This is a genomic window from Nocardia wallacei (assembly GCF_014466955.1).
Taxonomy (GTDB): Bacteria; Actinomycetota; Actinomycetes; order Mycobacteriales; family Mycobacteriaceae; genus Nocardia; species Nocardia wallacei.
The window spans coordinates 6,934,927-6,990,089 of the sequence record NZ_AP023396.1; the positions used below are offsets into that span (position 1 = coordinate 6,934,927).

Below are 55,163 nucleotides of genomic sequence, written 5' to 3' on the forward strand. Positions count from 1 at the left end.
TCCTGTACTTCGTGCTGGTGATGCCGGCGGCTCGGGCCAAGAAGCGATGGGGCGCGGCCACCAAGGACGAGGCGACCGAACTGGAACTGCTGCGCGAGATCCGCGATCTGCTGGCCGAGGGCAGCAGGAGCGCGGGCGGCCGGCACGAATCCTGAACTCGCCGGCGGGCCCGGCGCCGGGCTGGCGCCGGACCCGCCGACCATCGATTCGTACCGGTGATCAGCCGATGCTGAAGGGCTGACCCCACACCGTCACCCAGCTGATGACGTTGTCGGTCTCGACCTCGACACTCACGAACGACCGCGCCTGCGCGTAGCCGCCGCAGCCGTTGAGACCGATGGTCTCGTCGGCCCAGGACACCGAGCCGCTGTGGCCCTTGAACTTGTTGCGCTTCTTGTGCGTCTCGTTGCCGTAGTCGTCGGCCTGTTCCAGGTCGAGCACGTAGAACGACTGCGCCTGACCGGGTCCGAGGGTCAGGTCACCGCCGCCGCTGCCCTTGACCGACGGGGTGACATTGCCTTGGGTGTCCCACGACGCACCCGCCTCCGGGCCGCCGTTGACGCCACCGCCGTCGATGTTGACCTGGCAGCCGACGACGTAGCCGGGGTAGATGCTGCCGCCGGTGGCGCTGGTGTCGCCGCCGATGTCGACGTGGGCGCTACCGGTGACCCACGCATTGCGGTGCACCGGAGTCGAACCCATGGACGGGTTGATGTTCGCCGACTCGCCGTCGACCCAGATGTGCACGACGGTGCCGTCGGACAGGGTCTTGGTGAGATCCGCGCCCGGCAGCGGGATGAATGTGTCGGCGTTGGCGGCACCGGTGGAGAATAGGCCCAGAGCGGCGGTGGCGACGGCGCCGATACCGGCCGCACGCGCCACGGTCTTACGGATGTTCATCACGAGTCCCTCAATGAATCGCTTTACGCGGAAATGGGTTTGGCGGAATCGACCACGTCAGCCGATGGAGAACGGCTGCCCGTAGAGAGTGGTCTTCGAGTAGTGGTCACCGACGACCTCGACGACCGTGTACGACCGCGCCTGGGCATAACCCGCGCAATTCTGGATCTGGATCTCCGCGTCCTGATACTCGACCGAGTAGCGACCGGGCTTCGTGATGTCCTTGTAGTCGATCTGGACGAACTTCACGTCACCGGGGCCGAGCTCGAGGCCGATGGAACCGCCGATGCTCGCGTCGGTCATGCTGACGCCGCCGGAGATACCGGCGGAGATCGCGTCGGAACCGATATTGACCTGGCATCCGACGATATAGCCGGTGTTCACCTGGGACGTGCCGTGCGTGGACGAATTGTTCGTCCCCGGCGCGTTGAGTGGACCGTTGTTCGGGCCGACCTCCGTCTCGGGAGCGTTCGGCACGTCGGCGATGGCGTTGCCCGACACCCACACGGTGCGGCCCGCACCGTTGGCCGCCAGCGACGGCGAAATGGTGGCGTGCTCCCCATTGCGCGTAATGACAACGCCATTGGGACCAACCTTCTGACCGTCCGGCAACGGAACGAAGGTGTCGGCGTCGGCGGCGCCGGTGGAGAATAGGCCGATGGCAACGGCAGCGGCTGCGCCGATACCCGCGAAGCGGGCACCACGCCGCACACCGATGGTGCGGTTCTCGCTCATACTTCCCCTCATCAGGTTCTAACTGCCAACCTCGACCATCGAGGTTGAAAAGCGGTCCCTTCGGGCCCAGCTCAGTGTGTCGCTGTCTTGTTGCCGCCGCGTAACCGACGCCAACTCTCCAGCAACGACAACCAACGGTCGGAACTGGGCTCTGTTCCGCTGAGGTCGGCGCCGGCACGCCTCGCTCCAGCCGTTGGGATCCGCAGGTGTAGCAGCCCGAAGTGGGACATTAAACGCACCGGCATCTACCTGACAACGCAAGGCCCTGCAAACCAGGTGTGATCTGGATCACACAATAATTCTCGACATATCACGTTCTATGCATAAACGCTGTGAGCGCTCCCAATCGAGGGGTCGATCGGAACGATGGCACAGACGAGATGGCGTGATAGTGCCGTGATGCGACGGGTCAGCCGTGATGCGGGGGTACCTGTGAACGCAACCAGTCGTCCGGCGAGCCCGGCCGTTCGCCGTCGGGCGCTCGTTCGTCACTGGTTGTTTGCGGAAGGGTGTCTCCGAAGATGCGGGCCAGTCGCGCCGCATCGGATTCCGGACGAACGCGACCCCGCGTCGAACCGGCGGAACGGCTCGGGCGCGGGGTCTGTTCGTCGTCTCGCTCGGTGGGGCTCACTCGTCCAATCCGGACAGTTCATCGATGACCCGGGCGGCCAGCGGGCTCAGCGTGGCCATGCCGTCGCGCACCGCGGCCCGGGTGCCGGGCAGGTTGACCACCAGCGTGCTGCCGGAGACTCCGGCCAGCCCGCGCGACAGGCCCGCGTCGAGGGAACCGGCGGCCAGCCCGGACGACCGCAGCGCCTCGCTGATGCCCGGCAGTTCGCGATCGAGCACCTCGGAGGTGACCTCCGGGGTCACGTCGCGCGGGGACATGCCGGTGCCGCCGACCGAGATCACCAGATCGACGCCGCCGATGACGGCGGTGTTGAGCGCGTTGCGGATCTCCACCTCGTCGTTGGCCACCAGCACGGTCGCGTCGACCAGGAATCCGGCCTCGGTGAGCAGCTCGGTGACCAGCGGTCCCAGCGAATCCACCGCGCCGTGCGCGGTACGGTCGTCGACTACCACCACAAGTGCACGGCCGGCCACAGCGGCATCCATTTCCATGTTGCTCACCGTAGCGTCCAGCTGTGACATCGGCGCAGTGTCCCCGGGGCGGGGACGGCGGTCGTCCAGCACGGTGACCGGGCGCGGGCGGCGGGGGTTCATCGGCCTCCCTCCGCGGGCGCGGCGGCGAGAGTCACCTCGGCGGTCTTCGGATTCTTTCCTTTGTCGTCGGTATAGGTGATCTTCACCTTGTCCCCCGGCTGATGTGAGCGGATGGCGGCGACCAGGGCATTGCCCGAGTCGATGACCTGATCGTCGACCCTGGTCACGACCGTGCCGGGCGGAATCCCGGCCTTGGCCGCCGGGCCGTCCGGGGTGACGTCCTGCACCCGGGCGCCGTTCATGTCGTCGGCGCGCGACACGGTGATGCCGACCTGGGCATACGTCGCGCGACCGGTCTTGATCAGCTGATCGGCGACCCGGCGCGCCTGGTCGACGGGAATGGCGAAACCGAGCCCGATCGAACCGCTCTGCTGCCCGGTGAGTTCCGAGGAGCCGAGCGTCGCGATGGCGGTGTTGATGCCGATGAGGTTGCCGTTCATGTCGACCAGGGCGCCACCGGAGTTGCCCGGGTTGATCGGCGCGTCGGTCTGGATCGCGGAGATGACCGAGGCCGGTTCCGCACCGCCCTCGCCGCTGGCCGAGACCGGGCGGTTGAGCGCGGACACGATACCGGTGGTCACGGTTCCGGCGAGGCCGAGCGGGGAGCCGATCGCGACCACCGACTGGCCCACCTGCAAATTCTGCGAGGAGCCCAGTTCGATGGGGGTCAGCCCGGTCTTGTCGGCCTTGATGACGGCCAAATCCGAGACCGGGTCGAGGCCGACGACGGTAGCGCCGGTGACGCTGCCGTCGCTGAACTGCACCTCGATCTTGGCGTTCGGGCCGGCGCCGCTGGCGACATGGTTGTTGGTGAGGATCATCCCGTCCGAGGAGAGCACCACGCCCGAGCCCTCGCCCTGCGCGCGAGCCCCGACCACCTGGATCATCACGACGCTGGGCACCACCTTCTGCGCCACCGCCGGGACCGTGCCCGCGGGCGCGTTGGCGACGGGCTGCCCGGACTTGGGCGACGGCGCGTTCAGCGCGTTGATCGACGAGGATCCGCCGTCGCCCGAATCGCTGACGAGCGCGCCCACCGCACCACCGACGCCACCGCTGACCAGTGCCAGCGCCACAGCACCGGCGATCAGTCCGGCCCGCCCACGACGGCTCGGCGACCCCGGGTACGCGGCCGACGCCGCTGGGTATCCGGGCACCGGCCCGGGCGGATACGGCGGTATCGGAGCCGTGTGCTGATCGCCCATCGGATAGGCGGCGTGCTGCGCCGTGAGGGCCTCCGTATTCGGCCCCGGCGAAGCACCGTAAGGCTGATCGGGATCGTAGCCGGGGCCGTGCGGCTGCCCCGCGCCCTGCGGGACGCCGGAGCCCTCCGGCGAATTCGGGCCGTATGCCACCCGGTCGGAACCTTGTGAGACACCCGAACCTTCCGGCGAATCCGGGTCGTGCACCGCCCCCGCGCTCGAACCTTGCGGCGAACTCGAGCCGTACCCCGCGCTCGTCCCCTGCGGCGAACTCGAGCCGTACGCCGCTCCCGTCCCCTGCGGCGAGTTCGGGCCGTGCCCGCCCGATTCGTGGGGCTGGTTCGAGGCGTCGGGCTGGTTCGAGGCTTGGGGCTGGTTCGAGGCTTGGGGCGAGTAGGGCGCGCGGGGTGGGCCCCACGGGCTCTGCGGGACGCTGGGAGCGCTCGGGGGCTGAGCCGGATACGGCTGCTGCGGAGCGGAGTGCGACTGGGCGGTGCGCGGTTCGTCCCGCGTGTCCTTCGAGTCCTCGGTCATTTCTCTCGTTTCTCCTCGAGTCTGCCGCCTAGTGTGGTGACGCCGACTGAGAGCGGACTGAGACCGCACTATCAGTTGTCCGAGACATCCGTGCCTGGACATCCGTGCCTGCCTCTCGCCATCCTAGGGTCGTCCCCGCGCGCCCTCCGAACCGGATTTACGCGTCCTCGGGCGGGGGATCACCCTCGCCCGGGAGCACGATACGGACCAGGGTGCCGCCACGCTCGGACGTTTCGATGACAATCGTCCCGCCGTGCTTGGTGACCACCTGTTTGACGATGGCGAGGCCCAATCCGGAGCCGGGCATGGATCGGGACGCGGTCGTTCGGTAGAAGCGCTCGAAAACGAGTTCCCTTTCGCCGGGCGGGATACCGGGACCGGCGTCGTCGACCGTGAGTTCGAGCAGGCCCAACGCGGTTTCGCGCATGGTGACCAGGACCGGTGCGTCCGCCGGATTCCACTTCGCCGCGTTGTCCAGCACATTGAGAATGGCCCGCTCCAGACCGGCCTCGTACCCGTAGACGAACCAGGGCCGCAACTCCGCGACGAACTCCAGACCGGTTCGCCGCCGACGCGCGCGTTCCAGCGCACGCTCGGCCACCTCGCCCAGATCGACTCGTTCGTAAACGTTCTCGGGGGCGTCCTCACGCGCCAGATCGACCAGATCTCCGACGAGATTCGACAATTCCTCGATCTGCGCGATCACATCGGACCGCAATTCGGCCATGTCCTGTTCGGAAATGGGCGGCGCGCCCGGGCGCTGTGAGGCGATCAGCAATTCCATATTGGTACGCAACGACGTGAGCGGCGTGCGCAATTCGTGCCCGGCATCGGCGACCAGTCGACGCTGCCGATCGCGCGATTCCGCGAGCGCGCGCAGCATCGTGTTGAAACTCTCGGTGAGCCGCGCCAATTCGTCGTCGCCGGTCACCGGAATAGGGGTGAGGTCGTCGGTGCGGGCCACTCGCTCGGTGGCGGCGGTCAGCCGGGCGACCGGACGCAAACCGGTGCGGCCCACGGCGGTTCCGGCCGCGGCGGCGACCACCACACCGCAGCCGCCGATCACGAACAACAGCCACGCCAGCCGGTCGAGCACGCGCCTGGTCGGCTGCAACCCCTGCGAAATAATCAGCGTCGCACCGCTTTTCATGCGTTCGGCGAGCACCCGCTGGTTGCCGTAGGTCCGCAGCGAGGAAGCCGACTTGCCGTGCGCGACCGCCAGCTCGGGCTCACCGATCGGCGGCAATGTCTGTTGCGGCGGCACATACGCCTGTTCCGGATCCGGGTAGATGAGCGCGACACCGACCTCTTTGGAGTACAGGCCCGCGAATTGCAGCACCGGCACCACACCGTAGGCATCGAAGTTCTTGTCGATCATCGCGCCGGCGCGGGCCCGCAGCTGATTGTCGACATCGGCGTACAGGGCGCGCGCCACCATGGCGTACGCGGCGATCGATGTCACCGCCACGGCCACGGCCACCACGGACGCCGCCAGCAGCGTCACCCGCCAGCGCAGCGAGACCGAGCGGGTCAGCGGCATCGGCGGGCGCAATTCGTGCGCGTCGGACCGGGGCCGCAGCCCGGCGACGACCGGTCGGCGCGGAACTGTCCTACCCACCACTACGGCACTCCTACGGCGGGGTCTCGCGCAGCACGTAGCCGACGCCGCGCACGGTGTGGATCAGCCGCGGTTCGTTCTCGGCCTCGGTCTTGCGGCGCAGATAACCGATGTACACCTCGAGCGCGTTACCCGAGGTCGGGAAATCGTAGCCCCACACCTCCTCGAGAATGCGGCTGCGGGTCAGCACCCGGCGCGGATTGGCCATCAGCATTTCCAGCAGCGAGAACTCGGTGCGGGTCAGACTGATCGAGCGCTCGCCGCGGGCGACCTCGCGGGTCACCGGGTCCAGCGACAGGTCGGCGAACCGCATCGCCTCCGACGATTCGACGCCCGAATCGGCGGCAGTGCGGCGCAGCAGGGCCCGCAAGCGTGCCAGCAACTCCTCCAGCGCGAACGGCTTGGGCAGATAGTCGTCGGCGCCCGCGTCCAGCCCGGCGACCCGCTCGGAGACCGAATCGCGGGCGGTCAGCACCAGAATCGGCAGATCGTCGCCGGTGCTGCGGAGCCGGCGGCACACCTCGAGCCCGTCCAGCCGCGGCATCATCACGTCGAGCACCAGGGCGTCGGGCCGCTGGACGCCGACCCGGTCCAGGGCATCGACCCCATCGACGGCCAGATCGACGGAGTAGCCGTTGAAGGTGAGCGATCGGCGAAGCGATTCGCGCACCGCCCGATCGTCATCGACTACCAGAATGCGCATAACCATCAGTCTGACCGTACCGACTGAGAGCCGACTGAGAAGCAAACGTGCGACACGCCGGGCCTTCCTGCGGCGATGCCCTACCGCCCGACCGATGGGTCATAGGTGAGCCATCACATGAGGTGCGAAACATATTGTGGTCAGCAATAATCGACCCGCGCGCGGGGAGAGTTCCGAATTGCCGTCGCCCCCTCCACGCGGTATGTTGCGTGCCGTAAAAGAAGACCTCCAGTTGGTTGTGCGCGGAATACGCCCCGAGCTTCGGCGGGCCTTGCGGTCGGTGCCGCGCCCGGACCGGAGGGCCATAAGCAAGCGGAGGCGACACGAGCGGGTATGGGCACAGCACCGCGGCCATGGCAGAGCAATCTGTCCAACCTGTCCGTGACGAGCAAGGTCGGCATCGTTCTGCTGCTGCCCGTCATCCTCGCCTCGGTTTTCGCTGTGCTGCGCATCAAGGACGAGCTGGCTACCATCTCGCAACTGAACACGGCCGGCGAGCAGGCGCGGATCATCCGGCCGATGCTGGAATACAGTTCGGCCGCCAACCAACTGGCGATCACCGCGGCCGGCGCCGGACCCGGTGATCGCGGCGCGAAGCCCACCCTCGACCAGGACGCCGCCCACTTCGACCAGTCGCTGGCCAATCTGCAAGCGGCACTGCAGGTATCGAAGACGGACAAGCGCGTCACCACCGCGATCAACAACGCGCTCGCCGCGGGCCGCGCGCTGCGCGAGAACCGCAACGGCACCTCGCCGATGCAGATCGGCAAGCAGGCCGACGAGGTCGCGACCCACATCGACACCGCCATCACCGCGCTGCCCACCCCCAAAGAGACCGCGATCGAGCGGTACTACGTGCAGATGGGCGTCATCGCCATCGCCCGGCAGATGTTCACCCAGGAGCAGCTGTGGATCATCAGCGGCGAACTCGGCGACAACCCCGCGCTGGTGTCGCAGGCACTGCTGTCCGCCGGTGGTGAGTCGGCCACGATTCATCAGTACGCCGCGGTCTATCCGGAGACGGCCGATCGGCCCGACGTGCTGCTCGCCGCGCTGCAGACCCGCGTCGACGCCCTGAATCAGAACGCGGTGGAACCCATCGAGGTGCCGGGTGTCGCGGACTCGCTGCGGACCAGTTCGGGTATCTACACCGACTCCACCAACCGGCTGGTCGACCTGATCGACACCAGTCTGCGCGACAGTCTCACAGCGGCCCGCGGGCAGGTGCTGCGAGACGTGGCGATCGTGGTCGTCACCCTGCTGGCGGGTCTGGCGCTGGCGCTGGCGGTGGCCCGTTCGCTGGTCGTGCCGGTGCGGCGGTTGCGGCGCGACGCCCTGCAGGTCGCCCACGAGGATTTGCCCGCCGAACTCGCGGTCGTGCGCCAGGGCGGCGCGACTCCCGAGATCGTCCCGGTCGACGTGCAGACCACCGAGGAGATCGGTCAGCTGGCCCGGGCCGTCGACGACATGCACCGCCAGGCGCTGCACCTCGCGGCCGAGCAGGCGCGCCTGCGCCTGCAGATCAGCAGCATGTTCGAGACCCTGTCGCGACGCAGCCAATCGCTGGTCGAACAGCAGCTGACCCTGATCGAGGATCTCGAGCGCGACGAGGACGACTCGGGTCGGCTGCAGAGTCTGTTCCGGCTCGACCACCTCGCCACCCGCATGCGCCGCAACGGCGACAACCTGCTGGTGCTGGCCGGTACCGCGCTGCGCCGCGGGCATCTGCCGCCGGTACCGCTGTCGGACATGCTGTGGAGTGCGGTCTCACAGGTGGAGGACTACCAGCGGGTCGAGATCGGTTCCGTGCCCGACGGCATCGTCGCCGGTGAACCGGCCGTCGACATCGAGCACCTGCTGGCCGAGCTGATCGACAACTCGCTGCGCTACTCGCCACCCAGCACCCCGGTGGCGGTGTCGGTGAACCGCGCGGTGGACGGCGGCTACCTGATCGAGATCACCGACCGCGGCCTGGGCATGTCCGGCGACGACCTGACCGCCATCAACGAGCGGCTGGCCTCCGGCGGTGAGGTCACCATCGAAACCGCCCGGCGCATGGGTCTTTTCGTCGTCGGCAGGCTCGCCAAGCGGCACACCATCACCGTCAGCCTGCGACGCACCTCGTCGATGTCGCACCAGTCGGGCATCACGGCCGGTGTGCATCTGCCGGGGTCGCTGGTATCGCCGGCGGTCGGCCCACCGCCGCTCACCGGCAGCTTCACCGCCCCGCCCGGTGCCGAGGACGAGCCCGCGAACGCCACGCAGCGCTTCCTGACCGCCGTGCCGTCCGCGGAGCCGTCGCCGTACGGCACCACCAGCGCCGGTCTGCCGCAACGCCGCGCGGCCGAGCCCGCGATCGAAGACGATGCCCACGACACCGCACCCGACGATCGCGAACCCGACTCGCACAACGGCTGGACCCCACCGACCACGGGCTCCTGGCACGCGGTGACGCCCGGCGGACCGGCCTTGAACATGTGGGCCGATCCCGACGACGAACCGGGCGAGCGCGACCGCGCCGAGGACCGCGCCTACGACGATTCCGAGGACGAGCCGGGGCTGACCACTCAGCAGACCGCCCTGCTCCCCCTGCAGACCATCGCCGCCGAGCCGTCCCGAACCGCGGACTTCGACGCGGACTCGGAGTTCCAGGCCGAGTCCGACTTCGATGCCGACTCGCAATCCGGCAGCGACCCGCGATTCGCCACGGGCCCGAATCTCAGGGCGGACACGGCATACGAGGCGGACACGGAGTACGGGACGGACTCGGAGTACGAGGCGGACACGGAGTTCCGGGCAGATTCGAACTCGCAAGCGGGCTCGGACTTCTCGGCCCCGGAATCCCGGGCGGACTCGAACTCCCCGGCGGGCTCAGGCTTGCGAGCACGCTCGAACTTCCAGACCAGCGCGCGGTTCGACGCGGACTCCCGATCCGACACGGCCCCACACACCGACACGGACTCGCCGCTCACCCCGAACTCGAAGTCCGCCACGGATTCGAAGCGCACCTCGGGATTCGCCTCTGGTTCGGGGTTCGCCACGGCTCCGCGCGAAGAGACATTCCCTCGGTTCGACAGCTCCCCGCGGATCGGCACCGGTTCGCAGCGGCAGGCGGAACCGCAAGCGGCCGAGACGTTTTCGCCCACGGCACCGGAACCGGCCGCCGGCCCGGCCACCCCGATCTACCAGCGCATGGTTTCGGAGTGGCTGGTCGAACCGTCGTCGAGTTCACCGGCCGGGATGTGGGCATCCCCGGCCGACGAGGGCTGGGCCGCCGCCGCGGACGCCAGCCAACCTGCCACCGCCGACCGGACCAGCGGTGGCCTGCCGATCCGGCGTCCGGGTGCGCAGCTGGTGCCGGGCGGACTGCCACCGGCGGAGGAACCGGGCGCTCCCGATCCCGAGGAGATCCGCAACAACTTGTCGAGGCATCTGAGTGGTGTCCGCAGCGGACGAGCAGATGCCCAGTACAACGATGACGGAGGCCTATCATGACCGACACCGAGCAGCCCATCGACGAGAATCTGAACTGGCTGGTCGCCCGCTTCACCCGGGAGGTCCCCGGCGTCTCCCACGCGGTGCTGGTGTCGGCCGACGGACTGCTGCAGGCCACCAGCCCGAACCTGCCCTCCGACCGCGCCGAGCAGCTGTCGGCGGTCACGGCCGGGCTGGCCAGCCTGTCGTCGGGCGCGGCGCAGCTGTTCAACGGCGGCAAGGTGATGCAGTCCGTGGTCGACATGCAGCGTGGCTACCTGCTGGTGATGAGCGTCGGCAACGGCTCGCATCTCGCCGTGCTGGCCAACAAGCAGCACGATATCGGCCGGATCGGTTACGAGATGGCGCTCCTGGTCGATCGGGTCGGGTCCGTGGTGCAGGCCAAGGCGCGAGCGGTCTAGCGAGCGCGATGTCCGATCTTTCCGGAGCCGGGCCCGGCCGGCCGACGACTCGGGTCCGCCCCTACGCGCTGACCGCCGGACGCACCCAGCCGGCGGTCGATCTGCCGATGGAGGCGGTCGTCGAGACGCTGCCGTACGCGAACCAGTTCGATTGGCCGGTCGGTGACGTCCGCACCGACATCCTGCGGCTCGGCGCCGCCCGCTTGTCCGTCGCCGAGATCGCCGCGCACCTCAACAGACCGCTCGGCATGGTCCGGGTGGTTATCGGCGATCTGGTTGTCGCCGGCATGCTGCGGGTGTATACCACGCTGAGCGACAATGCGAGCTTCGACGAGCGCCGATCCCTGATGGAGAGGACCCTGCGTGGACTTCGTGCCCTCTGACGCCCTACCCGATCCCCGCACCGCATCCACCAAGATCGTGGTGGCCGGTGGTTTCGGCGCGGGGAAAACCACCTTTGTCGGCGCGGTCTCGGAGATCGTGCCGCTGCGTACCGAGGCGATGGTGACCGGGGTCTCCGACGGCATCGACGACCTGTCGGCCACCCCGGGCAAGGAAACCACCACGGTCGCCATGGATTTCGGCCGCATCAAGCTGCCGGGCGACCTCACCCTGTACCTGTTCGGCACGCCGGGGCAGCGCCGGTTCTGGTTCATGTGGGACGACCTGATCCGCGGCGCCATCGGGTCGGTGGTGCTGGTGGACACCCGCCGTCTCGAGGACAGCTTCGCCGTGGTCGATTTCTTCGAGGCGCGCGAGCTGCCGTTCCTGGTGGCGGTCAACCGATTCCCCGACGCGCCACAGTTCCCGGCGAGCGAGTTGCGCGAGGCGCTGACCATCCGCGATGAGGTGCCGGTGGTCGACGTGGACGCCCGCAACGCCAACGAGGTGCGGCACGCCCTCGCGGCGGTGACCGAGTACGCCATCAAACGCCTCACCACGGCACAGCAACAGCAGACCGTCGGACAGGGCTGAGGGCTGCGGTGCACTACTTCTCGCTGGGGCAATGGGTGCTCGGCCTGTCGGTGGGCCTGTCGTTCGCCGGGGCGCTGGTGGGGCTGGCGTGTGTGCGGCAGTCGACGTTGTCGGTGACGGCGCGCTTCCGCCTGGTGTGGCTGACCGCGGCGGCCGCGTCGCTGGGCGGTGTGGGCACCTGGCTGGCGGTCTTCGTCACCATGCTCGGCGTCGAGGTCCCCGTCGGCGCCATCCGCTACGACGTGACCCGCATGGTGCTCGCGGCGATCCTCGCGGTGGCGGCGGTGCTGGCCGGGCTGCTGGTGCTGGGCCGGGCGGCCGATCCGCTCCGGCTGGCGGGCGGCGGCGTGGCCATGGGACTCGGGCTGGGGCTCATGCACTACCTCGGCATGGACGCCATCCGGGTGCAGGGCTCGGTACGGGTCAACATGGCCTCGACCGCCGGTTCTATCGTGCTGGCGGTGGTGATCTCGCTCGGCGTGCTGTGGACCATCTCGCGCTTCCGGTCGCTGCCCGTGCTGACCGGGGTGGCGCTGCTGTTCGCGGTGGCGGTCAGCGCGGTGCATTACGTCGGGCTGGCCGGGGTGCAGGTGCGGGTGGACCCGGCCGTGCTGCAACCGGCGGGCGAGGATCTGTTCAGCCTGTTCGTCCCGATCTTCGCGATCGGCACGCTGTCGCTGGCGATCCCGATCACCGCGATCCTGGTGGCACCCGACCGCAGCCGCTCGCCCCGGCCGACGGTGCCCACGCAGCAGGACAACGCGCCCGCCCGGGCGGTACCGCGCCGCCGCAGCCCCGAGCCGGTCGGCTGAAACGCGCTCCCACGGATACGGCAGCGGGCCGGATCGCCGCGACGGCGGTCCGGCCCGATTGCGTTGCGGCCCGATTGCGTTGCGGCCCAATTGCGTTGCGGCCCAATTCCGTTGCGGCACAGCCGATCAGCCCGCCGGGGGCGTGTTGATCCGGTTGAAGTACTCGACGGCGACGGCGATCCCGGCGACGCCGCCGACGGTCACCAGGCCCGCGGCCGCGCCCAGCGGAGCACCGAGCGCCGCGCCCGTCAGGCAGCCGCCGATCCAACCGGGGATGACCAGGAACGGGGTTCCGACGAGCGCGCCCAGCAGGCAGCCGCCCGCGAGGCCGATGACGGTGCCGACGAGCGTGCCGACGCCGGTGGCGAGAGCGAACTCGGTGCCGGCGTTGGACATCGCGTCGTCCATCTCCTCGCGGGAGGCGACGTCGTGCAGCATGGGCGCGGGGTGCGCCGCCGCGGGATCGACGCTCGGGGTCAAGGTGACCTCGTTGGCCCCGTCGGCCGCTGCGGCGATCGGATATTCCAAGCCGTCCCGCAAATAGCTCAGCGGAAATCCAGCAACCACGTTGCCGAGGTTGTCCCGAACTTGGAGCTGATTGTTATCGGTGGTCAGCGAACCGGCGTCGGTACGCACTACCACGGACTTGTCCACGACATCGGCGGTGTAGTGGATATCGGGGTTGCCGACGGTGGCGGGCTGGGCGTAAGACGTCCCGGCGCCGATTCCCATAGCCGCAATGACCAGCGCGGACGTTGCGGCGAACTTCCTGAACTTCATACCCTCGAACACTTTCTGCAGCAGGTGCGCCACCAACCTCCGGCGCGCAGGCCCCTTGGGAACCCGTCAGTAGGTTCACCCCAAGCTATTACGGATTCGTAACAGAATGTGTCAAAGAATCGACAGACGTCTCCAGGTGCGTAAAGAGACCGCAAAGGAATTCAGCAAACTCCCCGCTAGGGACCGGGGTCGATGTCCGATTCTTTCCGCTGTGAGTTGCGTTACCGCGGCGCCTCCCCGAGACCCGTTGTCGCCGAACCGAACCAGTCTGACCCGACCTCGCCCGGCACTACAGTGAGAGCCATGCGCTTCGGCTTGGACTATGCCGCCGGCAGGCCCGGGGGCCAGGCCATCCGCGCCGCTGGTTTCGACTTCGCGGTCCGCTACCTTTCCCCCGGCGGCCCGACGCTGCCCGGCAAACTCCTCACCACCGAGGAGGCGGCGGATCTGCGCGCCCACGAGGTTTCGATCGTCTCGAACTGGGAGACCACCGCCACCCGGATGCTCGATGGCTTCCAGGCCGGGGTCACCGACGCCCGCGCCGCCGTGGCCCAGGTGCTGCGGTGCGGCGGCCGCACCGACCGGCCCGTCTATTTCTCGGTCGACTTCGATGCCACACCCGCCCAACAGCTTCCGATCAACGCCTATCTCGACGGCGCGGCGACCGTGCTCGGGCGCGAATGGGTCGGCATCTACGGCGGATACTGGCCGGTGAGCCGGGCGCTGGACGCCGGCGCCGCGCGCTGGGCGTGGCAGACCGACGCCTGGTCGGGAAGCAATGTCGAAACCCGTCGGCACCTGCGTCAGACGCGGCGGCAGGTGGTGGTCGGCGGGGTGGTCTGCGACGTGAACGAGGCCGAGGCGGACGATTTCGGCCAATGGGATTTCGACCAGGAGGTAGGAGAGTTGACGCCGGAGCAGGACGCGATTCTGCGCGATATCCAGATCCAGCAGCGCGGTCCTGGGCTGGCCGGGTGGCCACAGCTGGGCACCGGCGCGGACGGCCGCAACCGGACGCTGGTCGACGGCGTGGCGGCGGCCTTGGCGCAGATCGCCGAATTGCGCACGGAGATCGGGGACTTGGAGGCGACGGTCGCGGAGCTGGAAAAGGAGATCGAGCGGCTGTCCGGACATCACTGGCCGTGGCCGCTGTCGCTGCTGCAGGGCCCGGCCGAACTGGTCGGAGACCAGCTGGCCCGGTTCGAGGCGCTGCTGGCCGATCTCCCGCTACCCGGCCGCGGCGAGGAGCGCCCACAGCACACGACCCAACCGGCAACGGGCGCAAAGCAATAGCGCGGGGCGTGCGAGACGCCTGCCCAACCGGGCCGAGAGTGGCGATGAGCGGGTTCTCCCGATTTCCCGGAAGAACCCGCCCTCGGGGACGAGCGTACCGGGGCAACGCCACGAAAGCATCACTTCGGCGCGACTTTTTCATCGCTCAAAAACGAACTACCAGTAGGTAATTCGCCGATCAGTTACCACAACGCAATCGCCGGACACACGGTCATACGACTGGTCACAGCTGTAACGACTGGACGGTATCGACCCGAATCGGCCAATACCCACCCCGGCGGGCACACTTCGAGTTATCGTCAGCTGGCACGAACACGACTCGCTCCCAAGGAGATTCCGATGGCCGTCACCGTGTCCCTCGACAAGGTCCTCGACAAAGCGTACGAGAACAAGGAACTGAAGGAAGTGCTCGCCGCACCGCCGTCGGCGCTGGCCGGGCTCACCGCGAGCCACGACGCCAAACTGCTCGAGGCGCTGGGCATCAAGACCGTCGCCGATCTGGCCGGCAACAAGTACTTCCGGCTCGCGGCCGCGCTCGCCGACCTCGCCGCGAAGGAAGGCTGAGCGCCGGGCAACCTCCCGGCACGAGTACCGCGGCCACCGTGATCATCGCGGTGGCCGCGGTCGTCTACTCCTACAGCCGCTCCGGGTCGAGCACACCGCGCCGCACCGCGGCCACCAGTCGCCGCGGCACCCGATAGGTGACGCCCCCGACACTGACCGGCACCAGGTCGGGCGGCGTCGCTTTCCAATTTGCTCGCCGGCTGCGGGTGTTCGCCCGCGACATCCGCCGCTTGGGAACCGCCACGACCTAGCCCTCCCCGCGTTCGGGTGCGGCGGACGGCGAACCGCCGCGTTGCCGCCGGCCGTACTTGCGCTCGAACTTCTCCACCCGGCCCTGGGTGTCCAGCACGCGGTTCGCGCCGGTCCAGAACGGGTGCGAGTCGGCGGTGACATCGACGGTGATCAGCGGATAGCTGTTGCCATCGGTCCACTCCGCGGTCCGGGTGCCGGTCGCGGTGGAACGGGTGAGGAAGCGTTTGCCGGTGCTCACGTCCTCGAAGATGACCGGATGGTAATCCGGATGGATTCCTGCCTTCATGGCCCTACCTTTCTGTCGCGCGCTGCTCGCCGGTCGGCGAGGCGCTGGATGCCGGGTCGGACTCGGTCCCGTCCGTGCACGGGTCCGCATGCCACTCGCCGAACGGGTCCTCCCACTGCGCCACCAATTCCGGCGCGCTGTGCACCAGCAGCAGTTCGGCGTCGTCGACCAGCGCCCAGTGCAGCGCGCGGCGAATCTCGTCGGCATCGCCGTCGCAGGTGAGGATGACCAGCGAGATGTCGCGGTCGCCGAACTGCTCGTCCCAGCGCAGCGCGGCCAGCGCCCGCCGGTCCGGGTCGGCGGCGGCCAGTTCGCGCGGTGACATCGCCGCCAGCCACGGCCCGGCCGAACCGACGCGCAGCCCGCCCCCGGCCGACTCCAGCCACACCACCTCGTCGGGCTGGGTGGCCAGCCAGATCCGGCCGCGCGCGGTGACCACGCCGTCGAACAGCACGTCCAGTGCCTCGTGCAGGCGGACGGGATGGAAGGGACGGTCGGTGGCGAACTCGATCAGGGTCACGCCGTGGTCGGTGTCCAGCGGCGGCTGCCCGCGCAGCAGCGGGGCGTGCGCGTCGAACAGGCGGCCGCGCCGGGAGTCCGCCGGGATCTCGGTGAGCAACGCCTCGATCCGCTCGGCATCCACCGCCTCCGGATCGTTCGCCCACACCCGCGGCGCCTGCGGCAGCAGCCGGTCCAGCACGGCGCTCAGCCGCGCCCGGTCGGCGTCGAGCGCGCCGTCCGCGCCCAGAACCACTGCGGCATCGGCGAATTCGACCTGGCCCACGGCGAGTTGCGCCACCGTCCGATCGTCGTCGGCGTCGGCCAGGCCGCGGTCGGCCAGGGTCTCCTCGCTCAGCGCGTCCGCCAGCCAGCCGCGCGCGTCCAAGCAGGTGACCACGGCCTCGACCCGCACATCGCGACCGGCCGGACCATCCACGCGGCCCACCACTCCGGCGACCGGAACATTCGCGATCGCATGGCACACCGCCTCCGCTTCGAACGCCGGATCCAGCGCGATCACGATGCGCCGTACCGAATCTCGCGCCGCCAACCGGCACAGCAGCGGCAGCAGATCCGCCCGCAGCGTGCAGGAAACGCACCCGTGCGCCAGCTCGTGCACGGTGCGGTGGTGAATCGTCTCTCCCGTCGGGTCCCCGAGCGGGAGGTAGGAGACGGTGCGGCGGACGATGCCCTCGTGCAGTTCGGTCAGGTCGTGCCGGACCACGACGGTGCCGGGCGTGTCCCGCAGCATCCGCGCCAGGTGATCCACGCCGGTCGTCGGCAGGCCGTCGAAACCGGCCAGCAGGACGACGGGCGTGCGGCGGTCGGGATGAGACAGCACCGGAACCCCTTTCGACAATGATTTTCATTTACCGCAGGCCCACGCTACAGTGTCGAGCGACTGTTGTCGAAAATGATTGTCATTGCGGTGTGGGCGACGGGTCCCGGCCCGGGAGCACCGCCATCGGATACAGGAGGCTCCTATGTCGGCTCACTGCCAGGTGACCGGTCGCAAGCCGGGATTCGGCAAGTCCGTCTCGCACTCGCATCGGCGGACCAACCGCCGCTGGGATCCCAATATCCAGCGCAAGACCTACCTCCTGCCCAGCGAGGGCCGCCGGATCACGCTGACCGTCTCGGCCAAGGGCATCAAGACCATCGACCGCGACGGCATCGAGGCGGTCGTCGCCCGGCTGCGCGCGCAAGGAGAGAAGATCTGATGGCCCGCAACGAGATCCGGCCGATCATCAAGCTGCGTTCCACCGCCGGCACCGGCTACACCTACGTCACCCGCAAGAACCGCCGCAACGACCCCGACCGCATGGTGATCCGTAAGTACGACCCGGTCATCCGCAAGCACGTCGACTTCCGCGAGGAGCGCTGACCAGTGGCGAAGAAGTCCAAGATCGCTCGTAACGAGCAGCGCGCCGTCGTGGTCGCCCGGTACGCCGAGCGGCGGGCGGAACTCAAGGAATTGATCCGCAAGCCCACGACTCCCGAACAACAGCGGGCCGCCGCGCGGGCCGCCCTGCAACGGCTGCCGCGCGATGCCAGTCCGGTACGATTGCGCAATCGGGACGCCACGGATGGACGCCCACGTGGTCATCTCCGGAAGTTCGGTCTCTCTCGCGTGCGTGTGCGCGAGCTGGCCCACCGGGGGGAGCTGCCCGGTGTGCACAAATCGAGCTGGTAGACCACCGCAGATCTCGTGCAGCTTGCGTACCCACGCCGGGCCCGGAACGCATGCCGAGAAAGGATACTGACATGGCCGTGAAGCGAGCACCGTCGAAGAAGGTCCGTGCCGAGCAGGCGCGCCGCCCGAAGAAGAATCCCCTCATCGCCGCCGGGGTCGAGATCGTCGACTACAAGGACGTGAACCTGCTGCGCACGTTCATCTCCGACCGCGGCAAGATCCGCAGCCGCCGCGTCACCGGACTGACCCCGCAGCAGCAGCGGCAGGTCGCCATCGCGGTCAAGAACGCGCGCGAGATGGCGCTGCTGCCGTTCACCAGCCGCTAGCCCGGCCGAACAATCAGAGTCCCACCCGAGCCCCCCGGTGTCGACGCGCCGGGGGGCTCGGGCTGCCCGCTAGGGTGAACGGCCATGAAACCGATCTCGGGACCACGTCGCCTCGCCGTCGCGGCCGCGGTGCTGTCGACCTTGGCCGCCGCGGCGTGCGGTGGCGCCGACAACGATGGCGCGCAAGCGGATACGAGCACCACCACCTCCTCGGGCCCGAGCACTCCCACCGAGCAGAGTCCGCCCCAGCCCGGCCGGATGTTCACCGCGAACCCGGCGATCACCGGCGCCCGGCCGATCCCGTTCGACAGTTGGAGCCGGGTCGCATCGGACCGCATCGCGGTCGACTTCCAGATCGGTTCGCCCGAGTGCTACGGCGTGGACGCGACCACCACCGAGACCGACAGCACGGTCACCGTCGAACTGCGCGCGGGCACGCTGCCGGAGGCAGCCGGTCGGATGTGCACGATGATCGCCGTGTTCGGCACGCTCGAGGTGCCGCTGAAACAACCGCTCGGTGATCGAAAAGTGCTCAGCGCCAGGTGAAAACGGCGAAAGCACAAATGCAAGAACAAATGAAGGTCTCACACAGAAGTTTCTTTGTGATGTACATCACTTCCTCGACCCGTGCTGCATTTATAGCGAAATGATCTGACACAATGGCCATGTGACCGGTGATACGTTCCCTGGCACAAGCCACCCTTACTCGCTCCCCGCCCCGGCTGGGATAGCGAAACCCGGGTGCCGGGATGAGGAAGGCCCGGTGGCTGGATGAGACGAAGCCCTGCGCGGAACGTGATTCCGTGCAGGGCTTCGGCTTTCGCGGGTGATCTCAGTGGGCGAAGTGCCGCGCGCCCGTCAGGTACATCGTCACACCGGCCTCGCGGCACGCGTCGATGGTCAACTGATCGCGCACCGAACCACCCGGCTGCACAATGGCTTTCACACCCGCCGCGATGAGCTGCTGGGGCCCGTCCGGGAACGGGAAGTAGGCGTCAGACGCCGCGACCGAGCCCTTGGCGCGATCACCGGCGCGCAGCACGGCCAGATGCACCGCGTCCACCCGGTTCACCTGTCCCATGCCCACACCCACCGAGGCGCCGTCGTGCGCCAGTAGGATCGCGTTCGACTTCACGGCTCGGCATGCGCGCCAAGCGAATTCGAGGTCGGCCAGCGTCGCCGCGTCGGCGGCCGCGCCCGCGGCCAGGGTCCAGTTGGCCGGGTCGTCGCCCTCGGCGTCGACGATGTCGGACTGCTGCAGCAGCGCGCCGCCGCTGATCGGCCGCAGCTCGACGCCGCCGCGCCGCGGCTCCCCCGCCACCAGGATGCGCACATTCTTCTTGCGCTGCAACACTTCCACCGCGCCGTCGGCGTAGGCCGGGGCCACGATCACCTCGGTGAAGATCTCGGCGACCTGCTCGGCCATCGCCACGGTCACCTCCCGGTTGGCCGCGATGACACCGCCGAACGCGCTGACCGGGTCGCAGGCGTGCGCCTTGCGGTGCGCCTCGGCGATATCGGCGCCGACCGCGATGCCACAGGGGTTGGCGTGCTTGACGATAGCCACCGCGGCGGCGCTGTGATCCCACGCCGCTCGCCAGGCGGCGTCGGCGTCGGTGTAGTTGTTGTACGACATCTCCTTGCCGTGCAACTGCGTCGCCTGCGCCAGCCCGGTGCGCCCGTCGTTGTTCGCGTACAGCGCGGCGGACTGGTGCGGGTTCTCGCCGTAGCGCAGCACCGCCTCGCGGGTCCAGGTGCCGCCCACCCAGCCCGGAAACTGCTGCGCGGCAGCGGGATCGGCCGAGAGCACACTCGTCATCCAGCTCGCCACCGCCACGTCGTAACTCGCGGTGTGCTGGAATGCCTTGGCTGCCAACGCGGTTCGATCGGCGAGGGTGAAGCCGCCGGACTTCACCGCGGCCAGCACGTCGTCGTAGTCACCGGTGTCGACGACCACGGCCACCGACGGGTGGTTCTTGGCCGCCGCGCGCACCATGGACGGGCCGCCGATGTCGATCTGCTCGACGCATTCGTCGGCGGTGGCGCCACTGGCCACGGTCTCGGTGAACGGGTAGAGGTTCACCACCACCAGTTCGAACGCCTCGACCCCGAGTTCGGTCAGCTGGTCGGCGTGCTCCTGCTTGCGCAGGTCGGCCAGGATGCCGGCGTGCACCCGCGGATGCAGCGTCTTGACCCGGCCGTCCAGGGTTTCCGGAAATCCGGTCAGGTCCTCCACCTTGGTCACCGGGATACCGGCGTCGGCGATGCACGCCGCGGTCGAGCCCGTCGACACCAGTTCCACGCCGGCGGCGTGCAACCCGGTGGCGAGTTCGACCAGTCCCGTCTTGTCGTAGACGCTGACCAGCGCCCTGTTGATCGGCTTGCGCTCACTCACCGGAGAACTCGCTCATCTGGGATAACTGCCTTTCGTCCATCGGAGACAATGCCTCGGGTCGCGACGGCGGCCACCACCTCGGCCAGCAACCGTCGCTCCACCACCTTGATCCGCTCGTGCAGGGTCGTCTCGTCGTCGCCGGGCAGCACCGGCACCGCCTCCTGCGCCAGGATCGGCCCCGTGTCGACACCGGCGTCGACCAGGTGGACGGTGGAACCGGTCACCCGCACCCCGTAGGCCAGCGCGTCGCGCACCCCGTGCGCGCCGGGGAAGGACGGCAGCAGCGCGGGATGGGTATTGATGGTCCGGCCGCCGAAGCGTTCCAGGAACGCCGGGCCGAAGATCTTCATGAAACCGGCCGACACCACCAGATCGGGTTCGTACGCCGCGACCGCCGCGGTCAGCGCCACGTCCCAGGCCGCGCGATCGGGATGGTCGGCGACGGCGACCCGGAAATGCGGGATTCCGGCGGCTTCGGCGTGTTCGGTTGCGGCACAGGCCCGGTCGACGCCGACGGCGATCACACGCGCGGGGTAGTCCGGTTGGCCGGTGGCCTCGACGAGCGACCGCAGCAGCGACCCGGCGCCCGAGGCGAGTACGACGACGGTCGCGGGCGCCGTCGGAGGCACCAGGCGGGCGGGCGGGGTCGTCAGCGCTCTACTCCCTGCGTGTCGGGGGCTACAGGAGGCGGCGGCAACGAAGTACCACCGCGGTAGAGCCTAACGACCGTCGGTTCGGCGGCTTTCGGGCAGGTCCGCCTCTACCACTTCGGCGTCCAGAATGTCGGCCGTTTCGTCGGCGAAGCCGGCGCCGGGACCGAACCGGCCGCCCAGCGCGCGCTGCTCCTCGACCAGTTCGCCCTCGACCACCTCGGCATCGCCGCGGTAACCGGCGTACCGGTCGCCGCCGTACCCGGCCCCGCGCTCGTCGTAGGCGTAGCTCTCGGCGTAACCGTCGGCGTAGTCGTCCTCGGCATAGCTGTCGTCGGCATAGCTGTCGTCGGCCGCGTAATCGTCGTATCCGAACGCCGACGGCGCGATGTCCGGCCGGAACCGCCGCGCGTAGCACAGGGCGGCATACCCGGGAATCGCCAGCCACGCGAAGAACAGCACGGTCGCCGGGAGCAGGGCGGGGCCGAGGTAGCCGAACGACCCGACCACACCTCCCGCCAGACCGCCGAAGACGACGGCCAGCAGGGCGGCCAGCCCCGCCGCCGTCAGCGTCGCCCACGGCGCCCGCGCCTCATCGTAAGAGCTTCGGGCACAGTCGATTCCGTTCAGCACGCCGAGTACCAGCGGGACGACCAGCAGCACCGGCCACCATCCGGCGGCGGGGCCGGACGGTACCGCGGCCAGAACCGGCAGGCCCGGCACCGGCGCACCGGAGACGGTGAAGACGCTCAGTCCGCCCGCGCCGATATGCGCCTGCGCGCCGAGCAGCACGGCCGCCGAGCCGATCACCACATTCGGCAGATACGCCACCGACAGCAGCGTCAGACCCAGCACACCGGCCACGTTGCCCGCGGCGTCGTAGGTGTCGCCGATGCGCGACCAGTGCGCGAGGAACGAGAGCAGCGTGAGCGCGGTCGCCACCACCAGCAGCCGCCCGCCCGCCCGCAGCGCCGCCCGAGCGCCCGGCGCCACCCACTCCGGCAGATAGGCGAAGGCCAACTCGCGCAAGGGATTCGGCCGACTCGCGATACCGGCCACCGCGGCGACCAGATGCAGCCCGAGCACCCACCCGAACGCCGCGAGGGTCGCGGGCGGCTGCAGCGCCACGACGGCCGATGCGTCCTCGGCCACGGCCAGGCAGACCGCGGTGATCAACAGCGGCCCGGCCAGCGCGGCACCGACGATCCAGCCCAGATCGGCGCGCGAGGCGTCGGGCTCCACCGCCCGGGCGCAGTCCCGCGCGACCGACCACAGCATCAGCGCGGTCGGCAGCAGCGGCAGCAGTCCCAGCGATGTCTTGCCGATCACCAGCGGAACCTGGTGCACGCCCAGCCAGCCTGCGGCGATCGCCCCGGAGGCGCCGGTCATACCGCTGTCGGCCGCCCACAACGTGACCAGGACCAGCACCACCACGGTGACCATCGTGAAGCTGGCCGTGCGGGCGGCGATGAACAGCAGGATCTTGGCCCGCTCCGGGCTCAGCGAGAGAAAGACGGTGTCCTCGGGCGGCGTGCGGGACGGCGACGATCTCATGACACCACCTTGCCGGACGCTCGGCCTCGAACGACCGGCCACGGCCGCGCGCCACGGCCACCGGACAACTCGCTCACAAGGATTCAGCGTGACAGCTCGAAACGCGTCGGCGAGTCAGGCGCGCCGGATACGGCACGGCCCGACTCGCCGATACGCGTTGTTACTTCTGGTCGTCCTCGGGGCGGAACGCCTTGGTGGCGTCCGCGGCCGGGTTCGACGCCTGGCTCTCGCCGAACGGCTGGGCCTGCCCGCTCTGCCCGGACTGCCCGCTCTGGCCGAAGTTCAGCGAGCCGTACTGCTGACCGGGCTGCGCCGAGATGTGCTGAGTGGCGTTCTCGTCGCCGGTCGGCTGCTGCGGGCGCTGCGGCTGCGCACCGTAGGGCGACTGCGCCCCCGGCTGCGCGCCGTACTGCTGGCCGCCGCCGTACTGGCCGGGCTGACTCGGCTGCTGCCCGTAGGAGGGCTGCTGCCCGTACTGCGACTGGCCCTGCTGGCCGTAGGACTGCTGTCCGTACTGACCGTAGGACTGCTGCTGCTGCGCCTGCTGACCCTGCGCCTGCTGACCCTGCGCCTGCTGACCGTAGCCCGGCTGGCCGAACTGGCCGTAGGACTGCTGCCCCTGCTGACCGTACGCCTGCCCCGACTGGCCCTGACCGTAGGACTGCTGGCCCGGCTGGCTGTAGCCGTACCCGCCCGCGGTCGCCGCCTTGGGCGCCGGTGCCGACAGGATGCCGGACTCGAACAGCACCGCGACCACCGCGGCCGCGGTCTGCACCAGGCCCAGGAACAGCACCACCCAGGCGCCCCACGCCAGGCTGATCTCGTCGGGCAGGCTGAACGACTGGAACAGCAGGCCCAGGAAACCGGCGGCGCTGGCCGCGGCGGCCGCACCGACCCAGTTCTGCTTGGGCAGCAGCGACAGGGCCGCGAGCAGACCGCCGAGCAGCAGGAACACCAGCAGCGGCGAGATGCCGACGGCCTTGAAGAAGGTCTCCGACTGCGCCTCGGTCTTGACGCCCATGCCGAGATCCTGGGCCTTCGTCGAGGCGAAGGCGGTGAATCCCAGCAGGAAGTTGATGACGCCCAGCGCCGCGACACCCACGGTCAAGAAGAACGGCAGCCCCTTGGCACTCGCGCCACTCGACTCCGTCGCGCCGGATCCAGCACCGGCACTACTTCCCGTCTGGCCGAAGCTGGGCGCGGAGGAGGGCGTCGGTGCGGGCGCGTTGTACCCGGAGCCCCCGGTCGGGTATGACATGTGGTCGTCTCCTATCGAGTCCTTCATGGTCTACACGGCTGGATGCCCTCACTGACGCTACTGCAATCGAGCCGCCTGGTCACGGGCACCGCATCCCGGCCGATCCTCGCAGATCCCGCCGTGAACCCGCAGCCCGCCCGAATCGTGAGGCAAGCGAGGCGAACGGAGGTATCCGAATGGATCTGAACGAGATGTTCTGCATGGTGGTGCGCACACTCGGCCTGTGCCACCTGCTGCCCGCACCCTGAGCCCCTCCCGTCGTTCCGGCCAAGAGCATGCCGGGACGAGGTGCCGAATATCGAAGGCCGCCTTCCCAAGACGGGGGAGGCGGCCTTCGAGCGTGTCGCCGTGGCTCAGGCGGTGACGCTGGCCTTCTCCAGGATGGCCCGGGCCAGAGCGGCGGTCTCGGACGGCGTCTTGCCGACCTTCACGCCCGCGGCCTCCAGCGCGTCCTTCTTCGCCGCGGCGGTGCCCGACGAACCGGAGACGATGGCGCCCGCGTGGCCCATGGTCTTGCCCTCCGGGGCAGTGAAGCCCGCGACGTAGCCGACGACCGGCTTGGTCACGTTGGCCTTGATGTAGGCCGCGGCCCGCTCCTCGGCGTCGCCGCCGATCTCGCCGATCATGACGATGAGCTTGGTCTCCGGATCCTTCTCGAACGCCTCGATGGCATCGATGTGAGTGGTGCCGATGACCGGGTCACCACCGATGCCGATGGAGGTCGAGAAGCCGAAATCGCGCAGCTCGTACATCATCTGGTAGGTCAGGGTGCCGGACTTGGAGACCAGGCCGATCGGGCCCTTGCCGGTGATGTTGGCCGGGGTGATGCCGACCAGCGCCTCGCCCGGGGTGATGATGCCGGGGCAGTTGGGGCCGATGATCCGGGTCTTGTTGCCCTTCTCCACGTTGTAGGCCCACGCGTAGGCGGTGTCCTGCACCGGGATGCCCTCGGTGATGACCACCAGCAGCGGGATCTCCGCGTCGATGGCCTCGATGATGGCGTCCTTGGCGAACTTCGGCGGCACGAAGGCGATCGAGACGTCGGCCCCGGTCTCCTTGATGGCCTCGGCGACGCCGCCGAACACCGGCAGCTCGACGGCGTTGCCGTCCTTGTCGGTGTGCGAGACGGTGGTGCCGGCCTTGCGGGCGTTGACGCCGCCGACGACCTGGGTACCCGCCTTGAGCATCAGCGCGGTGTGCTTGGTGCCCTCGCCGCCGGTGATGCCCTGGACGATGACCTTGGAGTCCTTGTTCAGGAAGATAGACATTTGACCTGTTTCCTTACTTGGCCGCGCCAGTAGTAGATGCCGCCAGCTCGGCCGCTTTGTCCGCGCCTTCGTCCATTGTCTGCGCCAGCGTCACCAGCGGGTGGTTGGCGTCGGCGAGAATCTTGCGGCCCTCTTCGACGCGGTTGCCGTCGAGCCGGACGACCAGCGGCTTGTTGGCCTCGCCGCCCAGGATCTCCAGGGCCTTCACGATGCCGTTCGCCACGGCGTCACACGCGGTGATGCCGCCGAACACGTTCACGAACACGCTCTTGACCTGCGCGTCGTTCAGGATGACGTCGAGACCGTTGGCCATCACCTCGGCCGAGGCGCCGCCACCGATGTCGAGGAAGTTGGCCGGCTTCACGCCGTTGTGGTTCTCCCCGGCGTAGGCGACCACGTCCAGGGTGGACATGACCAGGCCCGCGCCGTTGCCGATGATGCCGACCTCACCGTCGAGCTTGACGTAGTTGAGGTCGTTCTCCTTGGCCTTGAGCTCCAGCGGATCGGTGGCGTCCCGGTCCGCGAACTCGGCGTGGTCGGCGTGGCGGAAATCGGCGTTCTCGTCCAGGGTGACCTTGCCGTCCAGTGCCAGGATCTCGTTCTCCGGGGTGCGGACGAGCGGGTTCACCTCGACCAGGGTGGCGTCCTCGTTGACGAACACCTCCCACAGCTTCTGGATGGTCACCGCGGCCGCGTCCAGCACGTCGGCGGGCAGATGACCCTGCTCGGCGATGGAACGGGCGAACGCCAGATCCACACCCTTGACCGCGTCGACCGGCACCTTGGCCAGGCGATCCGGCTTGGTGGCGGCGACCTCTTCGATCTCCATGCCGCCCTCGACCGAGCACATGGCCAGGTAGGTGCGGTTGGCGCGGTCGAGCAGGAAGGAGATGTAGTACTCCTCGGCGATGTCCTTCGCCTCGGCGACCAGGATCTTCTTGGTGACGTGGCCCTTGATGTCCAGGCCCAGGATGTTCGAGGCGTGGGTGAAGGCGTCCTCGGGGGTGGCGGCGTACTTCACGCCGCCCGCCTTACCACGGCCACCGACCTTGACCTGCGACTTGATCATCACAGGCTTGCCGATTTCGGTCGCGATCGCACGGGCGTCCTCGGCCGAGTCCGTGACCCGGCCTTCCGACGAAGGCACTCCGTGCTTCACGAAGAGCTCCTTCGCCTGATATTCGAAGAGATCCATGTACTCACCGTCTCGTCTGCGTTGTTGTACAACGACTTTGTTGGCGGCCCGTCGTCGGAGGCGGGTCGGGTCGGACTCTAATCAGTCACATGGACGGGAAATCAGCCGCATACAGCCTAAGTGGCGCAGGTCACGGGACTGCATACCGGGCGGTAAAAGCGCTGGCCAAGGCTACCGGCGAGTAGGTTGGCGGAACCGCGGCAGGTCGAGCCGGACAAGCTCGATCCGGGGGGCCGATTACTACGAATCGTCGTCGAGTACGCTCACCCCAATGCCCACTCGACAGTGAGATATTCCCTGGCGTTATCGTGATCAATCTCACATGTCAGGACAGAAGGACCGCAGCGCTTGCCGAGCTGCAATCGTTTCGTTACCGTCGATGCGGTCGATGTCACAGCACGGTCACGACGTCGGCGGGAACAATACGCCCCGCAGACGACAACCTCGCGTAACCACGGTGAGACTCGGAGACGACACAGGAGGACGGCAGGCTTGTTGCAGCACAGCGCTCCGCAGGTAGAGAGCCGCTCCGCAGGCGACCCGTCCGCCGCATCCCGTAACTCCGAGCCGGGCCGGCGCCGATGACCGCCGAGCCGTATCAGCACGGACATCGCGCCCAGTCCGCCCGGCGTTACCGGCAGGACGGCGACCATCCCTTCGGCGGTGTCGAGTTCGGTTCCTACACCGGCGCGGCAGCCGTCCCCGCCCAACACGGCTGGAGCGCCCCGACCTCAGCCGAATGGAACAACACTCCCGCCGAGAACCCGTGGGACACACCGTCCCACGCCCCCGCGGAGAACCCATGGGGCACCTCGTCGCCCGAGACCCCGGCCTGGGATTCCTGGGGTACGCCGGACGACTCCGCGTCCGACCAGGGCGATTACGACTACGACTACCGCGCCGCCGACGACGAGTCGAGCACGCACAGCGGCTGGTCGCATACCGACCCGGGGCTCGCGGCCATCGCCGACGACGCGCCCGCCCGTCCGCAACGCATCGCTGCCCGGCGCCCCGGCGCGCACCGGATGCCCGCGCCGCCCGCCGCGCTCAAGGGCCGCGCGGCCGTCGTCGCGGTGGCCGCGGGCGCGGTCGTCGCCGCCGGGCAGGCGACCATGCAGTCGACGGGCCAGAGCCCCACCTCGACCACCGACTACCAGGCCGACGGTCAGGTACACGAGATCGCGGCGCAAGCCGTGAGCGTCGCCGACCCGGCCGCCGCCGCCGGGTCACAGCAGCACTCCTCGCAGCTGGTCAGCGTGGCCCCCGTGACCGATATCAGCCAATTCAGCGACATCCTGCAGCACGGTGAGCAGTTCGCGGCCGACCTGGCCGCCCAGGAGGCCGCCAAGCTCAAGCCGCTGTACACGAAGTTCGCCTACGGCAATTACACCTCCAGCTTCGGATTCCGTTGGGGCGCACCGCACGAGGGCGTGGATATCGCCGCCCCCATCGGCACCCCCATCTACGCCGTCGAGGACGGCACCGTCATCGACGCCGGGCCGGCCTCCGGTTTCGGCATGTGGGTGCGCCTGCGCCACGACGACGGCACGGTCACCGTGTACGGCCACGTCGACACCACGACGGTCAGCGTCGGCCAGCGGGTGATGGCGGGCGACCAGATCGCCACCGTCGGTAACCGCGGCTTCTCCACCGGCCCGCACTGCCACTTCGAGGTCCACCCCAACGGCGGCTCCGCCATCGACCCCATCCCCTGGCTGGCCTCCCGCGGAATCTCCCTGGGCCCCGAACGCGACTGAACCCCAACCCCTGTCCCCTTCTCTGGCCTGTCCCCTTCTCTGGGGGGGAACTCAGGGGAAGGGGGCTCGCTACAGCTTGACCAGGGTTCGGCTGTACTGGGGAATGAGGCGGATTTTTCCTGCCGTGCCGAAATCGATGGTGACCGTGGCCAGGGCGCCGAAACCCTCGGCGGCGACGACTCGGCCCAGGCCGTACTTGTCGTCGCTGACGCGGTCGCCGACTGCGAGCACCAGATCCGTGTTGTTGCGTTTGCCGGAGCCGCCGGGTGCCGGGCGGCGGGGGCCGCGGTCGCGCAGGCCCGGGCGCTGGTCCCAACCGTCGCCGCGGGTCCAATCCCGTTCCAGCCCATCGTCGTCGCCGCGACGGCGGAACCCGCGGGTGACCGTGGCAGCGGGCTCGAGGCGCTGCCAGTCGACCAGGTGGCCCGGGATCTCCTGCAGGAAGCGCGATTCCGGGTTCGACACCGGCTGCCCCCAGCCCGATCGCACCACCGCGCGGGTGAGGTACAGCCGGCGACGGGCCCGGGTGATGCCGACGTAGGCGAGGCGGCGCTCCTCGGCCAGCTCGGTCGGGTCGCCGAGGGCCCGCATGTGCGGGAACTGGCCGTCCTCCCAGCCCGTCACGAACACCACCGGAAACTCCAGGCCCTTGGCGGTGTGCAGGGTCATCATCGTCACCACGCCCGAGCCCTCGTCGGGAATCTGGTCGGTGTCGGCGACCAGCGACACTCGTTCGAGGAAGGCCGCCAGCGAGCCCGGCTCCGGCTCACCCTCCGCGGCCTCGAGCACCAGGCCCTCCGCCCGGGCGGCCTCCACGTTGTTGCGCGCCTCGGAGCTGAATTCCCGGGCGACGCTGACCAATTCGTTGAGGTTGTCCAGGCGGGCGCCGTCCTGCGGATCGTCGGAGGCCTCGAGTTCGGCGCGGTAGCCGGTACGTTCCAGCACCGCCTCGACCACATTGCCGACATCGGGGAAGTCCAGATCCTCTTGCGCTCCGGCCGCCCTGATCCCGTCCAGCATGTCCATGAATCCCGCGATGGCCCGCTGCGCCCGTGTATTCAACAGCGCCACTGTGCCGTCGGCGGCGTCGCGCAGGGCGGCGGCGAAACCGATGCCACGCTGCTCGGCGTGCACGACCACGCACGCCTCGGCGCGGTCGCCGATGCCGCGGCGCGGGGTGTTGAGGATGCGGCGCAGACTCACCGCGTCGTCCGGATTCTCCAGCACACGCAGATAGGCGACGATGTCGCGGACCTCTTTGCGCTCGTAGAACCGGACACCGCCGACCACCTTGTAGGGCAGGCCCATCCGGATGAAGATCTCCTCCAGCGCCCGGGAGTTGTTGTTGGTGCGGTAGAAGACCGCCACGTCGCTATAGTTGTAGTCACCCTGGTCGACCAGGCGGTCGATCTCGCGGGCCACGAACGACGCCTCGTCGTGCTCGTTGTCGGCGACATAGCCGACGATCAGGTCGCCGTCGCCGGAGTCTGTCCACAGCTTCTTCTCGCGGCGACCCTCGTTCTTGGAGATCAGCGAGTTGGCGGCGGACAGGATGTGCTGGGTGGAGCGGTAGTTCTGTTCCAGCAGAATGGTTTCCGCGTCCGGGAAATCGCGCTCGAATTCCTCGATGTTGCGGATGGTGGCGCCGCGGAAGGCGTAGATCGACTGGTCGGCGTCACCGACGACGCACAGTTCGCTGGGCGGCACGAAGTCGTCGCGGCGCACCGGGCTGAACTCCGGGTCGGCGGCGGCCGCCCCGGCGTCGGCGTCGTCGACCTCGGCCGCGGCGTGATGGCCGACCAGCTCCCGGATCAGTACGTACTGCGCGTGGTTGGTGTCCTGGTACTCGTCGACCAGCACGTGCCGGAACCGGCGACGGTAGTACTCGGCGACCTGCGGGTGGTGCTGCAGCAGCGCGACCGTCTCGCCGATCAGGTCGTCGAAGTCCAGGGCGTTGGCCGCGCGCAGCCGCCGCTGGTACTCGGTGTAGACCTGCGCGACGATGCCGGGCAGCTCGCTCTCGTCGGATTCCGCGTCGGCCGAGGCGGTTTCGGGGTCGATGAGCTCGTTCTTGAGATTCGAGATGGCGGTGGCCAGCAGGCGCGGCGAGTACTTCTTCGGGTCCAGGTCCTGATCGCGGATGATCATGGCGAGCAGACGGCGCGAATCGTCGGCGTCGTAGATGGAGAAGTTGGAATTGCGGCCCGGCAGCAGCCCGGCCTGGGTGCGCAGGATCCGCACGCAACTGGAGTGGAACGTGGACACCCACATGTTGGTGGCGCGCGGACCGACCAGACCGATCACCCGCTCGCGCATCTCGGCGGCGGCCTTGTTGGTGAAGGTGATGGCCAGGATCTGGCCCGGTGTCACGCCGCGAGCCGCCAGCAGATAGGCGATGCGGCGGGTGAGCACGGCCGTCTTGCCCGAACCCGCGCCCGCCACGATCAGCAGCGGCGAGCCCGAATGCACCACCGCCGCCCGCTGCTGCGGATTCAAGCCCTCGAGCAACCCCGCGGCCCGGTTCCGCTCGTCCCCCTCGGTCCGCTCCGGGCGTTCGGAATCTGCCGGTTCCGAAGCAGAGCGTGTCTTGTCAGCCACCGTCGTCTCCATCGTCCATCCACGCTACCGGCGGGCACCGACAACCTGTAGTCCGGTCGCGTCCCCGGCAGGGACCGCAACGAAGAACTGTTTGGCTCGCCCCGGGGCCCGTGGCAGACTGGCGGCATGACCAGCGCTCTCGCGTCCGCTTCCGCTCGGCTGATCACAACCTGTCGTGGTCACCGACCTCGCACCTGAGCGCGTATTTCGACGGGGGACAATGAAAGGCCCACCGGGTCTGTTTCACGGTGAAAGAACCGATCGGTAACGGGGTGGGGCCGCGCACCGATCGAAGTTCTGACACGAGGAGAGAAAGTATGAGTACCTCTACGACCGAGACCGGGTCCGACTCCGCGCTGCCCAGCAGCGAGGCGGAGATCGATAAGCTCCGCAAGGAGATCGACCGGCTCGACGCCGAGATCCTCGCCGCGGTCAAGCGGCGCACCGAGATTTCGCGGATCATCGGCCGCACCCGGATGGCCAACGGCGGACCGCGCCTGGTCCACTCGCGGGAGATGAAGGTGCTGGAGCGGTTCAGCGAACTCGGCCAGGAAGGCCACACCCTCGCCATGCTGCTGCTGCGCCTCGGCCGCGGCCGCCTCGGCCACTGACCACGCGCGGCGTTCCCGAGCGCCGCTGCCCCAGAGACCGCCCCGGTGTTTTCGCCCGGGGCGGTTTTCTTCTGTCCGGATGCCGCGCTACGGCAGTGCGATGTACTTGGTGGACAGATATTCGTCGATGCCCTCGAAACCGCCCTCACGGCCGAATCCGGACGCCTTGACGCCACCGAAGGGCGCGGCGGGATCGGAGATGACACCGCGGTTGATGCCGACCATGCCGGATTCCAGGCCCTCGGCGATGCGCAGGGCGCGGTCCAGATTCCGGGTGTAGGCGTAGGCGACGAGACCGAATTCGGTGTCGTTGGCGGCGGCCAGACCCTGCTCCTCGGTGTCGAAGCCGACGATCGGCGCAACTGGGCCGAAGACCTCTTCGCGCAATATGCGAGCCGACTCGGGCACATCGGACAGGATCGTCGCCGGGAAGTAGTAACCCGGACCGCCGGGAGCCTTGCCGCCGATGGCGACCTGCGCGCCCTTGGCGACCGCGTCGTCCACCAGTTCGGTGACGGTGTCGAGCTGGTCCTGGTTGATCAGCGGGCCCAGCGTGGTGGCCGGGTCGCTGCCGGGGCCGAGTTTCACCTCGCCCATCGCGGCGACGAATTTCTCGGTGAATTCCGCGCGCACCGCGTTGTGCACGTGGAAACGGTTGGCGGCGGTGCACGCCTCGCCGCCGTTGCGCAGCTTGGCGAGCATGGCGCCCTGCACCGCGGCGTCCACGTCGGCGTCGTCGAAGACCACGAACGGGGCGTTGCCGCCCAGCTCCATCGACGTGCGCAGCAGGCCGTGCGCGGACTTCTCCACCAGCTTGCGGCCGACCTCCGTGGAACCGGTGAACGTCAGCTTGCGCAGGCGCGAATCGGTGAGCAGGGGCTCGGTGACAGCCCCGGACCGGCTGCTGGTGATCACCGACAGCACGCCCTCGGGCAGGCCCGCCTCGGCACACAACCGCGCCAGCAGCAGCATGGTGAGCGGGGTGGCCGAGGCCGGTTTGACGATCATGGTGCAACCGGCCGCGAGGGCCGGGCCGATCTTGCGCGTTCCCATGGCGAGCGGGAAGTTCCAAGGCGTGATCGCCAGGCAGGGACCGACCGGCTGCTTGTGCACCACGATGCGGCCGGTGCCGGTGGGCGCGGTCTGGTAGCGGCCGTGGACGCGCGCGGCCTCCTCGCTGAACCAGCGGAAGAATTCGGCGCCGTAGCGCACCTCGTTGCGGCTCTCCGGCAGTGCCTTGCCCATTTCCAGGGTCATCAACAGCGCCAGGTCCTCGGTGCGTTCGACGAGGCGCTCGTAGACCGCGCGCAGGATCTCCGCGCGGTCGCGGGCCGTGGTGGCGGCCCATTCGCCCTGTGCCGCGACCGCGGCGTCGAGGGCGCGGACCGCGTCCGCCGGAGCGGCGTCGGCCACGTGGGCCAGCGGCTCGCCCGTCGCCGGATTCTCGACCGGGAACGTCGCGCCGCCGGTGGCGTCCACCGGCCCGCCGATCCACAGTTGCGTAGGGACTGAATCGAGGAGTTCGCGTTCGGACACCATGCCCCAAGCCTACGAGCCACCGACATCACTCGCCGGAACCAGCGCGGTACGCATCGGGTGGGTAATGTCGAAAGCTGTGAGCAGCGACATCACCGCGACGGCGGCCTGGCGGAAACTGCGCGATCATCATTCGGCCATTGCCGACCGGCACCTGCGCGAGTTCTTCGCCGAAGATCCGGAGCGCGGGCGGGACCTCACCATCGAGGTCGCCGACCTGCACATCGACTACAGCAAGCACCGCGTCACCCGCGAAACCCTCGATCTGCTGGTCGAATTGGCCGAGGCGGCGGGGGTGGCCCGGCGGCGCGACGCGATGTTCGCAGGCGAGCACATCAACACCTCGGAGGACCGCGCGGTCGGGCACGTCGCGCTGCGGCTCCCGGCCGGTGTGCCGATGACCATCGACGGCGCGGACGCCGGGGCCGAAGTGCACGAGGTGCTGCGCCGGATGGGCGAGTTCACCGACGCGCTGCGCTCGGGGCAGTGGCGCGGCGCGACCGGCGAGCGCATCCGCACGGTGGTGAACATCGGCATCGGCGGTTCGGATCTGGGCCCGGTGATGGTCCATCAGGCGCTGCGGCACTATGCCGACGCGGGCATCTCGGCGCGGTTCGTCTCCAACATCGATCCGGCGGACCTGACCGCGAAGCTCGCCGGCCTCGACCCGGCGACCACGCTGTTCATCGTTGCGTCCAAGACGTTTTCGACGTTGGAGACGCTGACCAACGCGACGGCCGCGCGCCGGTGGCTGGTCGCCGCGCTGGGCGAGGACGCGGTCGCCAAGCATTTCGTGGCGGTGTCCACCAACGCCGAGCGGGTGTCGGCGTTCGGCATCGACACCGCCAATATGTTCGGCTTCTGGGACTGGGTCGGCGGGCGCTATTCGGTGGATTCGGCGATCGGTCTGTCGGTGATGGCGACCGTCGGCAGGGAACGGTTCGCCGAGTTCCTGGCCGGGATGCACAGCGTGGACGAGCACTTCCGGACCGCTCCCCTGGCCGCCAACGCGCCGGTGCTGCTGGGCCTGCTCGGGGTGTGGTACTCGAACTTCTTCGGCGCGGAATCGCGTGCGGTGCTGCCGTATTCGAACGATCTCGCCCGCTTCCCGGCCTATCTGCAACAGCTGACGATGGAGTCCAACGGCAAGTCGGTGCGTGCCGACGGGACTCCGGTCACCACGTCGACCGGCGAGATCTTCTGGGGCGAGCCCGGCACCAACGGGCAGCACGCCTTCTATCAGTTGCTGCATCAGGGCACGCGGCTGATCCCGGCGGATTTCATCGGCTTCGCCCGGCCCACCGACGATCTGCCGACCCGCGACGGCACCGGCAGCATGCACGACATCCTGATGAGCAACCTGTTCGCCCAGACCAAGGTGCTCGCGTTCGGCAAGACCGCGGCCGAGATCGCCGCCGCGGGCACCGACCCGAAGCTGGTGCCGCACAAGGTGATGCCGGGCAACCGGCCCACCACCGCGATCCTCGCCGAGCGGCTCACCCCGGCGGTGGTGGGGCAGCTGATCGCGCTCTACGAGCATCAGGTGTTCGTCGAGGGCACGATCTGGGGCATCGACAGTTTCGATCAGTGGGGCGTGGAACTGGGCAAGCAGCAGGCCCTCGAACTGGAACCGCTGCTGACCGCCCCGGAGGAGCCGGCGCCGCAATCGGATTCGTCGACCGATGCCCTGATCCGGTGGTACCGCGCGCGCCGGTGAGACGGGTACCGCCGGTCAGCGTGGGAGCAGGTCCGCGAGTGCCTCGTCCAGGGTCGGATAGTCGAAACGAAAACCGGTGTGCGGCAGCACTTCCGACGTGGCGTGCCGTCCGGTCCAGCCGAGCGCGGGGTCGGAGCGGAGGACGATCGCGCCCAGGCGTAGGAGCGGAATCGGCGTCAGCGGTGCGGGCGGCGCAGACGACGACGCAGGACGGTCATCAGGTCGCGGTTGCGGACCGGGAAATCCGCTGCGGCGACGAGAATTCCGTTCGGCAGCGTCACCTCCGGGTCGAGGCCGAGCGCGGCGCGAACCAGACGCAGCCAGTCGTCGACGTGAATCCAGCTGAACCACTGGTCGCCCCGGCCGATGCGGCCACCCGGCCCCATCCTCGTCAGCCCGGCCAGGCGCAGCAGCGCGGGCGCGGCCGGGTCCAGCACGATGGAGGTGCGCAGGATGGTCCATCGTTCGGCCGCCGCGCCCGCGAAGGCCCGCTCCCACGGGTCGGCGACGCCGGTCATCTGCGGCAGGCCGATCGGCAGCGGAGTTGTTTCCGTGCAACGCATCTCACCGGCATCGGACCAGATGGCCGTGGTGGAGCCCCGGATCCAGTAGTCGACCTGGACGCTAAACCCGGGCACCGCGCGCCGGAAGCGTGTGCTTGCTCATAGCAGTAGCGCCCTCAGACGAAGGCGCGCTCGATGATGGCTCCGGTGTCGGCGCCGACCGGCAGCGTCCCGAACGCGATGCCCCAGTCGCCGCCGAATCTGGTGGCGCAGAAGGCATCCGCGACCGCGGCGTGGCCGTGGCGGACCAGCTGCGCCCCTTGCAGCACCAGCGCCATCAACTCGACCACCCGGCGGGCGCGGTATTCGATGTCGGTCAGGTCGGTGAGTTCCTTGCCGATGCGGTCGATCGCGTCGTCCAGATGGCGGTTGCCGCCTCGCGCCAGGGAGACCTCGTTGAAATAGGCCTCCACCGTTTCGGGCTGGCGGCCCATCGCACGCAGCGCGTCCAGCGCCGCGACATTCCCCGAGCCCTCCCAGATCGACATCAGCGGCGCCTCCCGATACAACCGCGGCATCCCGGATTCCTCGACATATCCGTTGCCGCCCAGGCATTCCAGCGCCTCGGCGGCGTGCGCGGGCGCACGCTTGCAGACCCAGTACTTGGTGACCGCCAGCGCGATGCGGCGCAGCGCCGCCTCGGCCGGATCGGCGGCGGCGCGGTCGGTGGCGCCGGCCAGCCGCATCATCACCGTGGTCGCCGCGTCGGACTCGATCACCAGATCCGCGAGCACATTGCGCATCGCGGGCTGGTCGATGAGCTTGGCGCCGAAGGCATCCCGATGCCGCGCGTGATGCACCGCGTGCACCACCCCCACCCGCATGCCGGTGGCCGAACCGATCACGCAGTCCAGCCGGGTCATGTTCACCATCTCGATGATGGTCTTCACCCCGGCGCCCTCCGCGCCGACCAGCCAGCCCACCGCGTTCTCGTACTCGATCTCGGAGGAGGCGTTGGACTTGTTGCCGAGTTTGTCCTTGAGCCGTTGCAGCCGAAGCGGATTGCGGCTGCCGTCGGGCAGCACCCGGGGCAGCAGGAAACACGACAGCCCGCCGGGCGCCTGGGCGAGGGTGAGGAACATGTCCGACATCGGCGCGGAGGTGAACCACTTGTGCCCGACGATGCGGTAGGTGCCGTCGGGCTGGGGCGTGGCCGTCGTGGTGTTGGCCCGCACGTCGGAGCCGCCCTGTTTCTCCGTCATCGACATGCCCGCGATCAGACCGGACTTGGCCGACGGCTCGCGCAGCCCGAAATCGTATGTGCGCGAACCCAATAGCGGCTCGAACCGGGCGGAGAGCTCGCGATTGTGCCGTAGCGCGGGGACGACCGCGTAGGTCATCGAGATCGGGCACATGTGACCGGCGTCGGCCATGCCCCAGGTGTAGAACTTGGCCGCGCGGGCGGTGTGCGCGCCGGGCCGGTCGTCGAGCCAGGGGCTGCCGTGCAGGCCGTGGGCGACGGCCACCCGCATCAGCTCGTGCCAGTACGGGTGGAACTCCACCTCGTCGACGCGGTGGCCGTAGCGGTCGTGGGTGTGCAGCACCGGCGGGTTGCCGTCGGCCAGCCGCCCCCACTCCTGGGCCTCGGAACCGCCCGCGAGCGCGCCCAATTCGCGCACCTCGGCCTCGGCCCAGCCCGCACCCTCCCGATGCAGCCCCTCGAGCAGGGCGGGGTTGCGGGAGAAGTCGAACGGGACGAGGTCGGGGACCTGGTTGAACACTTCGTGGGTGAGCATGCTGGACTCCTATTCGTGCAGGCCCAGGGCCCGCAGGGCGAAGGTGACGAGTTCGGGCAGCACCGATTCGCTGTGCAGGCCGTCGGCGAGCGGGCCGACCAGCACCTCACCGATGGCGCCGACCAGCGCGGCCGCGCTGACCCGCGGGTCCTGGGGTGGCAGTTGGCCGTTGGCGACGCCCTCGGCGACGGCGGATTCGAAGGTCTCGGCGAAGGCGCGGCGGAACCGCAGGCGCTCGGTGTCGACGGCCGCGTCGACCGGTTCGGCCAGCAGCACGTAGGCCAGCTTCGGGTTCTTCAGCGCGCGGCCCGCGAAGGTCTCCACCGCGGCCGTCACCCGCTCCACGGACGTGCCCCCGGCGCCGGCCGCGGCCACCGCCGCCACCTCGCGGGTGACGACATCGCGGAAGACGGCCGTCACCAGCTCCGTCTTCCCGCTGAAGTTCTTGTAGACGGTGCCGGTGGCCACGCCCGCCTCGGCCGCGACCGCCGCCATGGACAGGCCGCCGAACCCGCGCTCGGACAGCACCCGTGCGGCGGCGTGCACGATCGCACCCGCCTGCGCGTCGAGGCGGGCCTGCACGGCCGGGGTTCTGCGGTAGGCCATGCAAGAAGTGAATCACGGATTCATTTCTTCACGCAAGGGGGTATGGTCGGGCCGAGAACAGCACGCCGCGCCGGTCGCGGCGGTCGCCGACAGCGAGGAGCGGACATGGCCGCAGACATCTTCGAGACAACGACACCACCCAGCGGCACAGCGGTTCGATTCCGGACCACGACACCACCCGGCGGCACGGCAGTTCAGTTCCGGACCACGACACCGCTCAGCCGCACGGCAATTCAGTTCCGGACGACGACACCGCTCCGCGGCACAGCGGTCCAGTTCCGGACGACGACACCGCTCCGCGGCACAGCGGTCCAGTTCCGGACCACGACACCACCCGGCGGCACAGCGGCCCAGCTCCGGACCACGACACCACCCAGCGGCGCGGCGGTTCGGTCATGAGCGTCCGGATCGAACGCACCGGCCCGGTGTGCACGGTGATCCTGGATCGTCCGGAAGCCCGCAACGCGGTCGACGGACCCACCGCGCAGGCGTTGGCCGACGCCTTCCGGGAATTCGATGCCGACCCGCAGGCCGCGGTGGCGGTGCTGTGGGGTGCGGGCGGCACCTTCTGCGCGGGCGCGGATCTGAAATCCCTCGGCACCGAACGCTCCAACCGGGCCGCCGCGGACGGCGACGGTCCGATGGGGCCGTCCCGGATGCGGCTGTCCAAGCCGGTGATCGCGGCGGTGTCCGGGTATGCCGTGGCCGGCGGGCTGGAGCTGGCACTGTGGGCGGATCTGCGAGTCGCCGAGCAGGACAGCACCTTCGGCGTGTTCTGCCGGCGCTGGGGTGTGCCGCTCATCGACGGGGGCACGGTGCGGCTGCCCCGGCTGATCGGCGCCGGGCGGGCCATGGACATGATTCTCACCGGCCGCGCGGTCGGCGCCGCCGAGGCCCTGCAGATCGGGCTGGTGAACCGCGTCGTGCCGCCGGGCGAATCCCGCACGGCCGCCGAACAACTCGCCGCCGAACTGGCCGCGCTGCCGCAGACGTGCCTGCGCTCGGACCGGATGTCCGCGCTGGAGCAGTGGGGTCTGGACGAGGAGGCCGCGCTCGGCAACGAGTTCCGCCACGGCCTGACGGCGCTGTCGGACGCGGAGGGCGCGCTGGCGGGCGCCCAGCGCTTCGCGGCCGGCGCGGGTCGGCACGGGGCGTAGTCGGTGCGGGGCGGCCGCCGGTGACGAATCGACTCGGTGTCCTCGACGAGATCTTCCTGCGCACGCACCGCGGCCTCGGCACGCCGATCGTGCTGCAGGGGTTGTGGCGCACCGCGGATCGAGTGAGTCCAGCCACGCTGGAGCAGGTGCACGCGGCGTTGCGCGTCGGCCCGCTGGGGCGGCGGGTGGTGCGTTCGCGGGTGCCGGGTGCGCGTCCGTACTGGCGTGCCAACGACTCGGCGCATCCGCTGCGCAGCACCGACCGCCCGCTCCCCGTCGCGGAGCTGCTGGATTGGGCCGACCTGCAAGGCTCGGAGCTGGACCCGGAATTCGGCCCCGGCTGGCGGCTGGCGGCGACGCGGCTGGACGACGGCGGTTCGGTGGTGTCCCTGACCTGCTCCCACGCACTGGCCGACGGCCGCGGCCTGACGATCGCGGTCGACCGGGCGCTCGCGGGAGCCACGGGCGCGGAAAGCGCTGTGGCAGGATCGGATTGGGCCGATGCACGGCGGCAGTGGTCTCTCGTGCTGGGGGGTACGGTGCGCGCGCTACGGCGGGGCGTGCCGAGCCGCCCGGAGGCGACCGCCGTCCGTGTGGCCGGCGCGGGGCGGCACACGACCTGCGGTGCGGTGTTGGAGGTTTCGGCGGCGGACTGGGAGCTCGTGAGCACCGCGCACGGTGGCACCGCGAACAGTCTGTTCGTGTATCTCGTCGCGAGAATGCTGTGGGAGGCAGGGTTTCCCGAGCCCACGATCAGCACCAGTGTTCCGGTCGACACCCGCGCGGAGCCACGGGTGGACAACGATATAGCGATGACCGAGGTCACCGTGACGCGCGCCGATACACCCGCCACCCTGCGCGAGAAGTGCCGCGCCGCATACGAACACCGCATGTCCGCGCCGAGCGGGATGCCCGAGGAACTGCTGCAGGTATTACCGGAGCGGGTGGCCTACCGCTTGTCCCGGGGCGCGGGCGAGCGCGATGCGCTGTGCTCCAACATCGGCGTGCTACCGGCGTCGTTGACCCACCTCGGTCCGCACCGCTGCACCGGCGTCGCGGCCCGCGCCATCCATCCTGGCCTGCTGCGGACCCACCTGCCACGCACCCGCCTGTCGGCGTACCTCTCCCGCACCGCGCAGACCTACACCCTCGCGCTGGTCTCGCTGGATCCGGACCACATCGCGACCCCCGCGGCACTCGAGGCGCTCGCGACCGCCACCCTCGGCTCCCTCGACCTGGCGAACACCTGTTGGTGACGCGGTGATACGCCGCCGCCCGAAGGGCGGCGCTACGTTCTGACTTGCACGGGTGTCGAGGCGGGCGATATCCGGTCTCGCACATGGTCAGGAGTCTCGACGCCGGAGGCGAGATCGACTGAGGGAACCGGGTTTTCGAACACCTGGCGAACGGGCAGCACACCCGCCCAGACGTCGGAGGCGAGATCGTCGGGATCATCGCCGGGCCCGCCGGCCCGGGTCTTCACCGATGCCTCGGTGAGGTCGAGCGCGAGGACCATGGTGGCGGCCAGTTCCTTCTTGGTGGGCGGGCGGACGTATTCCCAGGAGCCGGGCGCGGCGTGCTCGACCACGGTGCGCAGGCCGTGCAGGCGCTGCTCGGGATCGGTGAGTTCGACGGCCCGCCCGTGGACCACCGCCGACCGGTAGTTCATCGAGAAATGCATGGCCGAGCGGGCGTAGACGATGCCGTCGAGGTGCGTGACCGCCACCGACACGGGCTCGGCGAGTGCGGCGCGCAGATTCCCGGCGCCGGTGGAACCGTGCAGGTAGAGCGTGTCGCCGTCGCGGCCGTAGGTGGTGGGCAGCACCACCGGCGCGCCGTGCAGCAGCACTCCGAGGTGGCAGATCAGACCGGCGTCTAGCACCGCGTCGAGCGCGCCGCGATCGGTGGCGGCGCGATCCCGGTAGCGCGTGAGCGTGCTGCGCGCGGTCGGGGAGAGCGGGGTCCGGGCGGCACGTGACTCGGTCATGTCACCAGCATGTTCTCTACAATGGCCGCACTGAACGGCCAATTCCACGGAAGAATGAAAGACCACTTCATGAGCGCTGCGGAGGAGTTGATCCTCACCGTCGACCGTGGCTCCGCCCGGCCGATGGCCGTTCAGGTCGCCGACGGCCTGCGGGCGGCGGCGGCCGACGGGCGGTTGCGCGGCGGGGATCGGCTGCCGTCCTCGCGCGCGCTCGCGTCCCGGCTCGGAGTGAGCCGCACCGTGGTGACCGCGGCCTACGACCAGCTGCACGCCGAGGGCTGGCTGACCGGACGGCACGGGTCCGGCACGTTCCTCACCGCCGCTCCTGTTCCGGCGCCGAAATCCGGTGATCCGGTTCTCGAGGACGAAACACCCTCTCCGCGTTACGATCTGGCTCCCGGCGCGCCGTGCGTGGAGGCGATAGACCGCGCCGCGTGGCGACGGGCCTGGCGTGCGGCCTCCGACCGTATCCCGTTGTCGCGCAAGGACAGACGGGGCGATCCGGACTATCGGGTCGTGGTGTCGGAGCATCTGCTGCGGCACCGCGGCCTGGCGGCCGGTAGCGGCACCGCGGTACTGGCGACGGCCGGGACCAGCGCCGCCGTCGCCGAACTCGCCGCCACGCTGCTGCGCCCGGGCGATGCGGTGGCGATGGAGGATCCCGGCTATCAGCGGGCGGTCGGCGCGTTCCGCGCCGCGGGCGTGCGAGTGGTGCCGGTGCCGGTGGATGCCCACGGGCTGCGGGCCGATCTGATCCCGTCCCACGTGCGGGCGGTGTATTGCACTCCCGCCCATCAGTTTCCGCTCGGCGCCCGCATGCCCGCGGGGCGGCGCGTGGAGCTGATCGAATTCGCCCGGCGCACCGGAGCTTTCGTGATCGAGGACGACTACGACGGCGAGTTGCGTTACGACACGGCCCCGCTGCCGCTGTTGGCCACACTGGCCCCCGACGTGGTGGTGCATCTGGGCACCACATCCAAGATTCTCAGTCCGGCATTGGGCGTGGGCTGGCTCGTGGCGTCACCAACTGTCGCCGAAGCCGTCGTAGCGCGGCGGAACATCACCGGCACCGGCCCGGCGCCGATCGGCCAGCAGGTGCTGGTCGAGTTGGCGCGGCACGGCGACCTGGCTCGCCACCTTCGGCGGTTGCGCCGCGAGATGCCGCCCCGGCGGGCGGTGGTCGTCGAGCGGTTGCGCGCTCACGGTCTGGATGTGATCGGCGACGACGCGGGTTCCCATGTGCTGGTGCCACTCCCCTCCGCCGCCGCGGCGGAACGGGCGGCCGCGGCGGCCGGGCAACGCGGCGTCTTCCTCGACCGCTTGGCCCGGCACCACCTCGGCGAGCAGCGAATTTTCGGTGTGCCACTGGGTTATTCGGCAGTGCTGCGGGCGGATCTGCGGGCCGCGCTGGAGGTGGCCGCGGAATGCCTGGCGACCGGATAGGGCCGCTTCTCGATCCGGCATGCGTACGAGAGCGCCCACCACGCCCTGAGCGACGGTTTGCCCCGCACCGTTCCGTAGCATGGACCCATGACCGAACAGGACATTCTCTCGCGCATCAAAGACCTGGTGGATCGGGAGCATCAGCTGCGGTCCAAGGCCGAGAGCGGGGCGCTCGACCCGGAGCAGGAGCGGGCTCAACTGGCCGATCTCGAGGTGATGCTGGACCAGTGCTGGGACCTGCTGCGGCAACGGCGCGCCCGCACCGACCGGGGCGACAACCCGGACGAGGCCCAGGCCAACTCGGCCAAGCAGGTCGAGGGGTACCTCCAGTAACGGATACCATCGCTGGATGGTGGCAACGATAGATATCACGACCGCCGACGGCATCGTGCGGGGTCGTCGGGGCCGCCGCGTGCTGCGCTGGCGGTCCATTCCCTACGCCGCTCCCCCGGTCGGTGACCTGCGCTTCCGGGCGCCGCAACCGGTGCGGCCCTGGACCGGCGTGCGGGAGGCCACCGACTTCGGTTTCGCGGCCATGCAGCACCGGCGCGGGGCCCTGATCGGCCCGCGCCGGTCGCAGCCGACCGCCGAGGACTGCCTGACCCTCAACGTCACCGCGCCGGTCACGCCGTCGTCCGCGCCGCGGCCGGTGCTGGTGTTCATCCACGGCGGCGGCTACGTGCTCGGCACGTCGGCGCTGGGCCTCTACTCCGGGGCGCGGCTGGCGCTGCGGGGCGATGTGATCGTGGTGTCGCTCAACTACCGGCTCGGCGCCTTCGGCTACGTCGATTTCAGCGAGTTCTCCACGCCCGACAGACCTTTCGACTCGAATCTGGGCCTGCGCGATCAGGTGGCGGCGCTGCGCTGGGTGCAGCGCAATATCGCGGCGTTCGGCGGCGATCCCGGCAATGTCACCATTTTCGGTGAGTCGGCGGGCGCGCACGCCGTGGTGAGCCTGCTGGCCACGCCCGCGGCGGCGGGACTGTTCCATCGGGGCATCGCGCAGAGCGCCCCGGCGGACTGGGCGATGACCGCCGCGGAGGCGCGCGAGTTCGCTCGTCGCTGCCTGGACAATCTCGGCGTCGCGAGGGCGGACGCCGTCACCGCGCTCACCACCTTGGGCGCCAACGACATTCGCAAGGCGGTCGACCGGGCCGTCGGGCAGGTGCTGTGGGAACAGCCGGGCAGCTTTCCCGCCGCGCCGGTGGTCGACGGCGACTATCTGCCGCAGGCGCCCGTCGATGCCTGCGCCGACGGCAGCGCGCACCCGGTTCCACTGATCATCGGCACCAACCGCGACGAGGGCACGCTGTTCCAGCGCTTCGACCGGACCTTGCCCACCACCCCGGCACAACTGCACACCGCGCTGGCCCGATGCGGCGACGAAGACCTCGAAAAACGCGTTGTCGCGGCCTATCCCGGCTTTCCGAGCCGACGCGCGGCGGTGCGGATGGGCGGCGATTTCGTCTTCTGGCGCCCGACGATCGCCCTGCTGGAGGGGCACAGCAAACACGCGAGCTGTTACGCGTACCGCTACGACTTCGCCCCGCGCGCGGTGCAGCTGGCCGGATTCGGCGCGACGCACGCGCTCGATCTGATCCCGGTGTTCGGCGGCGTCGACACCGCGGTCGGCCGCGCCATGACCGCGGCGGGCGGGCAACGCGGCTTCCGCGCCGTACAGAACGAGTTCCAGGAGAACTGGCTGTCCTTTGCTCGCACAGGGAAACCGCTCGATTCCTGGCCGGAGTACTCCGTGGAGCGGCGCAGCACCCGCATAATCGACCACCCCGCGCGAGTGGAAGTCGACCCCGAACGCGCGAAACGCCTTGCATGGGACGGCGTTCGCGTCCCCGCCCTGGGCTGAGCCCTTCCACCAAACGCAGCCCTGCCCCAGCAAACGCCGCCCCGCCCCAACAGACGCGGCCCTGCCCCAACACACGCCGCCCCGCCCCAGCACACGCCGCCCTGCCCCAACAGACGCGGTCCTGCCCCAACACACGCGACCCCGCCCCAACACACGCAGCCCTGCCCCAGCAGGCGCGGCCACCCCAACGGGCGCGGCCACCCCACGGGTGCGGACTATTTCAGCAGGCGTGACATCCGGCGGTCGGCGAGGATCTTGCCGCCGGTCTGACAGGTGGGGCAGTACTGGAACGACTTGTCGGCGTAGGCGACCTCGCGGACCGTGTCGCCGCACACCGGGCACGGCAGGCCGGTGCGGGCGTGCACCTGCATGCCGGACCGCTTCTCGCCCTTGAGCCGGGCGGCGTCCTGGCCGACGGACCGGTTCACCGCGTCGGTGAGGATGGCGCGCATGGCCTCGTAGAGCAGCACCGTCTTCTCCGGGGCGAGGGAGCCGGCGGTGGCGAACGGGGAAAGCTTCGCCGCGTGCAGGATCTCGTCGGAGTAGGCGTTGCCGATGCCCGCCAGCAGCGTCTGGTCGGTGAGGGCGGTCTTGAGCCGCTGCGAGGTGCCGCGCAGAATCTCGGCGAACTGCGCCTCGGTGACCGCCAGCGCGTCGGGACCCAGCCGCGCGATGCCCGGGACCGCCCGCGGGTCCTCGACCACCCAGACCGCGAGGCGTTTCTTGGTGCCCGCCTCGGTCAGGTCGAAGGCGGGGGTGGCGCCCTCGGCGGTGAAGAAGTGCACGCGCAGGGCGAGCGGGCCCTTGCCCGGCTTGGGCGGATTCGGACTCGGCTCGTCGATCCAGCGCAGCCAGCCGCCCCGGGACAGGTGCGTGATCAGCCACAGGCCGCCGCAGTTCAATCCCAGATGCTTGCCCCAGTGGCCCGCCTCGAGGACGTCACGACCGGACAGCGCGGTGATCGGCGGGTCGAACGTCTTCAGCACGCTCAGTGCGGCGACATCCACCCGCCCGACGACCGCGCCTACCGCGTGCTCGGCGAGGAACCGCTCGAGCGCCGCGATCTCGGGTAACTCGGGCACGCCCGCAGCCTACCGGCCGGCACCGACATCGGCGATCACTCGCCGTCGTGCACGGTGATCACGTAGCCCTCCGGGTCGGCGAAAGCGGAATGCTTACCGAACGGACCGTCCGCGACCGGCACACCGGCCGTGGCCGGCTCGTCGTGCGGAGCGGGCGCGTCGTCGGTGCGCAACCACAGCGCGACACCCGGCCCGACATCCTGACCATCGAACATCGCATGACGGCCGGCCGCATCCGGCACCTGCTGCCCGATCCGAAAACCATGGCCGTCGCCCTGTGCGAACCCGAGGCCAGCCCCACCCCCCGACGCGGGCTCAGCGGCGGCGCAGCAGATAGATGTCCATGATCCAGCCCTTGGCCGCACGCAGTTCCTCGCGCCGGCGCACGATCGGATCGGCCACCTCCCGCAGTGGGCCCTCGATCAGCGTTTCGTCGGGCATGCCCAGATAGGCGCCCCACCAGATGTGCAGGTCGTCGCCGGGCACGGTGGTGAAGGAGGCTTCGCCGTCGAGCATGACGAGCGTGGATTCGCCTGGGGCGACGCCTCGTTCGCGCAACCGGCGGCCGGTGGTGATGTGGACGGGCTCGCCGATATCGTGCAGGACGATGCGATGCCGCGCGGCGAGCGCCTGGGCGCTGGTGATGCCGGGAACGACGGTGTGGGCGAATCGCAGCGCGCCGCGCTCGAGCACCCGGCCGATCATGCGCAGGGTGCTGTCGTAGAGGGACGGGTCGCCCCACACCAGAATGCCGCCGACGCCCTCGGTGCCCGCGAACGCCTCCTCCAGCAGGGCGGCCCGGCGCTCGTGCCAATCCTCCACGACGCCGCGATAATTCGCGTCGCCGACGCTGCGCTCGCGGGGCGGATCGGGAATCTCCACGATCCGATACGGGTGGTCGGTGTGCGCGTCCAGGATGGCGGTGCGCACCGCGACCAGCTCCTGTTTGGCGTCACCCTTGCCGATGACGAAGAAGACGTCCACCCGGCGCATGGCCTCGATGGCCTGCACCGTCACCTGGGTCGGATCGCCCGCCCCGATCCCGATCACATAGAGCTCCCGCACGCCACTCAGCTTGCCAGGCGCGCCACGACACCCGATCATCCGTGCGTAGACTCGGCCCACATGGACGGCGCCCGAACCCATCCCGATACGCAGTACGAGGACCTGCTGCGGCACGTGCTGGACACCGGAACACCGAAGGCGGACCGGACGGGCACCGGCACCCGCAGCGTCTTCGGCCACCAGCTGCGCTACGACCTCTCGGCGGGCTTCCCGCTGGTCACCACCAAACGGGTGCATCTGAAGTCGATCGTGTACGAGCTGCTGTGGTTCCTGCGCGGCGATTCGAACGTGGGCTGGCTGCGCGAGCACGGCGTCACCATCTGGGACGAATGGGCCGACGCCGCGGGCGAACTGGGCCCGGTCTACGGCGTGCAGTGGCGCTCGTGGCCGACGCCCGACGGCGCGCACATCGACCAGATCGCCCAGGTACTGCACACGCTGCGCACCGACCCGGATTCGCGGCGAATGCTGGTGTCGGCGTGGAATGTCGCCGAGCTGGACAAGATGGCGCTGGCCCCCTGCCACGCGCTGTTCCAGTTCCATGTCGCGGACGGCAGGCTGTCGTGCCAGCTGTACCAGCGCAGCGCGGACCTGTTCCTCGGTGTCCCGTTCAATATCGCCAGCTACGCCCTGCTCACCCACATGGTCGCCCAGCAGGCCGGACTGGAACCCGGCGATTTCATCTGGACCGGCGGCGACTGCCACATCTACGACAACCACGTGGAGCAGGTGCGCGAGCAACTGCGCCGCGAGCCGTACCCCTTCCCGCGGCTGCGGCTGCGCCCCGCGACCTCGCTGTTCGACTACACCTTCGAGGACGTGCAGGTCGTCGACTACCGGCACCACCCCGCCATCAAGGCACCGGTCGCGGTATGACCCCCGGCACCGGAGCGCCACGAGTCGCCTTGATCTGGGCCCAGACCCCCGACGGAGTGATCGGCGCCGACAACACCATCCCGTGGCGAGTCCCCGAAGACATGGCGCACTTCAAGAAACTGACCTCGGGCCACCCTGTAGTGATGGGCCGCCGCACCTGGGATTCGCTCCCCCCACGCGCCCGCCCACTCCCCCACCGTCGCAATATCGTGATCACCCGCCGGCCGACCTGGTCCGCCGCGGGCGCCGACCCCGCCGCCTCCCTGGAAGAGGCCCTGAAGCTGGCCGACGCCGACCTCACCTGGATCATGGGCGGCGGCGAAATCTACCGAGCCGCAATGGCTTACGCGACCGAACTGGTAGTGACAGAGGTGGACACCAAGGTGGCGGGCGACGCCTACGCCCCCACCATAGGCCCCGACTGGCACATCGACTCCACCACCGACTGGCAACAATCCACCACCGGCCTGCGGTTCCGCTGGCTACGCTACCTGCGATAACAAGAGCCGACCGCACACCCACCCCAGCCCATTACCCCGATACCGACCTCCGACCACCCCCCGCTACCGCACAATACGAAAACTGAAAACCTCAAACACCAACCACCAAGGTTTTCGGCGCGGCTCGGTTTTCGGGTGCCGCTGCGCAAGCGACGAAGGAGCAAGCAGCGGTACCCGAAAACCGAGCCACAGGGCGCCGAAAACCCGCCGCGGCGAAGCCGCGGCAAATAAACACAGAGGGGCTTCATGGACAAGAAATCGCTGACGGCGGTGGCCCGGCAGCAACTGAAGCTGGCCGCGACCGCCTCGAGTGGCCGGAGTTCGCAGACGCTGTACGGCGGCCATGCCCACAGCCTGCGGCAGACCGTGATCGCCTTGACCGCCGGGCACAGCCTGGCCGAGCACGACACTCCGGGTGAGGCCACACTCCAGGTGCTCACCGGCACCCTGACCGTGCTCAGCGGCGCCAACGAATGGAAGGGATCACCGGGCGATCTGCTGGTGCTCCCGGGCGCCCGGCACAGCGTCAAGGCCATCGACGATGTGGCGTTCCTGCTGACCGTCGCCATGTGACGCGCGAGTGGTCGGCGGCACCCCGTAATCTGTCGATCATGGGTGAGCCGCAGCCGATTCTCGATCCGCTCACACGGGCCGCGATCTTCCTCGTCGCCACCATCGACGAGGGCGGCGAGCCGGCGATCCGCGATCTGCTCGCCGATCTGGCCGGGCTGCGGCGTTCGGTGGGTTTCCGGGTTCCCGGGGGTGAGCTGAGCTGCTGCGCCGGCATCGGTTCCGCAGCGTGGGACCGCTTGTATTCCGGCCCGAGACCGGCCGAGCTGCACGAGTTTCCGGGCTACCGCGGTCCTTACCACGCGGCTCCGGCCACGCCGGGCGATCTGCTGTTCCATATCCGAGCCGAATCCATGGACGCCTGTTTCGAGCTGGCGATGGTGATCGGCGACCGGTTGCGCGGCGCGGCCACCATCGTCGACGAGACGGTCGGATTCCGCTATTTCGAGCAGCGCGATCTGCTCGGCTTCGTCGACGGTACCGAGAATCCGGAGGGCCGCGCGGCGGAGGCGACGGCGCTGGTGGGCGCGGAGGATCCGGATTTCACCGGCGGCAGTTATGTGATCGTGCAGAAGTACACCCACGATCTGGCGGCGTGGAACGCGCTGTCGGTGGAGGAGCAGGAGCTCGTCATCGGCCGCACCAAGCAGCGAGATATCGAACTGTCCGACGCGGAGAAGCCGCTGAATTCGCATGTGGCGGTCAATACCGTGTACGACGAGGATGGCACGCAGCGCCAGATTCTGCGTGCCAATATGCCGTTCGGCAGTGTCCGGGCGGGTGAGTTCGGCACCTACTACATCGCGTACGCCGCTACGCCGAGTGTCACCGAGCGCATGCTGGAACGCATGTTCCTCGGCAGCGACGAGGCGGCCTACGACCGCATTCTCGATTTTTCCACGGCGATCACCGGCACCCTGTTCTTCACCCCGACGACCGAATTCTTGGAGGATCCACCGGACCCGCCGCAGGCGCTGGTCGCGGTGGCCGACGACGACCTCGAGCTGTCCGGCGCCGTGCCCGCGGGGTCCGGCTCTCTCGGTATCGGCACGTTGAAAAGGAGTAAGGCATGAACAACCTGCACCGCGAACTCGCGCCGATCACCGCCGCGGCCTGGTCGGCGATCGAGGAGGAAGCGACGCGCACGTTCAAGCGCCATATCGCCGGGCGGCGCGTGGTGGATCTGTCGGGACCGCACGGCACCGACTTCTCCGCGGTCGGGCTGGGCCGCACGACCGCGATCACCGCCCCGGACGAGGGGGTGCTGGCCCGCCAGCGGCTGGTGGCTCCGCTGGTCGAGCTGCGGGTGCCGTTCACGCTGCTGCGCGAGGAACTCGACAATGTCGAGCGCGGCGCCCAGGACACCGACCTGGACGCGGTCAAGGACGCGGCCCGCAAGATCGCCTTCGCCGAGGACCGGGCCATCTTCGAGGGCTATCCGGCGGCGAACATCACCGGCATCCGGGCCGCCGCGTCCAACGAGCCGGTGGCGCTGCCGTCGGATCCGCGGCTGGTGCCGGAGGCGATCGCGCAGGCGCTGAGCGAACTGCGGCTGGCCGGTGTCGACGGCCCGTACTCGGTGCTGCTGAGCGCCGACCTGTACACCCAGGTCAGCGAGACCTCCGACCACGGCCACCCGATCCGCACGCACATCGAGCGCCTCATCCCCGAGGGCGAGATCATCTGGGCCCCGGCCATCGACGGCGCTTTCGTGCTCACCACCCGCGGCGGCGATTTCGACCTGCAGCTGGGCCAGGACGTCTCGATCGGCTACCAGTCCCACGACGCCGACGCGGTGGAGCTGTACTTCCAGCAGAGCATGACGTTCCTGGTGTACACGGCGGAAGCCGCGGTCGCGCTCCGGTCCTGATCCGCCCGCACCGCTGCCGCGACGAATTCGGCTACCCCGGGCCGCCACCCGACCGGTACGGTGGGCTCGCGTAGCGAGGAGGGTCGATGACAGCGGTGCGAGCCGGGGTGGTGCCGGGGCGGCGAGCGCTCCTGTACAGCGTGCTGGGCGTGCTGACCACGGTGTCGGTCTGCGCCGGGGTCGTGGGCGTGTTCGGGGTGAATCGGGTGATCACCGGGCTGGTGGCCGGGGCGGCGGTGGCGATCGCGCTGCTGGTGCGGTTGTTCGGGCGCGATGCCGTGGTGCTGGCCGAGCAGGCCATCTACTTGCGGACACCGCTGCACGAATCCAGCATCGATTGGGACCGGGTGGTCGCGGGGCGGTTCGCGCTGGACGAGCGGGCCCGCTGGTCGCTGGCCCTGGATCTGGCCGGTGGCGACGAACCGCACAGCGAGCTGGTGCTGCTGAGCATTCCACCGGTGGTGCGGCCGGTATCCAACGCCTACGAGCACCGTAAGCGGGAGCAGGTGGCCGAGATTCGGAAGGTGTTGCGGCACAAGCGGATTCCGGTGACCGTGCTGCCGGAGATCGCGGCGTCGCTGCACGAGCACTGGAAACTCGCGCCGCCTGCCCGGTGATTCCCGGCGAGCCCGGCGGCGCATTCGGGACGGCGAGAGGAACGGGAGTTCGTGGTGAGGGCGGGAGTTCGTGGCGCGGCGGGGCGCATGATCCACACGGCGGCGGTGGCGCATGTCCGGGAGCGGCGGCTGCTGCAGGCGCGGTCGGCGGGCAAGGACGTCTTCTATATGGCGGGCGGGAAGATCGATCCCGGCGAGACTCCGGTACAGGCGCTGCATCGCGAGGTGCGCGAGGAACTCGGCGTCGCGGTGGCGGCCTACCGAGAGCTGGGGGTGTTCGAATGCGAGGCGTACGGGCACGCACCCGGCACCGCGCTGCACATGACCTGCTTCACCGCCGACCTGACCGGCGACCCGCGGCCGACCAGCGAGGTCGCCGAGATCCGCTACTTCACCGGCGGCGAGTACGCGGCCATGCCGCACGTCGCGCCGGGATCGATGCTGGTCTTCCGCCGCCTGCACGAACTGGGGCTCATCGACTGGTGAACAGGAGCCGAAAACGATTGGCGTCCAGCTCAGTCGGACGGCTTCAATTCGTCCGAATCGCCTTCGGCTCGGTCATCGGCCGATGCGGTGTCTTCTTCTCCAGTGTCCACAGGCGGCACCCGAGTAGGCCCGGCGCGCAAGGGGATTCGGCTCGCAGCCAGGAATCCGAGGAACAGAATGACGGCGGCGGCGAGCAGGGTGAGGCGGGTGGCGTCGGCGAATCCGCGGGCGAGTGCGTCCACGACCGCCTGGGTGCCGTCGTGTTCCCGCAGCACCGTGACCGCGCCACCGGCCGATTCCCGCGTCGCCACGGCCACCTCGTCGACGGCTCGGTGCTGCAGCCCCGGCACGTCCGACAGACGGTCGGGCAGCACGCGCGCCAGCGATACCCCCAGCACGCCACCGAGCACCGCCGGGCCGAGCGCGAACCCGACCTGCCGCACCGTCAGCCACGCGGCCCACCGCCCGGTGTCCACGGACCGCCCATCGGCGAGCAGGGCCCCGGCCAGCTGTGCGGCGACAGCTCCCAGGCCGATCCCGTAGCAGGCCAGCAGCACCCCGAGCAGCCACGGCGACACGTCCGGCGACACGCACAGCGCCGTCACCGCCACGGCCACCGCCTGGAGGGCCAGTCCGGCCCGCACGATCCACACCGGCGCGAGCAGCCGCGCCCGCCACGCGACGACACCACCGGCCGCCAGCGCGCCCAGCGCCATCGCGGCCAGCACGCAACCGCCGCCGAGCGTGGTCAAGTCGAGCACGTTCACCAGATACAGCGGCAGCACGAACAGCAGGCCGAACTCGCTCAGGGTCACGGCCAGCACGGCCAGGCTCCCCCACCGGAACTCGCGCTCGGCGAACCAGGAAAGATCGCACAGCGCAGCGCGTTCGGCATGCGCTCGATGCCGCTCCCACAGCGCGAACAGCACCAGCAGCACCGCACCGAGCAGCAACAGCAGCGGAATCGGTGAACTCGCCGCCCGAGTCGACCAGGTCAACCCGAAGAAATCGAACTCCCGCACCGGTTTCCACCAGCCGTAGGTCTGGCCCTCGATCAGCGCGAACACCACGAGGGCGAAGCCGGCCGCGCTGAGCAGCAGTCCGTCGATATCCGGTCCGGGCACGGGTTCGGGCGCCGTGGTCTCCGGCACGAACAGCACGATCCCCGCCAGCACCACCACGCCGATGGGCACGTTCACCAGAAAGATCCACGGCCAGGTGAAGCTGGAGCTGAGCCAGCCGCCGAACACGGGCCCGACGACGGCCACCGCGGACACGACCACACCCCAGGCAGCGAACGCCAGGACCCGATCGCGTTCGCGAAGCACCGCGCGAGCCGTCGCCAGCGCGCCCGGCAGCACGGCCGCGCCGCCGATGCCCTGCACCAGACGGCCCCAGATCAGGGTCGACGCGTCGTCGGCCGCGGCGGCGAGCAGGCTGCCGGCGACGAACACCACCACCCCGGCGGCGAAAATCCGGCGGTGGCCGAACCGATCACCCACTCGCCACGCGGTGATCAGCAGCGCGGCGAAGACCAGTGCGTAGACCGCGGTCACCCACTGGGCCTGGGTGAGACTCAGGCCCAGGTCGCGGATGACGGCCGGTAGCGCGACGCCGACCGCGGTGCCGTCGAGACTCACCATGGCCAGGCCCAGCGCCGCCACCGCGAGCGCGCGAGGGCGCCGGTGGCCGTGGTCCGCGGGCGAATCCAACTCCGTCATGCGCAACTCCCGCCGTCGAGTGGGAACGCTGTCGAAGAACCTCGGGTCCCACACAGTCTACGAGTGGTTTGCCCAGAATTCGCATGCCCCGTCAGGAGACCGCGACGCGCTCCAGTAACCGCTCGGCGGTGGACCGGACGGCCTGCTGATCCCCCGACCAGCCGAGCAGGTGCAGTACGGCGTCGGGAATCAGGCGCTCCGCGTACCCGGGCGCGGCCCCTTCGTCCGAGCGGATATTGATCGCGCTTTCCACCATCCGGAAGGGCAGTACGCGCACTCCCGCGACGGGCGAGGATCCGGTCTCGGCGAGCACCTCGTCCGCCAGCTGCTCGTAGTGCCCGCGCAACTCCTCGCGCCGCAGCCGGAACGCCTCGAACCGCTCCGACCGCAGCTCCGGCAGCAGATACAGCGCGCCGAGATTCCAACGCGCGGAACATAATTGACGTACGTCGAACCACGCCAGCGCGTACAGCCGCACCGGCGCCGGGCCGGGCTCGGCACGCAATCTGGCCGCCAAAGCCAATGGGCCGGTGACGGTTTCGTCCAGCAGGGCGTCGAGGATGTCGTCCTTGGCGGAGAAGTGATGGTAGAGGGAGGCCTGCCGGATACCCACGGCGTCGGCGATGCCGCGGGTCGAGGTGCTGGCATATCCCTTGGTGGTGAACAGCTCCGCGGCGGCATCGAGGATCTCGGCGCGTGGCGTGTGCCCTTGGCGACGCCGCGGCTCGAGGCGCGGGCGGCCGGGTCCGAGTTGCGTCACCTCTCCATTCTGGCCCATCGCCGCCGCCCGACCTCGCGTGCGTCGGCGCTCGTGAGATTTCTGTCATCCGACAGAAACGTGGGCAACGCAGAAGTTACCCACGGGGACGGGACCGATACATCGGCGTCACCACCGCGCCGGCCCGGATTGGAAAACTTTCACCCGATAGATATTGGCCACGACGCCGAAGGACTCCCGCCCATGGCCACCACCCTCGCCCCCGCCGCCCAGTCCGACAGTGCCGACCTCGAAAGGTTCGGCTACCAGCCGGTTCTGCATCGTAAGCTCGGCCGCTACGCCTCGTTCGCGGCCGGGTTCTCCTTCGTCTCCATCCTCACCACCATCTTCCAGTTCTTCGGCTTCGGCTACGGATTCGGGGGCGGGGCGTTCTTCTGGACCTGGCCGATCGTGTTCGCCGGGCAGTTCCTGGTCGCGCTGAACTTCGCCGAGCTGGCGGCCCGCTACCCCATTTCCGGCTGCATCTACCAGTGGTCGCGGCGGCTGGCCGGTGAGGTGGTGGGCTGGTTCGCCGGCTGGATGATGATCATCGCTCAGATCGTCACCGCCGCCGCGGCCGCGATCGCCCTGCAGGTGGTGCTGCCCTCGATCTGGAGCGGCTTCCAGATCATCGGCGCCGACACCGCCCTCACGTCCCGTGACGGGGCGATGAACGCCGTGCTGCTGGGCAGCGTGCTGCTGGTGCTGACGACGGTGGTGAACGTGGTCGGTATCGAATTGATGGCACGGTTGAACACCATCGGCGTCACGGTCGAGATCGTCGGGGTGCTGGCGACGATCGCGCTGTTCTTCTCGCACGCCGAGCGCGGCCCGAACGTGGTGTTCGACAACGCCACCGCCGCGCCGGGCCCGTACTGGGCGGCGTTCCTGGTGTCGGGGTTGATGGCCGCGTACGTGATGGTCGGATTCGATTCCGCCGGTGAGCTTTCCGAGGAGACCAAGAATCCGCGGCGGGTCGCGCCGCGCACCATTCTCACCGCGCTGGCCGTCTCCGCGCTCGGCGGCGGGCTGATGCTGCTGGGCGCGCTGATGGCCGCGCCGAGCCTCGACGACGGAGCGCTCGCGAGCGACGGGCTGGCCTACGTGATCTCCGCGAAGCTGGCCACCCCGGCGGGCAAGGTGCTGCTGGCCTGCGTGGCGGTCGCGATCACGGTGTGCACGCTGGCGATTCAGACGGCGGGTTCGCGGTTGATGTTCTCCATGGCCCGGGACGGGAAGCTGCCGTTCGCGCGACGGCTGGCGGCGGTGCATCCCCGCTTCGGCACTCCGGCGCTGCCGTCGGTGGTGATCGGGGTGCTCGGAATCGCGCTGCTGGTGGTCAATCTCGGAAATCCGGCGATCTTCGCGACCCTGGCCAGCGTCTGCATCGTCACGTTGTATCTGGCCTATCTGCTGGTGACGGTGCCGCT

General features: G+C 69.5%; 57 protein-coding genes (2 of these 57 only partly in view). 29 read left to right on the forward strand and 28 right to left on the reverse strand.

Annotated features, from left to right (window positions below):
* Positions 1-155, forward strand: partial view of a large conductance mechanosensitive channel protein MscL gene (mscL, locus tag NWFMUON74_RS31200; RefSeq protein ID WP_187685293.1) — the 3' end only. It extends 253 nt beyond the left edge of the window; only the last 155 of its 408 coding nucleotides appear in the window; the start codon falls outside the window, past its left edge; the stop codon is at positions 153-155.
* 64 nt (positions 156-219) lie between these two features.
* Here mscL and NWFMUON74_RS31205 read toward each other — a convergent pair whose 3' ends face one another.
* From NWFMUON74_RS31205 to NWFMUON74_RS31230, 6 genes are all read right to left on the reverse strand, one after another.
* Positions 220-900, reverse strand: a complete 681-nt coding sequence (locus NWFMUON74_RS31205) for an MspA family porin (RefSeq protein ID WP_187685294.1) — start codon at positions 898-900, stop codon at positions 220-222.
* A gap of 57 nt (positions 901-957) precedes the next feature.
* Positions 958-1,635 carry an MspA family porin gene (locus NWFMUON74_RS31210; protein ID WP_187685295.1) on the reverse strand — a complete coding sequence of 226 codons (678 nt, stop codon included), beginning with the start codon at positions 1,633-1,635 and terminating at the stop codon, positions 958-960.
* 627 nt (positions 1,636-2,262) lie between these two features.
* Positions 2,263-2,757, reverse strand: coding sequence for a MogA/MoaB family molybdenum cofactor biosynthesis protein (locus NWFMUON74_RS31215; protein ID WP_187689533.1), 495 nt, complete (start codon positions 2,755-2,757; stop codon positions 2,263-2,265).
* Positions 2,758-2,855: 98 nt separating this feature from the next.
* A complete protein-coding gene (locus tag NWFMUON74_RS31220; protein ID WP_232111249.1) occupies positions 2,856-4,064 on the reverse strand; it encodes a S1C family serine protease in 1,209 nt (402 codons plus the stop codon).
* Positions 4,065-4,752: 688 nt separating this feature from the next.
* A complete protein-coding gene (locus NWFMUON74_RS31225; RefSeq protein ID WP_187689534.1) occupies positions 4,753-6,135 on the reverse strand; it encodes a HAMP domain-containing sensor histidine kinase in 1,383 nt (460 codons plus the stop codon).
* A 91-nt stretch (positions 6,136-6,226) separates the two neighbouring features.
* On the reverse strand, positions 6,227-6,916 hold the full coding sequence (locus NWFMUON74_RS31230) for a response regulator transcription factor (protein ID WP_187685297.1): 690 nt from the start codon (positions 6,914-6,916) through the stop codon (positions 6,227-6,229).
* Between the two features lie 333 nt (positions 6,917-7,249).
* Between NWFMUON74_RS31230 and NWFMUON74_RS36435 the strand changes: the two genes are divergently transcribed.
* From NWFMUON74_RS36435 to NWFMUON74_RS31260, 5 genes are read left to right on the forward strand one after another with little or no spacing between them, the layout of a single operon-like run.
* Positions 7,250-10,411 carry an ATP-binding protein gene (locus NWFMUON74_RS36435; RefSeq protein ID WP_232110698.1) on the forward strand — a complete coding sequence of 1,054 codons (3,162 nt, stop codon included), beginning with the start codon at positions 7,250-7,252 and terminating at the stop codon, positions 10,409-10,411.
* Positions 10,408-10,812 (forward strand): roadblock/LC7 domain-containing protein, encoded by a 405-nt coding sequence (locus tag NWFMUON74_RS31245; RefSeq protein ID WP_187685298.1) that lies wholly within the window; start codon positions 10,408-10,410, stop codon positions 10,810-10,812. The genes NWFMUON74_RS36435 and NWFMUON74_RS31245 overlap by 4 nt, the downstream gene beginning before the upstream one ends.
* Positions 10,813-10,820: 8 nt before the next feature.
* Positions 10,821-11,195, forward strand: coding sequence for a DUF742 domain-containing protein (locus NWFMUON74_RS31250; RefSeq protein WP_187685299.1), 375 nt, complete (start codon positions 10,821-10,823; stop codon positions 11,193-11,195).
* A complete protein-coding gene (locus tag NWFMUON74_RS31255) occupies positions 11,176-11,787 on the forward strand; it encodes a GTP-binding protein (RefSeq protein WP_425300387.1) in 612 nt (203 codons plus the stop codon). The genes NWFMUON74_RS31250 and NWFMUON74_RS31255 overlap by 20 nt, the downstream gene beginning before the upstream one ends.
* Before the next feature lie 8 nt (positions 11,788-11,795).
* Positions 11,796-12,599, forward strand: coding sequence for an MHYT domain-containing protein (locus NWFMUON74_RS31260; RefSeq protein ID WP_187685300.1), 804 nt, complete (start codon positions 11,796-11,798; stop codon positions 12,597-12,599).
* A gap of 126 nt (positions 12,600-12,725) precedes the next feature.
* Here NWFMUON74_RS31260 and NWFMUON74_RS31265 read toward each other — a convergent pair whose 3' ends face one another.
* The gene (locus tag NWFMUON74_RS31265) at positions 12,726-13,379 is read right to left on the reverse strand and encodes a DUF8020 domain-containing protein (RefSeq protein ID WP_187685301.1); all 654 of its coding nucleotides are present in this window, start codon (positions 13,377-13,379) and stop codon (positions 12,726-12,728) included.
* A gap of 303 nt (positions 13,380-13,682) precedes the next feature.
* Here NWFMUON74_RS31265 and NWFMUON74_RS31270 point away from each other — a divergent pair, with 303 nt between their 5' ends.
* The gene (locus tag NWFMUON74_RS31270) at positions 13,683-14,672 is read left to right on the forward strand and encodes a glycoside hydrolase domain-containing protein (protein WP_187685302.1); all 990 of its coding nucleotides are present in this window, start codon (positions 13,683-13,685) and stop codon (positions 14,670-14,672) included.
* Between the two features lie 339 nt (positions 14,673-15,011).
* Positions 15,012-15,236 (forward strand): hypothetical protein, encoded by a 225-nt coding sequence (locus NWFMUON74_RS31275; RefSeq protein ID WP_187685303.1) that lies wholly within the window; start codon positions 15,012-15,014, stop codon positions 15,234-15,236.
* Positions 15,237-15,306: 70 nt separating this feature from the next.
* On the opposite strand, the gene rpmF is transcribed toward NWFMUON74_RS31275, so the two are convergent.
* The 3 genes from rpmF to mrf are packed head-to-tail and all read right to left on the reverse strand — an operon-like array spanning position 15,307 to position 17,116.
* Positions 15,307-15,480: a 50S ribosomal protein L32 gene (gene rpmF / locus NWFMUON74_RS31280; RefSeq protein WP_187685304.1), complete on the reverse strand. Its 174-nt coding sequence runs from the start codon at positions 15,478-15,480 to the stop codon at positions 15,307-15,309.
* Positions 15,481-15,483: 3 nt separating this feature from the next.
* Positions 15,484-15,774, reverse strand: coding sequence for a type B 50S ribosomal protein L31 (locus NWFMUON74_RS31285; RefSeq protein WP_187685305.1), 291 nt, complete (start codon positions 15,772-15,774; stop codon positions 15,484-15,486).
* Between the two features lie 4 nt (positions 15,775-15,778).
* Positions 15,779-17,116, reverse strand: a complete 1,338-nt coding sequence (gene mrf / locus NWFMUON74_RS31290) for a ribosome hibernation factor-recruiting GTPase MRF (protein ID WP_232110699.1) — start codon at positions 17,114-17,116, stop codon at positions 15,779-15,781.
* 142 nt (positions 17,117-17,258) lie between these two features.
* Here mrf and rpmB point away from each other — a divergent pair, with 142 nt between their 5' ends.
* The 5 genes from rpmB to NWFMUON74_RS31315 all read left to right on the forward strand — a co-directional run bounded on the left by rpmB (position 17,259) and on the right by NWFMUON74_RS31315 (position 18,840).
* Positions 17,259-17,495: a 50S ribosomal protein L28 gene (gene rpmB, locus NWFMUON74_RS31295; protein ID WP_187685306.1), complete on the forward strand. Its 237-nt coding sequence runs from the start codon at positions 17,259-17,261 to the stop codon at positions 17,493-17,495.
* On the forward strand, positions 17,495-17,659 hold the full coding sequence (gene rpmG / locus NWFMUON74_RS31300; protein ID WP_187685307.1) for a 50S ribosomal protein L33: 165 nt from the start codon (positions 17,495-17,497) through the stop codon (positions 17,657-17,659). Before rpmB ends, rpmG begins: the two co-directional genes overlap by 1 nt.
* A gap of 3 nt (positions 17,660-17,662) precedes the next feature.
* Positions 17,663-17,968: a 30S ribosomal protein S14 gene (rpsN, locus tag NWFMUON74_RS31305; protein ID WP_187685308.1), complete on the forward strand. Its 306-nt coding sequence runs from the start codon at positions 17,663-17,665 to the stop codon at positions 17,966-17,968.
* A gap of 71 nt (positions 17,969-18,039) precedes the next feature.
* Positions 18,040-18,294: a 30S ribosomal protein S18 gene (gene rpsR / locus NWFMUON74_RS31310; protein ID WP_187685309.1), complete on the forward strand. Its 255-nt coding sequence runs from the start codon at positions 18,040-18,042 to the stop codon at positions 18,292-18,294.
* A gap of 84 nt (positions 18,295-18,378) precedes the next feature.
* On the forward strand, positions 18,379-18,840 hold the full coding sequence (locus NWFMUON74_RS31315) for a hypothetical protein (RefSeq protein WP_187685310.1): 462 nt from the start codon (positions 18,379-18,381) through the stop codon (positions 18,838-18,840).
* A 286-nt stretch (positions 18,841-19,126) separates the two neighbouring features.
* Here NWFMUON74_RS31315 and purH read toward each other — a convergent pair whose 3' ends face one another.
* The 6 genes from purH to sucC all read right to left on the reverse strand — a co-directional run bounded on the left by purH (position 19,127) and on the right by sucC (position 26,614).
* Positions 19,127-20,689: a bifunctional phosphoribosylaminoimidazolecarboxamide formyltransferase/IMP cyclohydrolase gene (gene purH / locus NWFMUON74_RS31320; protein WP_187685311.1), complete on the reverse strand. Its 1,563-nt coding sequence runs from the start codon at positions 20,687-20,689 to the stop codon at positions 19,127-19,129.
* Positions 20,686-21,318: a phosphoribosylglycinamide formyltransferase gene (gene purN, locus NWFMUON74_RS31325; protein WP_187685312.1), complete on the reverse strand. Its 633-nt coding sequence runs from the start codon at positions 21,316-21,318 to the stop codon at positions 20,686-20,688. Before purN ends, purH begins: the two co-directional genes overlap by 4 nt.
* A 90-nt stretch (positions 21,319-21,408) precedes the next feature.
* On the reverse strand, positions 21,409-22,893 hold the full coding sequence (locus NWFMUON74_RS31330; RefSeq protein WP_187685313.1) for a cell division protein PerM: 1,485 nt from the start codon (positions 22,891-22,893) through the stop codon (positions 21,409-21,411).
* A 160-nt stretch (positions 22,894-23,053) separates the two neighbouring features.
* Positions 23,054-24,151, reverse strand: coding sequence for a DUF5336 domain-containing protein (locus tag NWFMUON74_RS31335; protein ID WP_187685314.1), 1,098 nt, complete (start codon positions 24,149-24,151; stop codon positions 23,054-23,056).
* 353 nt (positions 24,152-24,504) lie between these two features.
* Positions 24,505-25,419 carry a succinate--CoA ligase subunit alpha gene (gene sucD / locus NWFMUON74_RS31340; RefSeq protein ID WP_187685315.1) on the reverse strand — a complete coding sequence of 305 codons (915 nt, stop codon included), beginning with the start codon at positions 25,417-25,419 and terminating at the stop codon, positions 24,505-24,507.
* A gap of 13 nt (positions 25,420-25,432) precedes the next feature.
* The gene (gene sucC / locus NWFMUON74_RS31345; protein WP_187685316.1) at positions 25,433-26,614 is read right to left on the reverse strand and encodes an ADP-forming succinate--CoA ligase subunit beta; all 1,182 of its coding nucleotides are present in this window, start codon (positions 26,612-26,614) and stop codon (positions 25,433-25,435) included.
* A 581-nt stretch (positions 26,615-27,195) separates the two neighbouring features.
* Between sucC and NWFMUON74_RS31350 the strand changes: the two genes are divergently transcribed.
* Positions 27,196-28,371, forward strand: coding sequence for a peptidoglycan DD-metalloendopeptidase family protein (locus tag NWFMUON74_RS31350; RefSeq protein WP_187685317.1), 1,176 nt, complete (start codon positions 27,196-27,198; stop codon positions 28,369-28,371).
* 69 nt (positions 28,372-28,440) lie between these two features.
* Here the strand turns inward: NWFMUON74_RS31350 and pcrA are convergent, their stop codons facing one another.
* Complete coding sequence (gene pcrA / locus NWFMUON74_RS31355) at positions 28,441-30,981, reverse strand: DNA helicase PcrA (protein ID WP_187685318.1); 2,541 nt, start codon at positions 30,979-30,981, stop codon at positions 28,441-28,443.
* A gap of 305 nt (positions 30,982-31,286) precedes the next feature.
* Here pcrA and NWFMUON74_RS31360 point away from each other — a divergent pair, with 305 nt between their 5' ends.
* Positions 31,287-31,580, forward strand: coding sequence for a chorismate mutase (locus tag NWFMUON74_RS31360; protein WP_187685319.1), 294 nt, complete (start codon positions 31,287-31,289; stop codon positions 31,578-31,580).
* An 87-nt stretch (positions 31,581-31,667) separates the two neighbouring features.
* Here NWFMUON74_RS31360 and NWFMUON74_RS31365 read toward each other — a convergent pair whose 3' ends face one another.
* Positions 31,668-33,119 carry an NAD-dependent succinate-semialdehyde dehydrogenase gene (locus tag NWFMUON74_RS31365; RefSeq protein ID WP_187685320.1) on the reverse strand — a complete coding sequence of 484 codons (1,452 nt, stop codon included), beginning with the start codon at positions 33,117-33,119 and terminating at the stop codon, positions 31,668-31,670.
* A 76-nt stretch (positions 33,120-33,195) separates the two neighbouring features.
* Here NWFMUON74_RS31365 and pgi point away from each other — a divergent pair, with 76 nt between their 5' ends.
* Positions 33,196-34,833 (forward strand): glucose-6-phosphate isomerase, encoded by a 1,638-nt coding sequence (pgi, locus tag NWFMUON74_RS31370; RefSeq protein WP_187685321.1) that lies wholly within the window; start codon positions 33,196-33,198, stop codon positions 34,831-34,833.
* Between the two features lie 15 nt (positions 34,834-34,848).
* Here pgi and NWFMUON74_RS36440 read toward each other — a convergent pair whose 3' ends face one another.
* The 4 genes from NWFMUON74_RS36440 to NWFMUON74_RS31385 all read right to left on the reverse strand — a co-directional run bounded on the left by NWFMUON74_RS36440 (position 34,849) and on the right by NWFMUON74_RS31385 (position 37,738).
* On the reverse strand, positions 34,849-34,923 hold the full coding sequence (locus NWFMUON74_RS36440; protein ID WP_232111251.1) for a DUF1731 domain-containing protein: 75 nt from the start codon (positions 34,921-34,923) through the stop codon (positions 34,849-34,851).
* 86 nt (positions 34,924-35,009) lie between these two features.
* Positions 35,010-35,471, reverse strand: a complete 462-nt coding sequence (locus tag NWFMUON74_RS31375) for a Rossmann-fold NAD(P)-binding domain-containing protein (RefSeq protein WP_232111286.1) — start codon at positions 35,469-35,471, stop codon at positions 35,010-35,012.
* A gap of 41 nt (positions 35,472-35,512) precedes the next feature.
* Positions 35,513-37,132, reverse strand: coding sequence for an acyl-CoA dehydrogenase family protein (locus tag NWFMUON74_RS31380; RefSeq protein WP_187685322.1), 1,620 nt, complete (start codon positions 37,130-37,132; stop codon positions 35,513-35,515).
* 9 nt (positions 37,133-37,141) lie between these two features.
* The gene (locus NWFMUON74_RS31385; protein WP_187685323.1) at positions 37,142-37,738 is read right to left on the reverse strand and encodes a TetR/AcrR family transcriptional regulator; all 597 of its coding nucleotides are present in this window, start codon (positions 37,736-37,738) and stop codon (positions 37,142-37,144) included.
* A 395-nt stretch (positions 37,739-38,133) separates the two neighbouring features.
* Between NWFMUON74_RS31385 and NWFMUON74_RS31390 the strand changes: the two genes are divergently transcribed.
* Together NWFMUON74_RS31390 and NWFMUON74_RS31395 are read left to right on the forward strand one after the other, a co-directional pair.
* Positions 38,134-38,895, forward strand: coding sequence for a crotonase/enoyl-CoA hydratase family protein (locus tag NWFMUON74_RS31390; protein ID WP_187685324.1), 762 nt, complete (start codon positions 38,134-38,136; stop codon positions 38,893-38,895).
* 20 nt (positions 38,896-38,915) lie between these two features.
* Positions 38,916-40,151 (forward strand): hypothetical protein, encoded by a 1,236-nt coding sequence (locus NWFMUON74_RS31395; protein ID WP_187685325.1) that lies wholly within the window; start codon positions 38,916-38,918, stop codon positions 40,149-40,151.
* A 32-nt stretch (positions 40,152-40,183) separates the two neighbouring features.
* On the opposite strand, the gene NWFMUON74_RS31400 is transcribed toward NWFMUON74_RS31395, so the two are convergent.
* The gene (locus tag NWFMUON74_RS31400) at positions 40,184-40,882 is read right to left on the reverse strand and encodes a pyridoxamine 5'-phosphate oxidase family protein (RefSeq protein WP_187685326.1); all 699 of its coding nucleotides are present in this window, start codon (positions 40,880-40,882) and stop codon (positions 40,184-40,186) included.
* A 69-nt stretch (positions 40,883-40,951) separates the two neighbouring features.
* Here NWFMUON74_RS31400 and pdxR point away from each other — a divergent pair, with 69 nt between their 5' ends.
* The 3 genes from pdxR (at position 40,952) to NWFMUON74_RS31415 (ending at position 44,189) form a co-directional block, all read left to right on the forward strand.
* A complete protein-coding gene (gene pdxR, locus NWFMUON74_RS31405) occupies positions 40,952-42,325 on the forward strand; it encodes a MocR-like pyridoxine biosynthesis transcription factor PdxR (protein WP_187685327.1) in 1,374 nt (457 codons plus the stop codon).
* An 87-nt stretch (positions 42,326-42,412) separates the two neighbouring features.
* Positions 42,413-42,658 carry a DUF2630 family protein gene (locus NWFMUON74_RS31410; protein WP_187685328.1) on the forward strand — a complete coding sequence of 82 codons (246 nt, stop codon included), beginning with the start codon at positions 42,413-42,415 and terminating at the stop codon, positions 42,656-42,658.
* Positions 42,659-42,674: 16 nt separating this feature from the next.
* Positions 42,675-44,189 carry a carboxylesterase/lipase family protein gene (locus tag NWFMUON74_RS31415; RefSeq protein WP_187685329.1) on the forward strand — a complete coding sequence of 505 codons (1,515 nt, stop codon included), beginning with the start codon at positions 42,675-42,677 and terminating at the stop codon, positions 44,187-44,189.
* A gap of 215 nt (positions 44,190-44,404) precedes the next feature.
* Here NWFMUON74_RS31415 and NWFMUON74_RS31420 read toward each other — a convergent pair whose 3' ends face one another.
* The 3 genes from NWFMUON74_RS31420 to cobF form a co-directional block, all read right to left on the reverse strand.
* The gene (locus NWFMUON74_RS31420; protein ID WP_187685330.1) at positions 44,405-45,271 is read right to left on the reverse strand and encodes an Fpg/Nei family DNA glycosylase; all 867 of its coding nucleotides are present in this window, start codon (positions 45,269-45,271) and stop codon (positions 44,405-44,407) included.
* A gap of 35 nt (positions 45,272-45,306) precedes the next feature.
* Positions 45,307-45,486 (reverse strand): VOC family protein, encoded by a 180-nt coding sequence (locus NWFMUON74_RS31425; RefSeq protein WP_187685331.1) that lies wholly within the window; start codon positions 45,484-45,486, stop codon positions 45,307-45,309.
* Positions 45,487-45,586: 100 nt separating this feature from the next.
* Positions 45,587-46,336 carry a precorrin-6A synthase (deacetylating) gene (gene cobF / locus NWFMUON74_RS31430; protein ID WP_187685332.1) on the reverse strand — a complete coding sequence of 250 codons (750 nt, stop codon included), beginning with the start codon at positions 46,334-46,336 and terminating at the stop codon, positions 45,587-45,589.
* Between the two features lie 60 nt (positions 46,337-46,396).
* Between cobF and NWFMUON74_RS31435 the strand changes: the two genes are divergently transcribed.
* From NWFMUON74_RS31435 to NWFMUON74_RS31465, 7 genes are all read left to right on the forward strand, one after another.
* Positions 46,397-47,212, forward strand: coding sequence for a thymidylate synthase (locus tag NWFMUON74_RS31435; protein WP_187685333.1), 816 nt, complete (start codon positions 46,397-46,399; stop codon positions 47,210-47,212).
* On the forward strand, positions 47,209-47,712 hold the full coding sequence (locus tag NWFMUON74_RS31440) for a dihydrofolate reductase (RefSeq protein ID WP_187685334.1): 504 nt from the start codon (positions 47,209-47,211) through the stop codon (positions 47,710-47,712). Before NWFMUON74_RS31435 ends, NWFMUON74_RS31440 begins: the two co-directional genes overlap by 4 nt.
* Positions 47,713-47,958: 246 nt before the next feature.
* The gene (locus NWFMUON74_RS31445) at positions 47,959-48,285 is read left to right on the forward strand and encodes a cupin domain-containing protein (protein ID WP_187685335.1); all 327 of its coding nucleotides are present in this window, start codon (positions 47,959-47,961) and stop codon (positions 48,283-48,285) included.
* A 38-nt stretch (positions 48,286-48,323) separates the two neighbouring features.
* Positions 48,324-49,355, forward strand: coding sequence for a Dyp-type peroxidase (locus NWFMUON74_RS31450; RefSeq protein ID WP_187685336.1), 1,032 nt, complete (start codon positions 48,324-48,326; stop codon positions 49,353-49,355).
* Positions 49,352-50,152 (forward strand): family 1 encapsulin nanocompartment shell protein, encoded by an 801-nt coding sequence (locus NWFMUON74_RS31455; RefSeq protein WP_187685337.1) that lies wholly within the window; start codon positions 49,352-49,354, stop codon positions 50,150-50,152. Before NWFMUON74_RS31450 ends, NWFMUON74_RS31455 begins: the two co-directional genes overlap by 4 nt.
* Positions 50,153-50,238: 86 nt before the next feature.
* Positions 50,239-50,769, forward strand: coding sequence for a hypothetical protein (locus NWFMUON74_RS31460; RefSeq protein ID WP_187685338.1), 531 nt, complete (start codon positions 50,239-50,241; stop codon positions 50,767-50,769).
* A gap of 87 nt (positions 50,770-50,856) precedes the next feature.
* Entirely contained in the window at positions 50,857-51,255 is a 399-nt protein-coding gene (locus NWFMUON74_RS31465) for an NUDIX hydrolase (protein WP_187689537.1), read from the forward strand.
* A 29-nt stretch (positions 51,256-51,284) separates the two neighbouring features.
* Here the strand turns inward: NWFMUON74_RS31465 and NWFMUON74_RS31470 are convergent, their stop codons facing one another.
* Positions 51,285-52,976 carry an MFS transporter gene (locus NWFMUON74_RS31470; protein ID WP_187685339.1) on the reverse strand — a complete coding sequence of 564 codons (1,692 nt, stop codon included), beginning with the start codon at positions 52,974-52,976 and terminating at the stop codon, positions 51,285-51,287.
* A gap of 91 nt (positions 52,977-53,067) precedes the next feature.
* A complete protein-coding gene (locus NWFMUON74_RS31475) occupies positions 53,068-53,736 on the reverse strand; it encodes a TetR/AcrR family transcriptional regulator (protein WP_269475303.1) in 669 nt (222 codons plus the stop codon).
* Positions 53,737-53,937: 201 nt separating this feature from the next.
* Between NWFMUON74_RS31475 and NWFMUON74_RS31480 the strand changes: the two genes are divergently transcribed.
* Positions 53,938-55,163, forward strand: partial view of an amino acid permease gene (locus tag NWFMUON74_RS31480; RefSeq protein WP_187685341.1) — the 5' portion only. Its footprint extends 295 nt past the window's final position; only the first 1,226 of its 1,521 coding nucleotides appear in the window; it begins with the start codon at positions 53,938-53,940; the stop codon falls past the right edge of the window.

What these genes read in the sequence shown, in the direction of transcription:
- NWFMUON74_RS31205 (WP_187685294.1), bottom strand. Translation starts at nt 900, where the DNA reads ATGAACATCCGTAAGACCGTGGCGCGTGCGGCCGGTATCGGCGCCGTC.
- NWFMUON74_RS31210 (WP_187685295.1), bottom strand. Translation starts at nt 1,635, where the DNA reads ATGAGCGAGAACCGCACCATCGGTGTGCGGCGTGGTGCCCGCTTCGCG.
- NWFMUON74_RS31215 (WP_187689533.1), bottom strand. Translation starts at nt 2,757, where the DNA reads ATGGAAATGGATGCCGCTGTGGCCGGCCGTGCACTTGTGGTGGTAGTC.
- NWFMUON74_RS31220 (WP_232111249.1), bottom strand. Translation starts at nt 4,064, where the DNA reads ATGGGCGATCAGCACACGGCTCCGATACCGCCGTATCCGCCCGGGCCG.
- NWFMUON74_RS31225 (WP_187689534.1), bottom strand. Translation starts at nt 6,135, where the DNA reads ATGCCGCTGACCCGCTCGGTCTCGCTGCGCTGGCGGGTGACGCTGCTG.
- NWFMUON74_RS31230 (WP_187685297.1), bottom strand. Translation starts at nt 6,916, where the DNA reads ATGCGCATTCTGGTAGTCGATGACGATCGGGCGGTGCGCGAATCGCTT.
- NWFMUON74_RS36435 (WP_232110698.1), top strand. Translation starts at nt 7,250, where the DNA reads ATGGGCACAGCACCGCGGCCATGGCAGAGCAATCTGTCCAACCTGTCC.
- NWFMUON74_RS31245 (WP_187685298.1), top strand. Translation starts at nt 10,408, where the DNA reads ATGACCGACACCGAGCAGCCCATCGACGAGAATCTGAACTGGCTGGTC.
- NWFMUON74_RS31250 (WP_187685299.1), top strand. Translation starts at nt 10,821, where the DNA reads ATGTCCGATCTTTCCGGAGCCGGGCCCGGCCGGCCGACGACTCGGGTC.
- NWFMUON74_RS31265 (WP_187685301.1), bottom strand. Translation starts at nt 13,379, where the DNA reads ATGAAGTTCAGGAAGTTCGCCGCAACGTCCGCGCTGGTCATTGCGGCT.
- NWFMUON74_RS31270 (WP_187685302.1), top strand. Translation starts at nt 13,683, where the DNA reads ATGCGCTTCGGCTTGGACTATGCCGCCGGCAGGCCCGGGGGCCAGGCC.
- NWFMUON74_RS31275 (WP_187685303.1), top strand. Translation starts at nt 15,012, where the DNA reads ATGGCCGTCACCGTGTCCCTCGACAAGGTCCTCGACAAAGCGTACGAG.
- NWFMUON74_RS31285 (WP_187685305.1), bottom strand. Translation starts at nt 15,774, where the DNA reads ATGAAGGCAGGAATCCATCCGGATTACCATCCGGTCATCTTCGAGGAC.
- rpmB (WP_187685306.1), top strand. Translation starts at nt 17,259, where the DNA reads ATGTCGGCTCACTGCCAGGTGACCGGTCGCAAGCCGGGATTCGGCAAG.
- rpmG (WP_187685307.1), top strand. Translation starts at nt 17,495, where the DNA reads ATGGCCCGCAACGAGATCCGGCCGATCATCAAGCTGCGTTCCACCGCC.
- rpsR (WP_187685309.1), top strand. Translation starts at nt 18,040, where the DNA reads ATGGCCGTGAAGCGAGCACCGTCGAAGAAGGTCCGTGCCGAGCAGGCG.
- NWFMUON74_RS31315 (WP_187685310.1), top strand. Translation starts at nt 18,379, where the DNA reads ATGAAACCGATCTCGGGACCACGTCGCCTCGCCGTCGCGGCCGCGGTG.
- NWFMUON74_RS31330 (WP_187685313.1), bottom strand. Translation starts at nt 22,893, where the DNA reads ATGAGATCGTCGCCGTCCCGCACGCCGCCCGAGGACACCGTCTTTCTC.
- NWFMUON74_RS31335 (WP_187685314.1), bottom strand. Translation starts at nt 24,151, where the DNA reads ATGTCATACCCGACCGGGGGCTCCGGGTACAACGCGCCCGCACCGACG.
- sucD (WP_187685315.1), bottom strand. Translation starts at nt 25,419, where the DNA reads ATGTCTATCTTCCTGAACAAGGACTCCAAGGTCATCGTCCAGGGCATC.
- sucC (WP_187685316.1), bottom strand. Translation starts at nt 26,614, where the DNA reads ATGGATCTCTTCGAATATCAGGCGAAGGAGCTCTTCGTGAAGCACGGA.
- NWFMUON74_RS31350 (WP_187685317.1), top strand. Translation starts at nt 27,196, where the DNA reads ATGACCGCCGAGCCGTATCAGCACGGACATCGCGCCCAGTCCGCCCGG.
- pcrA (WP_187685318.1), bottom strand. Translation starts at nt 30,981, where the DNA reads ATGGAGACGACGGTGGCTGACAAGACACGCTCTGCTTCGGAACCGGCA.
- NWFMUON74_RS31360 (WP_187685319.1), top strand. Translation starts at nt 31,287, where the DNA reads ATGAGTACCTCTACGACCGAGACCGGGTCCGACTCCGCGCTGCCCAGC.
- NWFMUON74_RS31365 (WP_187685320.1), bottom strand. Translation starts at nt 33,119, where the DNA reads ATGGTGTCCGAACGCGAACTCCTCGATTCAGTCCCTACGCAACTGTGG.
- NWFMUON74_RS31380 (WP_187685322.1), bottom strand. Translation starts at nt 37,132, where the DNA reads ATGCTCACCCACGAAGTGTTCAACCAGGTCCCCGACCTCGTCCCGTTC.
- NWFMUON74_RS31385 (WP_187685323.1), bottom strand. Translation starts at nt 37,738, where the DNA reads ATGGCCTACCGCAGAACCCCGGCCGTGCAGGCCCGCCTCGACGCGCAG.
- NWFMUON74_RS31390 (WP_187685324.1), top strand. Translation starts at nt 38,134, where the DNA reads ATGAGCGTCCGGATCGAACGCACCGGCCCGGTGTGCACGGTGATCCTG.
- NWFMUON74_RS31400 (WP_187685326.1), bottom strand. Translation starts at nt 40,882, where the DNA reads ATGACCGAGTCACGTGCCGCCCGGACCCCGCTCTCCCCGACCGCGCGC.
- pdxR (WP_187685327.1), top strand. Translation starts at nt 40,952, where the DNA reads ATGAGCGCTGCGGAGGAGTTGATCCTCACCGTCGACCGTGGCTCCGCC.
- NWFMUON74_RS31410 (WP_187685328.1), top strand. Translation starts at nt 42,413, where the DNA reads ATGACCGAACAGGACATTCTCTCGCGCATCAAAGACCTGGTGGATCGG.
- NWFMUON74_RS31415 (WP_187685329.1), top strand. Translation starts at nt 42,675, where the DNA reads ATGGTGGCAACGATAGATATCACGACCGCCGACGGCATCGTGCGGGGT.
- NWFMUON74_RS31425 (WP_187685331.1), bottom strand. Translation starts at nt 45,486, where the DNA reads ATGTTCGATGGTCAGGATGTCGGGCCGGGTGTCGCGCTGTGGTTGCGC.
- NWFMUON74_RS31435 (WP_187685333.1), top strand. Translation starts at nt 46,397, where the DNA reads ATGGACGGCGCCCGAACCCATCCCGATACGCAGTACGAGGACCTGCTG.
- NWFMUON74_RS31440 (WP_187685334.1), top strand. Translation starts at nt 47,209, where the DNA reads ATGACCCCCGGCACCGGAGCGCCACGAGTCGCCTTGATCTGGGCCCAG.
- NWFMUON74_RS31445 (WP_187685335.1), top strand. Translation starts at nt 47,959, where the DNA reads ATGGACAAGAAATCGCTGACGGCGGTGGCCCGGCAGCAACTGAAGCTG.
- NWFMUON74_RS31450 (WP_187685336.1), top strand. Translation starts at nt 48,324, where the DNA reads ATGGGTGAGCCGCAGCCGATTCTCGATCCGCTCACACGGGCCGCGATC.
- NWFMUON74_RS31455 (WP_187685337.1), top strand. Translation starts at nt 49,352, where the DNA reads ATGAACAACCTGCACCGCGAACTCGCGCCGATCACCGCCGCGGCCTGG.
- NWFMUON74_RS31460 (WP_187685338.1), top strand. Translation starts at nt 50,239, where the DNA reads ATGACAGCGGTGCGAGCCGGGGTGGTGCCGGGGCGGCGAGCGCTCCTG.
- NWFMUON74_RS31465 (WP_187689537.1), top strand. Translation starts at nt 50,857, where the DNA reads ATGATCCACACGGCGGCGGTGGCGCATGTCCGGGAGCGGCGGCTGCTG.
- NWFMUON74_RS31470 (WP_187685339.1), bottom strand. Translation starts at nt 52,976, where the DNA reads ATGACGGAGTTGGATTCGCCCGCGGACCACGGCCACCGGCGCCCTCGC.